The organism is Pantoea cypripedii (assembly GCF_002095535.1).
Lineage (GTDB): Bacteria > Pseudomonadota > Gammaproteobacteria > Enterobacterales > Enterobacteriaceae > Pantoea > Pantoea cypripedii.
Map to the genome: position 1 here is coordinate 2,763,176 of NZ_MLJI01000001.1, position 57,671 is coordinate 2,820,846.

Consider the following 57,671-nt stretch of genomic DNA (forward strand, 5'->3'; position numbering starts at 1 on the left):
CCAGACTTTTCAGGTTGCGCGACTGTCATACGAATCGCATGAGCCGTGCAGTCTGCAATTAATTCGGCACCTGTTGGCGCTCCGTACTGGTCATCAATTACCGATAATGACTCGCGTTCCTGAGCAAGGCGGATCATGGTTTTCGCGAAGTTATTTCCTTTCGCGGCATAGACCCAACTGGTGCGGAAGATAAGATATTTTTCAGCGGTGCTGATAATCGCGTCTTCACCTTCAAGCTTGGTCAGTCCGTAGGTATTTAGCGGCGCCGTGGCGTCCGTTTCCTTCCACGGTGTGGTACCGCTGCCATCAAAGACATAATCTGTTGAGTAGTGAACCACTAAGGCATTAATTTCTTTCGCCGCTGCTGCCATCGCTTTGATGCTGGTAGCGTTAATTAGCCGGGCTTTATCGACTTCACTCTCAGCTTTATCCACGGCGGTGTAGGCCGTCGCGTTAACAATGACATCGGGTTTAATCTTCAGGATGCTATCGGCAATACCCGCTGGGTTTTCGAAATCACCACAATAGTCTTGAGAGTGGCGATCCAGTACCACCACCTTACCTAATGGTGCGAGCGCGCGCTGTAGCTCCCAACCGACCTGACCATTTCTGCCAAATAACAAAATATTCATTATTTGCGATTCTCATAGTTTTCTTTTAACCAGTTCTGATAAGCACCACTTTTCACATGCTCAACCCATGTCTGGTTATCCAGATACCACTCAACGGTTTTTCTTAATCCGCTTTCAAACGTTTCCTGAGGTGACCATCCCAGCTCTTTCTTGATTTTCTCAGCATCGATGGCATAACGGCGGTCATGTCCCGGGCGATCCTGAACATAAACAATCTGATCAGCGTATGGCGCAGCTTTCGGACGCAGTTCATCCAGCAATTCGCAAACCTTCAGTACCACATCCATGTTTTCTTTTCGTTATGTCCACCGATGTTATAGGTGGTGCCGGTAGCTGCTTTAGTCACCACGGTATACAGCGCACGGGCATGGTCTTCAACATAGAGCCAGTCGCGGATCTGGTCACCTTTACCGTAAATCGGCAACGGCTTCCCTTCCAGCGCATTGCTGATGATCAGCGGGATGAGTTTTTCCGGGAAATGGTAAGGACCATAGTTGTTGGAACAGTTGGTAACAATCACTGGCAGGCCGTAGGTACGTCCCCAGGCGCGAACTAAATGATCGCTGGCCGCTTTCGTTGATGAATAGGGGCTGCTTGGGGCATAAGGGGTAGTTTCAGTGAAAAGCGGTAAGTCGCCGGCCATTTCATCCGGGTGCGGGAGATCACCATAAACTTCATCGGTAGAAATATGATGAAAACGGAACGCGTCTTTCTTTTCGGCAGGTAGCGAAGACCAGTATTGACGGCTCGCCTCCAGCAATGCGTAGGTACCCACAACATTGGTCTGGACAAATTCAGCGGGACCGGTAATTGAACGGTCGACGTGGCTCTCAGCAGCCAGGTGCATTACCGCATCAGGCTTAAATTCATTAAAGACTTCCTGCAACCCAGCACCATCACAAATATCAACTTTTCTAAAGTTATAGCGTGCGCTTTGGCTGACTGCGTCAAGAGATTCGAGATTGCCAGCATAGGTCAATTTATCAACATTGATCACTTCATCATTGGTATTGTTGATAATGTGGCGAACCACTGCTGAACCGATAAACCCTGCACCACCCGTAATTAAGATTTTCATAACGTCTCGTTTATCCCGACTTACTCAGTAAGACTTACACCAAAATGAAATGGAAAATGCCTGTCAAACAGGCACGCTACCGCCCCTGGGTTACAGCTCCCACATAGCTGAGACGGGATCAAATTGTAGAAGCGGCATATCAAACTTATTTGCAGCTATCTTTCTGAATAATCACTCGTTTATCAAGGTAATTAATAAAGGAGGATTATCTTTAAACAATCATTAATTCTATCACTCACTAAGATCAATGACGAATAAATTGCATTTCTCATCGGGGAGTTAGTGCAAATATTGACCGCTGCATGACGCGGAAGATGGTTACTGAGTCACAGAATCAACTCAATCAGATTTTGATGAAACAGGCGTAAGCCTGATTAGATGTGCGGGGGAGAAGATATTGGCGGGTTTAAAACCCGCCGGGGAAGGAGATTACTTAAACCCGTTCGGGTTTTTTGACTGCCAGTTCCAGGTGTCACGCATCATCTCATCGATGCCGCGCGTCACACGCCAGTCCAGTTCGGTGTTCGCCAGCGATGCATCGGCCCAGAACGCAGGCAGATCGCCATCACGACGCGGTTTGAATTCAAACGGGATCTGTTTTCCGGAAGCCTTCTCGAAGGCTTTAATCATTTCCAGCACCGAGAAGCCTTTGCCACCGCCCAGGTTGTAGGCTTTATAACCGGTGACCTTCGGCAGATGGTCCAGCGCTTTGAGATGACCTTCAGCAAGGTCGACCACGTGGATGTAATCACGCTGACAGGTGCCGTCTGGCGTATCGTAGTCATCGCCAAACACACCCAGTTTGTCCAGACGGCCAATCGCCACCTGAGCAATATACGGCAGCAAATTATTGGGGATACCAGCAGGATCTTCACCGATTTCACCCGACTCATGCGCGCCCACCGGGTTGAAGTAACGCAAAGCAATCGCATTGAAGTTGCTATCCGCTTTGGCGAAGTCACGCATCACCAGCTCAATCATCAGCTTGGAGGTGCCATACGGACTGGTGGTCCCGCCAATCGGCGTGGTTTCCACATAAGGAACCGGGGCATCAGCGCCATATACGGTGGCAGAGGAACTAAAGATAAAGTTCCACACACCCGCACTGCGCATCTCTTCCAGCAACACCACCGTTCCGGAGACGTTGTTGTCGTAGTATTCGAGCGGCATACGTGTAGATTCGCCTACCGCTTTCAACGCCGCAAAGTGGATAACCGCTGAAATATCATTAGCGGCGAACAGATCGCGCAGGCAAGCGCGGTCACGGACATCGCCTTCAACAAATACCGCTTTTTTACCCGCCAGCTTTTCAACGCGATCGACAGCTTCGCGCGACGCATTACACAGGTTATCCAGCACCACAACGTCGTCACCGCGCTGTAGCAGCGCCAGCACCGTGTGAGAGCCGATGTACCCTGCTCCACCCGTTACCAAAATAGCCATGTTGACTCCTTTGAGCCGCGCAATGGCGCGGCAAACGATGAGAAAAGCTTATTTTGCCAGGATTTTCTGAATGGCGGCGCGGAAATCACGGCCCTGGCTGTTATTACGCAAACCGTAGGAGACGAATGCCTGCATATAACCCAGTTTACGGCCACAGTCGAAGCTGGTACCCGTCAGCAGGGTGGCATCAACCGGCTTTTTCTTGCCCAGCGCAGCGATAGCATCGGTCAGCTGGATACGACCCCAGGCACCCGGCTCAGTACGCTCCAGTTCCGCCCAGATATCAGCAGAAAGGACATAACGCCCTACCGCAGCCAGATCCGAATCCAGTGTGTTGACCTCTTCCGGCTTCTCAACAAAGTTGGTGATCGTGCCGACGTCGCCAGGGTTATCCAGCGGTTGCTCAGTAGTGATCACCGAGTATTCAGAGAGGTCAGCTCCCGGCATATGTTTAGCCAGTACCTGGCTGCGTCCGGTTTCCTCAAAGCGCGCCACCATGGCCGCGAGGTTATAACGCAGGTGATCGGCAGTCGAGTCATCCAGCAGCACATCCGGCAATACCACCACGAATGGATTATCGCCAATCATCGGACGCGCGCACAATACTGAGTGGCCGAGGCCCAGCGGATTGGCCTGACGGACGTTCATGATCGTCACGCCCGGAGGGCAAATTGATTGCACTTCGCTCAGCAGCTGACGTTTCACACGAGCTTCCAGCAGGGCTTCCAGCTCGTAAGTGGTATCGAAGTGGTTTTCCACCGCATTTTTGGAAGCATGGGTGACCAGCACAATCTCCTTGATGCCTGCAGCCACGCACTCATCAACGATATATTGGATCATCGGTTTGTCGACGACAGGCAGCATTTCTTTTGGAATTGCTTTTGTCGCAGGGAGCATATGCATACCGAGACCCGCAACCGGGATTACAGCTTTAAGCTTGGTCATATTTATTCCATTTCATGAAGTGAATACGTGGGGTCGATTATGCAGGATCGGCCGGAACAGCAAGTATAATCTTTATCTGAAAAACCGGCACTAACTCTCTGTCACAACATAAAAAATCGCTTTTTTCGACCCCAACCGTTACGCCAGTTGGCGGGTAATTCGAATCGCTAACCTACTGTAAAACAGCGAGGGAGATGGGAGAAAGCCAGAATTGATGAGACCAGTCATTTTCAGACTGATCGTGTCGTCGCGGCGTGCTTTTTTACGCCGCGACCTGAGGTTGTCTGAGGTTACAACCAACCCGCAAACCATTCTGGCATCACAAACAGGTTAAAGTGGTTTATCAGCAACATCAGGCCGACAAACACCACCGAGACCGAAACCCACTGGCGCGCATAAGGCATAAAACGAATGCCAATAACGGGTTTGATGAAGAAGGGATGGGCAAAAGCGGAGATCAACACCTGTGAAATCGACAGTGTCAGCGCCACGTAGATGACGTTAGGCCAGATCAGCGTGGTCGCCAGCACCGCCAGCACCACCAGACTGGCGACGACATTCCAGTAGAACTCAACGTTGGTACGCCCGTTCGCCTGGGAAATCGCCCCGGTCAGCCCGCCCATCGGGCGCAGCATGCCAAATAACAGCATCAGCGGGATCAGATGGTAGACCTGCTCGTGTGATGCACCATACAGCAGACGCACGATCACCGGCGACAGAATACCAATCGCCAGATACATGGTGCTGCTGAACAGCATGATGACGAGGGTGCCTTTCAGGAACAGTTTTTTCAGCTGTTCCGGATCGTGCTGTTTCTCAGCGAAACGCGGCAACGCCAGGCGGTTGATCACCGGCGAAACCAGCTTCAGCGGTTGCAGGATCAGCTCTTTTGCCAGTGAGTAGATCCCCAGCATATCGGCACCCATCACTTTCCCGACGATCAGGGCATCCGCCTGAGTACGCAGTTGGTTAATGGTTTGCGATCCCAGCTGGTAGATACCGTAACGCACGGCGGCGATGAACGTAGCCCGATCGAATTCCCAGGTGGGACGCCAGGATTTCTCGCCAAAGTAAATCATGCACAGAATGCGCGTGAAGGCATTGATAAACAGACCAAGGATGGCCGCCGCGACAGTCAGCGATGTGAAGAACAACATCGCCACGGTGCAGAGGAACGCAAACAGCTTGGTTGCCATCTCAATCTTCGCCAGCAGCACCATGCGTTTGGTTTTGACAAAATGCGCCTGATACTGCGAAAGATGCCCGAGAACCAGGAAGTTGAGGCTGGTGAGCATAATCAACCCGGTCAACTCCGGCAGGTGATAAAACCAGGCTACCGGCCAGGCAATCATCAACATAATTAACCCGGTACAGAAGCTGAGCGAGACGTTCACCCAATAAATGGTGCTCTGCTCACGACGAGTGATATTCTGCCGATGCACAATGTAGCTGCTCATCCCCATGTCCTGGAGCACCCCGGCCACCGCCAGAATGGCATTGATAATCGCCAGCAACCCCAGTTCATGCGCTTCCAGCCGACGTGCCAGTACGCTGAGCTGTAATACCTGCAGCACTGCGGCAAAGCAGGTGCTGCCAAATAGCCAAATGGCCTGTGACTTTAATCCGCTCACACCATGCGCTCCAGAATTTTTGCCAGCTCGCCATAGGCAATATGCTGATTGAACTCGGTTTCTACCTTGTGACGAGCGGCAGCAACCACCGGCGCAACATCGACATCTCCGCGCGACAGGCGCAACAACATTTGCGCCAGTTCCTCTGGATCGTTTTCCGAAACCAGCCAGCCGCTAACGTTGTTCTGAATCAGCTCGGGAATGCCGCTGTGGAAGGTAGAAACCACCGGCAGCCCCACGGCCATTGCTTCCATCAGCGCCACCGGAATCCCTTCCATATCACCATCTGCCGCGGTTTTAGAGGGCAGCAGGAAGATATCTGCTTCGCTCAGCGCCTGGCGGATCTCCTCCTGGGGCTTAAAGCCCGGCATACTGACACAATCTTCCAGACCGGCTCGCGCAATGTGCTCACGCATCATGCCGTCCTGCTCACCGTTACCAATGATGGTGAACTGGAACTCCCCGCCCTCATTGCGCAAAATTTCACTGGCTTTCACCGCCACATCCAGACCTTTCTTTTCGGTGAGACGTGCCACTGAAACAATACGCAGCGGGGTATGGAAAGCTTCACGCGGCTTGAAATTAAACTTCTCCGGCTCGATGCCCATACGCGTAACATGTATCTTCTCCGCCGGACATCCCATCTCAATCAACTTACTTTCCCACAGATGGCTGATGGGCAGCATCAGCTCGCTCTGGCGGAACAGATTGAGGTAATCAAGCTTATGTTCTTCCAGAATATGACGACGTGAGATATCGGCCCCGTGGAACACCGTGGCCTGTTTGCCCCGAAGTACACCAAGCTCGCGCAGCTTATTAGCCAGCGCACCTGCGTAGCCAAAGTGCACCAGGAATACGTCAGCAGTGAAGGTTTGTCTGGCATTAGCGACGATCGCGGGCAGCAGCAGTTTGCTGGATTGTGCGCCATAACGGCGCACATTGAGGGATTTAAGCAATGAAGGTTTGGCGATTTTCGGCAGCATCAGCCCGATACGCTGGGCGAGTTTATCGAGGTTCGATACCTTCTCTTCCGGCAGCAGGTAATGGGTTTTCGCCGCCAGATTATAGTCATCGAACGCGGCATGACGGTTGATCATGTCGCCCGGAAATACGGAGATCACCTCAACGTCATAACCGGCATCAATGAAATGCGTTACCTGATTGAGAACAAAGGTCTCAGAGGCAACCGGGAAACGCATGGTGAAAAAGGTCAGCTTCATCACTTCACCCTAAGACGTTGAGAATTTCTTCAGTGATTCGATTGCCAATCTCACGTTCCTGCGCCACCGCGGCATCAACTCGCTGCTTCACATTGTCGTAGTCAGTCAGCACGGTCTGCACTTTGTCGATGAGCGAGCCGTCCATCAGACTTTTCACATCAGTGGCCATTTGCGGCAGACCAAGCTGGTTCATCACACCCAGTGACTTGTGTTCATAGTTGATGGCAACGGCAGGTGTGCCGAAATTCATGGAAATAATGGCGGAATGCAGACGGGTGCCGATTGTCAGATGGCAGTGACTTAACAGAATGCCGAGTTCGAGGTCGTTGAACTCGTCCATGATCACATGGTAATGCTCCGGATGATCAACGCTGTCACGTAATGTCAGTGCCACCATGCGATCATCTTTGGCATAACTATCGATACCGGTGCAGGTTGAGAAGGCGACAACCTGATAGCCGTCGGCGATCATCGCATTGATCACCCGCCCAAACGCGGCTTCGTACTCTTTTTGCGTTACGCCGAGACGTTTATCGAATGGGGCCAGCTCACGCACGGTAATGGCGATGGTTTTACGTGAGCTGATAATCTCTTTCCAGTGCAACAGGTTATGGCTGGGTTTTTCCACCGCACGCGCCTGCACCAGGAAGGCGGTATCCACGCCCTTCTTCACTTTACTGGTCGTCACGCCATCCTGCTTCATGCGCTCATAACTGACCTCTTCACGCAGCACCAGACTATCGACGCGGTCGAATACAAAGTTCGCCAGCGCGTTAACACGCGGATTCTCGAAAGGTCCGACAGAATGCCCAATCATATACAGCGGCTTTTTCGCCATTAACGCGCATAAAGCATGGTCAAACTGGGTCACGCCATACAGATCGACGAAGAATGAGCCACCCACCTGGATGATGGCATCATAGGCTGCGAGACTTTTGGTGAAGGCAGCCAAATGCGGTGGCACGGAGAATGATTTGTACACCCCCCCCTTACCCAGATGCGCCATCATAATTTCCGGCATCAGGCGGTTTGCCACCTTACGCTTTACACTTCCCACTAACCCTTTGGCCGATTTGCTATTGTGCAGGAACAGGGAATCCTGCTGGATTTCCTGTTGCAGTAAATACCCAGAGCTGGTTGGATAACGACTGATAACATCGATATCCAGATCACCACGTGCGGACTGAAGTGAATCAATCAGCCCGCGTAAAATCGCGCCATCCCCACGATTTCCACAGGTATGGTTACCCACCAATAAAATCTTCATAAAAACTCCAGATAAATTTTTGTAATTCTACAAGCCGCCATTTTCCTGGACTGGCAAAAAAAGAACTCTGTGTAATAAGGACTGCAAAACAGGCGAAACACCCGAAAATGAGCTGCTCCTTTTAATCCGGCCACACTCCTGTTCGCAGCCGGTATGCTGATGAATGTATTACGATTTCAGGGCGAAATACGGCAAAGCACAGGGCTCACCATTAATCACCACCGAGATAAAACCTTTGGGTTCGCGGGTATCGACCTGTTCCGGCTTCAGCATGCGTGATGCCATCAGCAGATCGCCCTGCTCATTACCGCCAATGCCTGCTTTTCCGTTGTGCAGACTGAAACGCTGCGGTGCCTGCTGGCTACCGCTGGCAGGCGTTCCCTGCGTCATGGTGGCATCAACGCGCGCACAGCGACCGGCGAGGAAGCGGTCCTTCGCGGTACTTTTGATCAGCACCACCGTGGCGGGTGTCCAGCCGGCCAGTTTGACGAACACTTTGGTGTCCGTGTCAGTACGCGGTTCATAGCGCACATCCACCAGCGGTGAACTGCCTTCTGCAGACCAGCTGGCTTCCGCCTTGCTTTTCTTGCGCTGCAAGTGGATAACCGCCCGGCCACCGGTGCCTTTACCGTCGATCGGGTTCATCAGCGGTTGGTTGTCCGTCCCATTACTGAATTGCGACTGACCAAACACCTCGATTTCCCAGCTATCACCCACAGCAGGTGAATAGAAATTCCCCAGTTCAAACCAGGTTTCCTGATTGGTGTTGTTCGACAGGCGAAACCGTGAAGTGATGTAGTTGTAATTCAGGCTGCCGTCGATGGCGACGCCATAGGATTCAACGCGCGTCGAACCCATCTCCCAGATATTCAACCAGCGCTCGCCCTCCAGCGAGTTATCAATCCAGCTACCGGCCTGCAAATTGGTCTGACGCATATTCAGCCGTGAGTTACGGGCGATCAGCGGGTTCTTACAATCTTCCAGGCTCAGTGCATCAATGATCCATTGGCCATTGGAGATATCCCCGGGATGTTCGGTGTGCTCAATCCAGCCGTTATGAATAATCGACTGGCTGCAACGTGGCAGATTCAGCACCATCCCGCCTTTACAGTGCTGGGCATTGAAGTTGGAAAGCTCAATGGCGGTGCTGTGATCCCAGTTACCCGCTTTCTGCCCGGACCAGTTGGCTTTAATCACATCGCCTGTACAACCGTTGGCGTACCACTGGTCGATTTTGCAGTCCAGCGTATCCAGCAAACTCAACGAGACGCCGCCCACCTGGTTAAAGCGCAGACAAGCGCCACGGAAGAACTGGCCACCCGGGCAAGTGTTACGGAATAACCCCTGCTTATTCGGACGTTTGTCAGTGTTACCGTTAAAAATCAGGTTAGAGATTTCGGTCCAGCGCGCCTTTACCTGAAACAGGAATTCGGAGCGACCGTCCGAAACCAGCGTGGTGGCCGGGAAGTAGCCAAAATTCACCATCGCGCCAGAGATACGGAAGAAGCGCTGTTGCTGATCACCGAAATCACAACCGGAAACGAAGAAGGTGCCCGCCGGGAACTGCACACAAATCGGCTGATTGGCATCCTGCGACCATTGATACATCGCTTTGATGGCAGGGGCCGCATCGGTTTTACCGTCGGCAATCGCACCGAAATCGAACAGCGTCAGACGGTTGAAATCTTCCACCACGCGACGCCAGGTAAAGCCGTTGCCGCTGAACATCACGCCGTTATCGTCTTTACCATCACCAAAGGCACCGACAAACTCGCCACCGCCCACTTCCAGCCCTTCATGCCAGCTTTTCAGCTTGATTTTGGCACCGGCAAACAGCGGACGGGTTTTACGCAATTCCTCTACCGAGGGGATTTCCCCAATCAGCTGGTAACCATTGGGTTGCGCCAGACGCTGACTGAAGTTGCTTTGGTTGGGGCGGCTCACGTCATCAATGGAAAATAACGTGTTGCCGCTGTTGTCTTCAACGGCCATCGAGTGGGCAGGATCAGCGATTAACGCCGCATTATCATGGATAAATTGCGCAAAATTACCCTTATTCAACGCAATCGGCTGGCTGATTTGCGATATTTTTCCGCTGGCATCACGCAGATAAACCGGGATTTGGTTACCCGCTTTGCTGGCATCGCTACCGGCCTTACCAATCCACAATTTGCCCTCAAAGTTCTGCCAGAATTGCGGCGGCATGGTGTAAACATTTTCCGGCGTGAGAATCGGGACATCTCCCTGCGGCACGCTGGAGGGGTCGACCGCCTTCAATGCTGGCTGGCCATTTTTTGCGGCATAGCTGGAAAATGCACTCACCGAGAGCGCAGCAACAATGGAGGAGGCTGCGGTTTGTAAGACTTCTCTTCTTTTCATGCATCAAATCCCGTGGTCATGGGGCCGCCAGGCGGCCATAAGTGTGTCCCCGAGGTAGCCGTAGGCGTAATCCGGCGCTAAATCAGCGCCAGCCAGCTTTGTTTGATCTCTTTGCCGTCAAACTTCAGCGCCGTTTCTTTGGTTTTCTCGCTCATGCGGTAGAACAACGCATCGTCACTGGCGAGTTGCTCCATACGTGCCAGGAAAGTGGTTTTGTCATTCATGGGAACCAGGAAGCCATCTTCGCCATGATTGATAATTTCCTGCGGTCCGGTTGGACAGTCATACGCCACCACCGGCAGCGACCAGGATTTGGCTTCCAGCAGCACCAGCGGTAATCCTTCATAACGAGATGTCATCAGCGCCATGTCGCTGCCACGGTAGTAGTCATTGATATTGCTGACTCTGCCAACAAAATTGACGCTGTCTGTGATACCCAGCTGTGCAGCCTGATCGTGCAACTGCTGGCGTACCTCACCGTCTCCGGCGATCACCAGTGTCCAGTCAGGGTGGGTTTTGCTGAAGTCAGCCCAGATATCCAGCAGCAGGTCGAAACCTTTCTGATGTTCGAGGCGGCCAATGGCCAACGCCTGATGGCTGCGCGTGCGACGCGCAAAGGATTTGTACACCACCGGATTGGGAATCTGCTGGCTGGGAATATTCCAGCGGCTGAAGACCTGATGGTCTTTATCGGTCAGCACGATCACCTGGTCATAGAAGCGCAGCAGCAACCATTTCAGCAATTTGATCGGTTTACTAAAGGAGTTAATCGCGATGTGCTCGCAGGCATAGGCTTTGAAGCGTTTTTTCTTCATGGACATCAGATTCCAGAAGGCAAACATCACGCTCAGACGCCCCATGCTGATCAGGAAAACACTGTCGAACCCTTCCTGCTGGATGCGGGCCACCGCGCTTTTAATCGGATTACTGTGTCCGGCAAAGCTGACAATCTCTTTGGCATGGGTAAAGGGGTAGAACGGCTTTCCGCTACCTTCCAGCGAATAAACGGTCACCTCATGCTGTTCGCCGAGACACTCCGACATAAAGTTGCAGATGTTTTCCGTACCCGCGTACGAATAAGCATCCTTAATCACCAGTACAATCTTTTTCATGAAACGCTTTCCACCTCAAAAAACACGCAAAGGGTGCCGGATATCAACGATGCTTCAGGGTGAAAAGCACACCGTTCACCATATACCAACCGTAATAGTAATAGATTTTTAAGGGATTGTTTTTATAGATAATTCTTAATAATTCGAGATGCCATTTCGCCGCTTTATTTTTGTTACGAGACAGCGAATCACCCAGCTCGTAATAGTTCACCAGCGTCTTCTGAATCACCCGGGCTTGCCGGTAACGGAGAAACAGCTCGTAGAGGAACAGGAAATCTTCATGGCCTTTACGCTGAAAGAAGATGCCCTGCGGAGGACGGCGAAAACAAACCGAAGAGAAGCAGACGCGATACTGCTTCTTCACGAAGTTTTGCTGTTGCAGATAGGGTTTGCTGTAGATGATATCGTGGTCAGCGCTTTTGGTTTTGTAGTGGTAATGGGTAATCACAAAATCGTCACCGGCAGCAATAGCGGCAGCCTGTTCAGCCAGCTTTTCCGCATGCCATTCATCATCGCTATCAAGAAAAGCGATGATCTCTTGCTGTGCAGCACGCAGCCCGACATTACGGGTCTCTGCCGCACCCTGGTTCATCTCATTATTGAGAATAGTGATACGCGCGTCCTGGCAATGTTCACGGACCAAAGCCAACGAATCGTCGGTCGATTTATCGTTGATCAGATAGAGATGCCAGTCGCTATAGCTCTGATCGAGAATCGACTGCACCGCACGCAATACCGTCTGGCGCGCGTTATACATCGGCATCACGATGCCGATGGTGCCTACATGATTTTTCATCTGAATACCCGTAAGAGGAGATGACAGGAAGTAAAAAAAATTGCCCCGGTCTGGGAGCAAGTGAAATCAAAAGAACCACCCAATCAGGAAACAGCCCTGCTGCCAAAGAAACGGGATTTCACCTTGTTCATCAGACGGCTCATGAAGTAAGCCTGGTTATCTTTGTTAGTCAGGAAGAAGTAACGCGCGAAGCTGACGCTCGCCAGCAGCGAGTTGCCATCCATTTTGTAGCGCAGCGGCAATTTGAACGCTTTGTAGGTGTGGATATCGCGCGCAGTCAGATAGGGTTTCATGGTATCGAGCCAGAAGAAGGAGTATTTCACCGACTCCCCTTTATGCTTCGATCCAAATTTGGTCACCAGATGGTAGGTCGCCAGCGGTTTATCAATCATGACGAATTGATAGCCCATGCGATCGGCGCGTATGCAGAAGTCATAGTCCTGATGGCGGATATAGCGCGTATCGAATTTGATTTGTTCGGCATCAGCGCGCTTCAGCACGATGGTACTGGTCTGGATGAAGCCATAACAACCAAACAGATATTCAGCCACGGTTTCGTTGTTACCCGGTGGCTGCATCGGCATCACTTTCAGGAAGCTACCGTCCTGGTGAATATTCACCTGACTAAAGATGACATAACGCGACTTGCCCTGTGCCTCAAGATTGGCGATGGTACGCGAGACTTCCAGCAACTTGTCCGGGTGCCATTCATCGTCGGCATCAAGAAAGCTGATGAAATCACCGCTGGCGAGTTCAATCCCTTTATTGCGCGCCCCTGCCCCGTTGAGTTTGACCTCAGAGAGCTCCAGCCTGATGTCCAGGTCCTGATAGCGATCGCTACGCACCACCTGCGCCAGTTCAGCCGCATCGGCTGATTTGTCATCCACAATGATGACTTCAAAATTGCGATAACTCTGCGCATTGACGCAATCCAGCGTCGTCACAATCGACTTCGACGCGTTATAAGCGGGAATTACAATTGAGAAGTGGATATCCTGCATTGCCAGCACCTCTTAAACAGCTGTTCCAGATTCAACGGTATACTCCGCCGCCTGATGATGGGAATCGGCTTTTTTCCTAAAAATCATGCCGTTATATCCATTCTTCATTAAGCAGTGACCTACCATTACGGAATTACCTAAGCGTGTGCTGTGTGTATAAATGTCAAAAAAAATCAGTGCAAAAAGCACGATAAAAACGGGGCGGATAAACCGCCCCGGAAGAGTGTTTGTCTCTTAGCTTTTGGTTTCTTTGCCGTATTCGTAGTTGTAGTAGTCGTAGCCATAACCGTAGACATTCGACGCTTTACGCACCACGGCGTTGAGGATGACGCCTTTGATCTCAATACCGTTCTGGGCAAAGCGACGGTAACTGACATCCAGCTCTTTGGTAGTGTTGGTCTCAAAACGCGCCACCATCAGAGACGTTCCGGCCAGCTTACCGATAATGGAAGCGTCGGTAACGGCCAGGATCGGTGGGGTATCAATCAACACCAGGTCATAGTTTTTACCCGCCCAATCCAGCAACTCGCTCATGCGGCGATGCATCAGCAGCTCCGATGGGTTAGGTGGCACCTGACCACGCGGCAGGAAATCAAAACCGTAAGCACCTTTCTGAATCATGGTCGGAGAGAACTCGCTCTTGCCGGACAACACGTTAGACAGGCCAACTTTGTTTTCCGCCCCCAGCAGTTCGTGGGTATAGCCGCGACGCATATCACCATCGATGAACAACACGCGTTGACCCGCTTTCGATACCAACGTTGCCAGGTTGGCACAGATAAAGGTTTTACCAATACCCGGGCTGGCACCGGTGATCATCAGAATGTTGTTCTTCGCTTCCATCATCGCGAAGTGCAGGCTGGTACGCAGGCTACGAATCGCTTCGATGGAGAGGTCAGTCGGGTTGCCCAACGCCAGCAGCGTATTGTGGGGGTCACTTTTCTCTTTGTGTCCACGCCGCGCCAGTGCTTCGGTATCCTTCTTACGCTGCCAGTCAGACAACGGCACGCTGGCATAAACGTTCATGCCCAGCTCTTCCAGCTGCTCCGGGTTTTCAATACCGTGATGGAACACCGCTTTCAGCAGAACAATGCCGACGGACAACACCAGACCCAGAATCAGGCTGGCGGCAATGATCAGCAATTTCTTCGGCGCGACTGGTGAGCCAGCGGTTTCTGCCGGGTCAATGATGCGCACATCACCAACGGTACTGGCTTTACTGATACCCAGCTCCTGCTGACGATTCAGCAGTTGCATGTAGATCTCCTGCCCTGCCTGCACGTCACGCGTCAGACGCAAAATCTCCTGCTGGGTCGCTGGCATCTGGGCAATTTTCTTGTTCAGATTGGCCTGCTCGTCTTCCAGCGTTTTGCGTTTTTCCAGCAGCGCGCGGTAAGTCGGGTGATCTTTGGTATACAGCTGCGACACTTCAGCTTCGCGGAAAGTCAGCTCGTTCAGCTGGCTCTGTACGCTGACGGAAGAATCCAGCGCCGATTTCGCTTCCAGTGACATATCTACCGATTCGTTCTCACGACGATAGGCATTCAGCTTGTCTTCCGCTTCATTCAGGTTATCGCGCACCATTGGCAGCTGATTGCGCAGGAAATCAAGGCTTTTCGCTGCCTGTTCCGATTTGCGCTCAACGTTCTGCAGCAGATAGTTGTTAACGATCTGATTCAGTACGCGACTGGCCTGATCCGGATCTTCGTGCTGGTATTCCAGACCCAGCACACCGGTGTCTTTCGCTTTATCAGCGACGGTCAGATTGCCCAGCACCGCTTTGATCGCCTGCAGATCGCTCAGCTTGGTGACATCAAAGCTGGTGCCGGCATCCGCTTCAATACCGCTCACCAGCATGGTGACTTCACCGTGCTGCTCCAGCTGACCTACGCGACCTTTAAACAGCTCGTCCCCATTACTGGTTACGGTGTAGGTCTGCGGACCGGTCACTTCCAGCTGCACGGTGCGTTTGTCGATTGAACGCGGGATTTCCAGACGCGTGATCGCGATCTGTGCCGGTTTGTTGCCCATCAGGCGCGACAGACCTTTACCGATGATCGGGAAATAGTTCTGCTGCACCACGGTATCCAGACCGAGATCGTCCACCGTTTTACCGATGACCATGCGCGATTCAAGAATCTGAATCTCGGTATCGGAAGCCGGTGTTGACGGCAGGATATCCTGCAGATCGTTCAGCACCGAGTTGGTGTTCTTCTGCTCGACCTGCACCATGGCATCCGCGCTATAGATCGGCGTGGCAAACAGTGTGTAGAGAGTCCCCACCAACATGAAGAAGGCGGTAACGGCAACAATGACCCACCGATGGTCAATGAGTTGTCCCACAAGATGCGCCAGATCCCATCCATTCGAATCCTCTTTCGGCGCTGTCATAACCTTGTTTTTTATATTCATGGATAATCCCAACTATCGGCTTAGTACGTTGACCCATTTCTGGGTAGCGTGTTCCAGTAACCCGTAAACCTCTTCAAAGGCCTCACGGCTTTTTTTGTACGGATCCGCGATTTCCTGTTGGTTGAGCCAGTGCCCAAGCAGCATGGTCTTCCCGCGCGCGGCTGGATCGATCCGATTTACCTGCTCAACATGACGCTTTTCCATCACCAGAATCAGGTCATAGTCACGGCACATTTCAGCCGTTAACTGCTGAGCATGATGGCCTGCCAGTGACACGCCATGTCTGGCAGCCACATCACTGGCAGTCTGATCTGCCGGGGAGCCACGCAGAGCACCCAGCCCCGCAGACGCTACCCGGGTTTCAGGTAAAGCGCGTTTGAACAAACGCTCCCCGGTCGGGGAGCGGCAAATGTTGCCGACACAGACGACTAACACGGAGCTAATCATGGTTAAACCTTAGTTATCCCATGTATGGAAACGCAGAGCTGCGGAGCTTGCATCGTCGATACCTACGATGGTTGGCAGCAGCGCGGAAATAACACGGTTCCAGCGGGTGAGCGGAGTGGAGGTGACATACACGATGTCGTACGGCTCCAGTTGGAATTCAGTACCCATCACCATTGATGCGGCATCTTTGGTATTCAACTGATAGATGTTGGCGATCTTGGTACGGTTGCTGCCACGAATAGGACGAATGACGAACACGCCGGTGGCATCTGCTGTGGTCTGATCCATGCCCTGAGCATTGCCCAGCGCTTCAGCCAGCGTCATGCCGCTGCGGTCCATTTTCAGCGTGGTTTGTTGCTTAACTTCACCCATAACGAAGATCTTCAGATCATCGTTACGTGGGACATACAGGATATCGCCCGGATACAGCAAGTGGTTCTGGCTCAGGTCGCCGTTTTGCATCAGCGCCTGCAACGAAATACGCTGTTCGCGGCCACCGTGCGTCAGCACCACGTTACGCCAGTCGGCATCCGCCGTCAGGCCACCTGCGGCGTTGACCGCATCCAGTACGGTAAGCGGTACGTTGGTGATCGCCTGCTGACCGGAGGTGGTGACCGAACCGCTGATATAGGTTTTTTGTGAACGGAAGGCTGCGACGTTCACATCCACCTGCGGGCTTTCGATGTACTGCGCCAGACGGCGCGCGATTTCGGCACGGATTTCCGTCACGGTTCGACCGGCAACACGCACCTTACCGATATAGGGATAGAAGATCGTACCATCCGCCTGCACCCAGTTACCGGTGTCGCTGGCACTGCGGTACTGACCCGCAGGGGTGGTCAATTCAGGGTGATCCCACACGGTGACGTTCAGTACATCACCAATGCCGACACGATATTCATAGCTCTGAATTTCGTTCTGCAACGCCGGGTTGGCCTGCGCCACCAGCGGTTTCGGACGCATCTGCTCAACCAGACGCGGTGTTAAAGGAAAGACGTTAACGTATTTGTCGATGTCAAAATTGCTGTCCTGCTGCTCAATGACATCTTTTCCGCTAGTGGAAAGGCGCTGACCTGGCTCGATCGTGCACCCGGAGAGAATAGTGGCCGATACCAGTAACGGTATCATTTTAATTTTCATTGTAATCATCTGGATCTTCGCTATCAGTTAATGATTGATAGAGGCGAAAACGCCGCTGTGTAAGCGTCTTGCAAAAATAAAGCCGACGGGTTAAACACCGAAACTGTGGGTCATTATCATTTGCTCCCTGGGTTTTATGTTGTCGCCGTGCCTTCGCTGTCTATCAATAAGCTCCGTCGCGTTTCAGCACTACGCCAATCGTCTTAAACAAAATCGCGATGTCGTTCCACAGCGACCAGTTTTTGACATACCACGAATCGAAATAGACGCGCGTTTCATAGTCAACGTCGTTACGACCGCTGACCTGCCACAATCCCGTCATGCCTGGTTTCGCCATCAGGTAATAATCGACATCACCGGCATAACGGCAGAGTTCATCTTCGATAACCGGACGCGGTCCCACCAGGCTCATATCGCCACGGACCACGTTCCACAGTTGCGGTAACTCATCCAGACTGGTTTTACGGATAAAGTGACCGACTTTGGTAATGCGGGGATCGTTCTTCAATTTGAAATCTTTGTCCCACTCGGCGCGCGCCACCGGATCGCTACGCAACACCTCTTCCAGCACCTCTTTGGAGTTGATCACCATCGAGCGGAATTTGAGACATTTGAACTTGCGACCATTCATACCGACACGTTCATGGCCGTATATCGGGTTGCCACCGTCACGTCCCACCAGGAAACCCAGCACCAGTAATGCCGGTGACAGCGCAATGATGATGCTGAGCGCGCCAACAACATCGAAGACACGTTTCAGACAACGCGACGTCCGCTTCGCCAGGTTGTTGTTAACTCGCAGGATCATCACTTCGTGGCTGAAGATATACGCCATATCGGTGCCGTAGAGCGGCACACCACGCAGCGTCGGGATAACGGAAACTGAGCGGCAGTTGTGCATAGCAAGCGTCTTCAGCCAGTTATCACGATGCTGGCTCTGCTCAAATTCCACCGCAACGATAAATTGCGTCTCAACGTTGGTGAGTTGCCACAATTCCTGCTCATTACGCAGCACCGGGACACCGGCAATACTGGCCTGTGGGCAACTGCCATCCACATCGAAAAAAGCAATCACATCAAATCCCATCACTTCTTCGCTTTGCAGTGCCTGCCAGGCTTCCTGGGCATTTTTGTTGCTGCCGATGATGATGGTCTGCTTTTTCCACATGCCGAAATGATTCAGGACGCGTTTTGACAGGGCCCGACCCAGCGGAATTAGGATTAATGCCAGAAGCCAGGTCAGTACCCAGACAAAACGCGACATCTGCCACTGCGACAGTGCGGTAATTGACAAATCGATGACAGAGAAAATAAGAATGGTACGAAAGATCTCTTTTAGCTCGAACCAGAAAGGCTTGCGATAGGTGAAATGTCGCAGGCGAACCCAGAACCAGCCAACACAAATAATCGACAGACAGATGTGTGTGGCGATTTTTAAATCGAGGTCTTTTTCAGAAATATCTGCCAGTGGGGAATTCGTGAGCGAATTAATCAGCGCCAGAGCAATAAACAACGCCGCGTTGAAACAAATTAAATCCGAGCACGCCAGTAAAATTTTAGTGAGGAGACTTTTATAGGTAAATTCGTTATCGCGCATAATTAACTCTTTATTTTATTTCCCTAATCCTTAATGCCACAAGACTGCGTAATAAATGAGCGATATAAAAAACTGTCACGAAAGCAGCAATCTGGGGGGTAAATCTTCGGCGCTCGTGCCAGTTTCTTTGCAGTCACACCCAGAAAATTATGATAAATACCAACAGATTAGTCCGAGTTCCTGTTGATACCCCTGCAAAGCAAATCCCCCGGAGAGAAAAGCACTTCGGACACGCTACCGCCCTTGGCTGTCGCTGCCAATACCGCTTTACTCACCCTATTTCCTGTCTGCGAACGACCTTTAAAGCCATGACAATAACTGGCCTTAACCTGGGCACGATCACATTTCTCAACATTAAGAAGCTAAACAGCGCGCTATTAACAACATAAGCGCAGACATTTACTAACACGTTGCTATACTAGTTATTACTGGCTTCTTTACAAGTAGACCCCGTGTTCCCTGCTCTATTTTAGGAAAAAGACTACCAGTCATTAGTATTGATGCCATCCCTTTCAGGCCATTCCCACGCAAAAATCAGAATAATTCGATACTCACCCTCTGCACATTTCGCATTAAAAATGCACGCCATCGTCTGACGAAAAAAATTAATAGCGGGAATATCAGGCGTATGTTGTTTATCCATACATTCAACTTATCTGTACAAAAACCCGTTTAGGAATATTCCTTATTATCACGGGCAAGCGATGTAATACGTTGCTTAGGCGCTATTTGTTCCCTGTCTGAGAATTAACTATGATAAGACTAAGCTCATTCTCAGACATTCAGGTGATGAAAGCATGTTGGCGTGGATCACTGATCCCTCGCTCTGGGCCGGATTAGTCACGCTAATCGTTCTTGAGCTGGTGCTGGGCATTGATAATCTGGTTTTCATTGCCATTCTGGTGGAAAAATTACCCTCGGCGGTGCGCGATCGCGCCCGTGTGATCGGTCTGCTGCTGGCGCTGGCATCGCGCCTGCTGCTGCTGGCGTCGCTTTCCTGGCTGGTTACCCTGACGCAACCCCTGTTTACCCTCTGGCAACATAGCTTCAGTGCGCGCGATTTGCTGCTGTTTGCGGGCGGCGTATTTCTGCTGTTTAAAGCCACCACCGAATTAAATGATCGGCTGGAAGGCAGTGACGAAGACGACGGTCAAACTAATAATGGTGCTAAATTCTGGCCTGTAGTGGCACAAATCGTGGTGCTGGATGCCATCTTCTCGCTGGATGCGGTGATCACCGCAGTGGGTATGGTGAATGAATTGCCGGTGATGATGACGGCAGTCACCATCGCTATCCTGCTGATGTTGCTGGCCAGTAAACCCCTCACGCGTTTCGTCAATGGCCATCCCACCATTGTCATTCTTTGCCTGAGCTTCCTGCTGATGATTGGCTTCAGCCTGGTGGCAGAAGGCCTTGGCTTTATCATCCCCAAGGGATACCTGTACGCCGCCATCGGCTTCTCAATCCTGATTGAAATCTTCAACCAGCTGGCGATATTTAACCGTCGCCGCTTTCTTTCTGCTGGCCGTCCGCTGCGTCAGCGCACTGCTGAGGCGGTGCTGCGTATTTTACGTGGTGAAGCGCAAAGTGCGGAGCTGGACGCCGACACCGCATCGCTCCTCGCAGATAGCGAGGAAGGCGCGCTGTTTAATCGCCAGGAGCGACGCATGATTGCGCGCGTACTGGGGCTGGGACAGCGACACATCAGCAGCATCATGACCTCACGCCATGACGTCGAACATATCGATTTGAGTGAAGACCCGGCAGAAATTATGGCGAAACTCGATCGCAATCAGCACACCCGCATCCTGATTACCGAAAAGGGCAATGAGCCACTGGGTGTGGTGCATGTTATTGATCTTATGCATCAGGCTTTGCATGTTAAATCACTCGATTTACGTTCGCTGGTTCGTCAGCCGCTGGTATTCCCCGAACGCCTCACGTTGTTGCAGGCTCTTGAGCAGTTTCGCCAGGCACGCACCCATTTTGCCTTTGTGGTCGATGAATTTGGTTCGGTGGAAGGGGTAGTCACGCTTAGCGATGTGATGGAAACCATTGCGGGCAATCTGCCTAATGAAGGCGAAGAGATTGATGCCCGCTATGACATTCAACCCAGCCCCGACGGCGGATGGATTGCTAACGGCCATATGCCGCTGGAAGATTTAGCGGTGTATGTCCACCTGCCACTGGATGAGAAGCGTAACTATCACACGCTGGCCGGTTTACTGATGGATAGCCTGCAACATGTGCCGCAGGAAGGGGAAGTTCTACAGGTGGGGGATTACCTGCTGCGGACGTTGCAGGTGGAAAATCATCGCGTGCAGAAGGTAGAGATTGTGCCGCTGGAACCTACCCCGTAGCGGCGCGATTTATCGCGCGCTTTGGGGTTGGAGCAGCGTAAAACATGCGCGATAAATCGCGCCGCTACATCACTGCTTATCTTTAGATGACTGCTGCCGGTCCAGCCATTGATCCAGGCGGCTTTTTGCTTCGCTCTGCAATTGCTGACGCAAAACCTGATCCACCGGCAGCGAATACTGCAAATTATCCCACTGACCGTACATACGCAGCGGGATAGTTTGCTCATTCATCACCGCAGCCAGCTTATCGTCACCTTTCCAGCCGCGCAGCATCATATTAATGGTGACATCCAGCTGACGAGTAGCGAGGTTAATATTGCCCTGGCTCTGCACGGCCAGATGGCTACTGCCGCCCTGCAAATCAGGCAGGACGATATTGCCATGATTCAGACTGATACGACCGCTCAACTGCTGGATATTCTGGTCGTCGCTGGCGTCGTTGGTGACGCGATTGCTGATACGATCGACGGCGCGACGCACCATCTGCTGCAAATTGATCTGCGCCAGTTGCAGGTTATTCGCGGTTAATTCCGCACTCCCCTGCCAGTTCTGTTTGGCATCTTCGATACTCAGACCGCTGCCGCTCAAATCCCCCTGCAACGACACCGTTCCCTGTAACGCTTCCGGCAGTTCAAATGCCTTCAGCAGCGGCGCAATCGCCACCTGTGACAGTTCCGGTTGCAGCGTCACCTCAGTGACCGGACGACGAATATCTACCGTTCCCGGTATCGAGAACTGCCCGTCACCCAGCTTGCCCTGTAACTGGCTGAGGGTCATCAGGCCTTCCTGATTGCTGGCGGCCAGTTGCAGATTGCTTAACGTCAACCCACGCCATACTGCTTTATCCGCGTTGAGGTTCAGTGACAGGTCCATCATATTCAGCGGCGAATCGCTGTTATCGCGTTCACGCGGCTCGGCGATCACCGGGGTGCGTATCACGCTGACATGTTGCGGGGTACCGCTATCACTGACCGGGGCACTGGCCATCAGATTATCGAGATTCAGCGTCGAGGCATGCAGTTTCAGCGCCAGCTGCTGCGGCAGAGAAAGACGTCCTTGTGCGCTGCCGTCAAGCGAACTGTCATTGGCGCTCAGTTGCATTTTATTCAAGGCAAACTGCTGACGGTCATTATTCCATTCGCCTTCGCCACTCAGCGTCCCTTTGATGCCCTGGGCCGGCAAATTGGCGCCATCCAGCGTGTAATCCAGCGCATCAATCTGACCACTCAAACGATGGGGATATTGCGCTGCATTAAGCTGCCCTTTGAGGCTGACCACAAGGTTACGCTGATTACGGGAAATACGGGTGCTGAGATCAATGCTGGCTTGCTTGCTGGCATCCTGACTCAGGTTGAGGTTCAGCGCACGGAAGTTGTATTCGTCACCGCCCTGCTGCTGCCAAATCAGCAGGCTATCGGCAAGGCGCAGCTTACCAATATCAAATGACCAGCCATTGTTGCTGGCAACCGGTTCGGCATCACGCGGCCCTACCGGTGCCCCCGTCGGCTTTTTCGCATCACTATCAGGCGTGACGCGGATGATGGCATTTTTCAGCATCACCTGGCTGACGCTCAGCTGATGAGAGAGTAGCGGCCAGAGATTAACGTCGAGACGCATATTTTCTGCGATGACCACCGGCTGACTGGCCCCCGGCGCAGTCAGGCTCATCCGGCCAGCCAGAATGCTCAGCTGCGGCCAGACATGCCAGCGTAGATCGCCACTGACCTGGAGCCGATAACCACTGCGTTGTTCCACCTGTTGTACCATGTAGGTACGAAAGTCGTTGGGATTCACCAGCAACACTAATGCTGTCATTCCCGCTACGACCACCACTAACAGGATGGCCAGCGTGGTTATCACTCTTCTCATTACATCCTCAATATCCGGCGATCAATCTTTGTCGATACGGCTGGCATCAGCACCTTGCTGGCCTCGATATTTAGCATCTTCACGACGGTTGTACGGACGCGCCGCCGGGCCGGAGAGCGGCTCAAAACTCAGGGCACCAATCAGCATGCCGGGGCGCAGTGCCAGCGGCAGCTTACCGGAATTATAAAACTCCAGCACGATGCGTCCCTGCCAGCCTGGGTCGATACGGTGTGCCGTGACATGTACCATCAAACCCAGACGGGCCAGTGATGAACGACCATCCAGCCAGCCAACCAGGTCATCCGGCAACGTCACTGACTCCAGCGTCACCGCCAGCGCCAGCTCGCCCGGATGCAGGAAGAACGCTTCCCCTTCCGGCAGCACAATTTCATCGCTCATTACGCGGTCCAGGGCAGCACTCACCTCATGCTTTGGACCACTGAGGTCGATAAATGCCGCGGTGTGGCCGCGAAAGGTGCGGAACTGATTGCCAAGACGCACATCAACCGTGGCACCATTAATACGCTCAACTGGCGGACGTGGCGAGATCGCCAGCTTACCGCTGTCCAGCCAGGTTTCTATATCGCGATCGCATAATCTCATCGCTGTGACTCCATGATTTAAGTGTAGCGAAAGGCTGCCGCTGTTGTGACAACCTCTGCGCGTCACGTCCATCCGGACGCGGTTTATTCGAAGAACTGATTAATTTTTGCCTTGAGGATATCAATGGCAATGCGGTTTTTCCCACCGCGCGGCACAATAATGTCGGCGTACTGCTTGGAGGGTTCGATAAACTGCAGGAACATCGGGCGAACCGTCTTCTGATACTGGCTCATCACTGAATCCATCGAACGGCCTCGCTCGTTAACATCACGTTTCATGCGACGCATCAGGCAGATATCCAGCGGGGTATCGACGAAAATGGAGAAATTCATTTCCTGACGCAGACGCGCATCAGTGAGCAGCAAAATCCCTTCAAGGATAATCACCTTCTTCGGCTTCAGGTGGATACACTCAGTGGTACGGGTGTGCTCAACATAGCTGTAAACCGGCAGTTCGATGTTCTGCCCCGCCTTCAGCGCCTGAAGATGTTGCAGCAGCAGGTCATGATCCATCGCACTCGGATGGTCATAATTGGTTTTCACCCTCTCTTCCATGGTGAGGTGGCTTTGATCTTTATAGTAGGCATCTTCCGGGATTACCCCGATATGCTCGTCACCGACCTGGTCACGGATTTCACGATAGAGCGTGCTGGCAATAAGACTTTTTCCGGATGCGGATGCACCTGCAATGCCAACGATCACGCACTGATGGGACTTGTCAGTCATACTTTTTTAAGACCTGATAACTGGAGCCTGTTGAAGTCGGAACTTCGACGGGCCGATAATGAGAGGGTTTGGTTGGCGGCAATTATAGGTATTTCACCGGTTTGATGCCAGAGAAATGCGGCCCGTGGCTTTTCAGATTATCCCCTTTTGCAGCAAGCCGCTTAATCGATACACTGTTCTTCTGCCAATATTGCGTGCAATGTTGTGCCTGACCGTGTGTAAGTCCAAAGGAGATGTATGAGCTGGAAAACCCTGACCTATTTCGGTGACAGTATGCTGCTGATCCCCACTGCGGTGATCATCGCACTGGTGCTGCCGTGGAAAAGCGACAACCGCCGTACCGTCTGGTATTGGCTGCTGGCGTTTGGTCTGGCTGGTTTGCTGGTCAGCATTTCTAAAATTATGTTTCTCGGCTTTGGCATTGGCAGCGCCCGGTTTAACTTCACGGGCTTTAGCGGCCACAGTGCCATGTCCTCCACGCTCTGGCCGGTGATGATGTGGCTGGTTTCCGGTCGCTGGTCCAGTTTCTGGCGTACAGTGACCATCAGTATTGGCTATCTGATCCCGATGATGGTCGGATTATCGCGCCTCGCGATCCATGCACATTCACCCAGCGAAGTGATCGCCGGTCTGGCGCTGGGTTTCACGCTCAGCAGCGCCTTCCTGCTCAGTCAGCGCGACACCGCGCTGAAAGCCTTTAGTCTGCCGCAGATGGGTGTGGCTTTTCTGGTGCCATTGTTGCTCGTCAGCCATGGCCGTGTCGCCACCACACAGCAATTCCTTGAGCGCTTCTCTGCCGACCTTGCCGGTCTGGACAAACCTTATACGCGTGCCGACCTCTTTCGTCAGTAACCTGGCTGGCCCTTTGTTAACAAAGGGCCAGCCAATCTATTGAATAAGGGGCAAAAGTGAATTGGCGGCAGACATCCGTACCAGATGTGCTAGCATGCCTGATAGAGAATGACTGGCGCATTTTTCGTCGTGTTGCGAATGCGCGCTGCTGGATTCGTGCATGACCCTCGACATATTGACCTCGCAGTATGGCTCTAAGAAATATTGGCTCAGCGCCCTCTATCTGGGGGTAATCGCGTTTCTGCTAACGCTGTTTTGTCTGGAGCTGATAATCATCAGCGGACGTATCTCGCCGCTGTGGTACTCCACCGCATTGATGACCATTGTGGTGTTTCGCGCTCCTGCACCGCGCGTGCCCCTTCTGTTGCTGGGCTGTCTGATTGGCACTGCGCTGGCCAATCTGCTGGTGATTGGTCCGGCAATCAGCAATCTCAAATTTGCCTTACTGAATCTGCTACAGGCGCTGATCGGTGGCATGATGCTGCGCGCGCTGCTTAACCGCAATGCACCACTGAATTCGCTGCTCGACTGGGGGCGTTACGTGGTGTGTGCCGGGCTGCTGGCACCGCTGGCAGGCGGAGTGATGGCGCTGTGGATCCTGCATGTTGATGGCAAAGCCACCCTACCCTTTTTCTCGACCTGGGTAGTTTCAGAGATCATCGGGATGCTGGCGCTGGGTCCGGTACTGCTGCTGTGGCCATTAGGCCAGCAGGAAAACCCGGTCGCGCGCCATCGCGGTCTGGAGACACTCTTTACCCTGGCCGTTACCCTGATCGCCAGTTATCTGAGCCTGCGCTATCTGCCATGGCCCTTCACCTTTATTGTGGTGATCCTGTTCTGGTGCGCAGTACGTCTGCCGAAATTCGAAGCCTTCTTACTTTTCCTGCTCAACTCCAGCTTTATTTCGTTGCTGCTGGCATTGGGTCTGGTCAATCTCGGCCATGAGGATCGCATGCTTGGGCAGACCGGAACCTGGCTCCCTTTCTTGCTGGTTCTGCTCCCCAGCCATGTGATGGCCCTGGTGATGGATGCCTTTCAGCGCGAGAAAAACCACATCTCCGAAAGCGAAACCCGCTTCCGTAATGCGATGGAATACTCCGCGATCGGCATGGCGCTGGTATCGCCGCAGGGCAGCTGGTTGCAGGTCAACCAATCGCTGTGTCGCACGCTGGGTTTCCCGGCTGATGAGTTGAAAAAACTCACCTTCCAGCAGATTACCCACCCGGACGACCTTGAAACCGACCTGCAGCAGCTGCAACGCCTGCTGAAGGGAGAAATCATGACGTACACCCTGGAGAAACGCTATTTCCGCAAGGATGGCGATATCGTCTGGGCGCGTCTGACGGTGTCGATGGTACGGGATACGCAGCAGCAGCCGCTGTACTTCATATCGCAGATTGTCGATATCTCCGAACTGAAGCAGAGCGAGCAGGTCAATCGTCGTCTGATGGAACGTATCACGCTGGCAAATGAAGCCGGGGGGATTGGCGTATGGGAGTGGAACCTGCTGACCGGTGAACTGATGTGGGATAAACGCATGTACGAGCTGTATGGTCTGGCTGCCCATGAAGTCCCGACCTACGACCTGTGGATGCAGCGCGTGCACCCTTCAGAGCAGGAGTACGCTGCGCTTACCGTTCAGGAAGCCATTGAGCGTCGCAGTGCGTTTCATATGGAATATCGTATCAACCTGCCGGATGGCATTCGTTATGTGCGCACAGAAGCTAACCGCATCCTCAGCCAGGATGGGCAAATCGAGCGCATGCTGGGCATCAGCCAGGATATCACCCATTTGCGTACCCTGAACGATGCGCTGTTCCAGGAAAAAGAACGCATGGCCATCACCCTCGATTCGATCGGTGAGGCGGTGATCAGTACCAATGACGAAATGCGTGTCACCTTTATGAACCCGGTAGCGGAAATGATGACCGGCTGGACCCAGGATGCGGCGGCGGGGCTGCCGATCTCTGAGTTACTCAATATTACGCGTGGAGCCAGTGGACCTCGTCTCGAAAATTTATTGCTGTGCCAGTTACCGGCGGAAAAAACCACCCCCGGCCTGGAAGAGGAACTGGTGCTGCATACCGCCGACGGTGGCGTGTTCGAAATCCATTACAGCATCACGCCGTTGAAAACCCTGACCGGCGAAAACATTGGCGCCGTGATGGTGATTCAGGACGTCAGCGAATCACGCAAAATGATGAAGCGCCTGAGCTACAGCGCCTCACACGATATGCTGACGCGTCTGCCCAATCGCCTCAGCTTTGAACAGCAACTCAAGCGTTTGCTGAGCGATGCCACGGTGCATCAGCATCAACACGTACTGGTGTTTATCGACCTCGATAAATTTAAAGCGGTGAATGATACCGCAGGCCATGCGGCCGGAGACGCGTTGTTGCGCGAGCTGGGTGAACTGATGCAGCATCATTTACGCAGCAGTGATTTCCTCGCCCGCCTCGGGGGTGATGAGTTTGGGCTGCTGCTGCCGGACTGCGAGGTGGACCAGGTGCGGGATGTGGTGCATCGTCTGGTCACGGCGGTCAATCAGTATCGCTTTATGTGGATGGAGAACGTCTACCAGGTTGGTGCCAGTGCGGGTATGACACAAATTGATGAACATAACTGCATCAGCAATCTGGTGATGTCGCAGGCGGATGTTGCCTGTTACAGCGCTAAACACGCCGGACGTGGTCAGTATCACGTTTATCAGGAAATACAGATGTAATCTGCCTTGCCTGCCCGCCTGAGCTGCGCTAAAGTCGCCCCCTTTTTTCAGGCATGGGGGAAATGATGTTTATCGGATTCGATTACGGCACAGCCAACTGTTCCATCGCAGTCAGCGATCGGGGCGAACCACGACTGCTTACGCTGGAGAATGGTCAGCGCCTGCTTCCCTCCATGATTTGTGCCCCGACCCGCGAAGCGATCAGCGAGTGGCTGTATCGCCATCACCAGGTACCGACCCCGGACAACGAAGGCCAGGCGTTGCTGCAACGCGCGTTACGCTTTAACCGCGAAGAAGATATCGATGTCACGCCGGGCAGCGTGCAATTCGGCCTCACGGCGTTGCAGAACTATATGGTTGATCCGGAAGAGGTGTGGTTTGTTAAATCACCCAAATCCTTTCTTGGAGCCAGCGGCCTGAAACCGCAACAGATTGCGCTGTTTGAAGATTTGGTGTGCGCCATGATGCTGCATATCCGTCAGCAGGGCGAAAGCCAGCTGGATCAACCGATTGAGCAGGCGGTGATTGGTCGTCCCATCAACTTCCAGGGTCTGGGTGGTGATGAGGCGAATGAACAGGCACAGGGCATTCTGCTGCGTGCGGCAAAACGCGCCGGATTCCGCGATGTCGAATTCCAGTTCGAGCCGGTCGCTGCGGGCCTCGATTTTGAAGCCACACTGAAAAAAGAAACCCGCGTGCTGGTAGTGGATATCGGCGGCGGCACCACCGACTGTTCGATGCTGCTGATGGGACCCGAATGGCGCAATAAAGCCGATCGTCGCGAGAGTTTACTTGGCCACAGCGGCTGCCGCGTCGGGGGTAACGATCTCGATATCATGCTGGCCTTTAAAACCCTGATGCCCTTGCTCGGCCTTGGTGGCAGCACGCAAAAAGGCATTGCCCTGCCCGCTCTGCCGTGGTGGAACGCGGTGGCGATTAACGATGTTCCAGCACAAAGCGAGTTCTACTCCGCCGCCTGCGGCAAGCTATTGCGTGATTTGATCCGCGATGCCCAGAACCCCGACCAGGTCACTCACCTGCTGAAAGTGTGGCAGCAAAAACTGAGTTATCGCCTGGTACGTGCGGCTGAGGAAAGCAAAATCGCCCTGTCCGAGCAGCCGATCACATCCGCCTCGCTGGCATTTATTGCCGCGCAGTTGCAGGCGGAAACCAGCACCAGCCAGCTGGAAGAGGCGATCAATCAGCCGCTGGAGCGGATTCTGGAGCAGGTTCACCTGGCGCTGGCAACCTGTGCCACCAAACCTGAAGTGATCTATCTGACCGGCGGCAGTGCGCGTTCGCCGATTCTGCGCGCGGCACTGCAACAGGCACTGCCGGATACCCCGATCGCCAGCGGCGATGATTTTGGCTCGGTGACCGCAGGACTGGCCCGCTGGGCTGAAGTTATGTTCGCCTGAGATAAAAAAAGGCGTCCCGCAGGACGCCTTCCACAACGTTTCTGATTAGAAACTGATATTTGCCGCGATACCACCAATAAACGCATCTTTCACTTCGCTCACTGCACCCGGCGCCGTGACATATTGCAGGTTCGGACGCAGCTGGAGCCATTTGGTCAGCTGAGCGTTGTAGTAGATTTCATAGTTGTATTCTGAACCATCCTGAATCGGCAGATAGGTCGGGCTGTTGTAGTCCGTCTCACCGTTAGCCGCATTCTGCTGGCGTAATGCTGTGGTGTAAGAGCTGTTGACGTGAATACGTGCCGCACCAATACCAATTTCATCGGCAGGACGCGCGTCAAACGGCCCTTTCCAGGTAAAGCTGATAGATTGATAGTTGTCGGTTTTCGAGGTTTTGTGGTCGTTCATTACCGCCTGAACGGTCACGCCAAGACCACGGCTGGCATCGCCACCCTGCGCAGTCAGCTGTTGTTGCAACAACACATAACCGCCGTAGGCATGCGCCTGATCCTGGTAACCACCGTTACGCCAGCTACCGTAGACATCGCCATCAACAGAAGAATAGTAATAACCGATGCGGTAGTTACCCGGCAGCTTGTCCGGACCAAAGGTCGGTTTCCAGCCCAATTCCACCGGCACCATGTTGCCTAAGGAATTGCCCATATCGAGACGGAAGCCATTGCCGGTATCGTAGTTTTTCGGGTTATCGTTGTAGAAGCCCACCTGGAAGAAGACTTCCGGGGTAATGTTAAATTTGATACGACCGCCCCACTGGGAAACAGGCCAGTTGTACCAACGATCGCCGCGCCAGTTACCGGCCTGGCCGCTGCCGAACGCCAGGTTCTGGAACTTGCTGTCAAAGTTGTCGAAGTCTTCACCCACCGTGACACGACCGGCTTTGATATCGACCACATCGTTAAATAATCCCTGACGTAACCAGAACTGCGTTAAACGCCAGGTCTGCCCACGGCCATACACTTCCTGCACAGAGGAGAGCATGCCGCTGCGCGGATCGCCCACCTGATCAGAAATGTTTTGGCCATTACGGTCGGTGATGGTCATCTGGAATTCAGCATCCTGCCAGTTGAGCAGTTTTTCCAGGTCTAAATTGACGCCAAACGCCCATTGGTCGCTGTAACGCATTGAGGTGTTTTTATCGTAACCGCCACCCAGGTTAGAAGCACTTTCCATGGTGTAGTTAACATCAAACTTAACGCCGTCATTCTCCAGTTGGGTTCGGTAACCGCCCCAGTCACCGAACATGTAGGGTGAATCGTAGCTGAATGCATCCGCTGCCACGGCAGAGGCACTCAGCAGAGCAAACATAATGGTTCCCGCGGCCAGACGGCCTGGAATGCGCTGCACTGCTTCTTTTCTGTTCATGATGATTATTCTTTTGTGAGTTTCTGGAAAGATCGAGCAGAGAATAGTGCTGGGGTTGGGGGCGTTTTTGCAAATATGTGCTCAGAGTTCCGTAGAGTGACAGTTTTTTAACGCAATTGTGACAGCGATCTATGAATGAAAATCTTTTGCCGAAAATGGCATTTTTTGACTGGAAAAAATAATCGGACAGTCCCGAATCTATCTTGTTGTTACGGCGCGATAAACCGCGCCGCTGCGATTCAATTATTAATCGGCTGCACTGGCGCGGGACAGTTCTTCAATCTCCTGCTTGCTGAGCGTCAGCTGTGTCGCTTTCACCAGCTCATCAATTTGCGCCAGAGAGGTCGCGCTCACAATCGGTGCGGTAATACTCGGGCGCGCAATCTGCCAGGCCAGCGCCACCTGGGTTGGCGAGGTATCATGCGAGTCAGCCACATCGTCCAGCGCTTCCAGAATACGCAGGCCACGCGGGTTGAGATATTTGGCGACCACGCCCTGCCCGCGTGCACTTTTGCTGGCATCCGCTGCTTTACGATATTTTCCACTGAGGAAGCCGCTCGCCAGTGAATAATAGTTAATCACGCCCAGGCCATGCTCCACCGCGACCTGTTCCAGGCCATTTTCGTAACCCTGGCGATCATAAAGGTTGTACTCCGGTTGCAGAGTTTCATATCGTGCTAATCCCTGCTGCTCGCTGATTTTCAGTGCTTCCTGCAAACGGTCGGCGCTGTAGTTAGAGGCACCGATGGCTCGGACCTTGCCCTCTTTGATCAGCGAATCAAACGCGGCCAGCGTCTCGGCCAGCGGGGTATCCTGATCGTCACGGTGTGCCTGATACAGGTCGATGTAGTCGGTTTGCAGACGGCGCAGCGAATCTTCTACCGCCTGGCGAATATATTGTGGCTTCAGGCCGGTTTTTTCCGGTGACAGCTCCATGCCCACTTTGGTCGCCAGTACGATGCTGTCGCGCTTGCCGCTTTTTTTCAGCCATTTACCGATGATGGTTTCGGACTCGCCGCCTTCATTACCGGGTACCCAGCGTGAATAAACGTCGGCGGTGTCGATGAACCACAATCCCTTCTCCACCAGCGCATCCAGCAGGGAAAACGAGGTCTTCTCATCAACGGTCCAGCCGAAGACGTTGCCTCCAAAAGTCAGAACCGGTACGGCAATACCACTGTCGCCAAGCTGGCGGGTAGATTGTTGACTCATTTTATTTCTCCTTAATTGAAACGAGACGGTATAGCTTCCGAGCTTAGCAAAGGGCCGAAACCAGCTGATGAAAAAATCCTGATAAATTCGTACAGAATATGAATAATTAGCAGGCTCAGAACGATATTCTTAATTCCTTCAATTTTTGCCCATGCCAGGCGACTACAATTCTTTGGTTTGCGCTCCGGCTGGTTGGGTTGCGCATTTTGGGAAACGACTACGCTGGAGAGCACATCAATTCATGAAGAATCGACATCCGTTGTGGAAAAAAAGTCTCATCACCCTGGCGATCGTCGCCGTGCTGGCCGGTGGTTATTACTGGTGGCAGCATCCGGCAGAACCGAATAAACAACCTCAGGCCGAAGGACAGCGCCATCATGGGCGTGGTGCGGGTGGCGCAGGCGCCAATGGTGGGGGTCGTCCACTGGCACCGGTACAGGCCGCAACGGCGGAATTACAAAGCGTACCGCATTATCTGAGTGGGCTGGGCACCGTCACCGCCGCCAACACCGTCACGGTACGCAGCCGGGTGGATGGTCAACTGATGGCACTGCATTTCAATGAAGGTCAGCAGGTGGCGGCCGGGGCATTACTGGCGGAAATCGATCCACGTCCGTATCAGGTGGCTTTGATTCAGGCCCAGGGACAACTGGCTAAGGATCAGGCGACGCTGGCTAACGCACGGCGTGATTTAGCCCGTTATGAACAGCTGGCAAAAACCTCGCTGGTGTCGCAGCAGGAGCTGGACACCCAGCGTTCGCTGGTAAGCGAAACCCTCGGCACCATCAAAGCGGATGAAGGTAATGTCGCCAGCGCCCAGCTCAATCTGACCTACAGCCGCATCACCGCCCCCATCTCCGGCCGGGTTGGCCTGAAACAGGTCGATGTCGGTAACTACATCACTTCCGGCGATACCACCGGGTTAGTGGTGATCACGCAAACCCACCCGATCGACGTGGTGTTCAGCGTGGCAGAGAACAATATCAGCCAGATCCTCAAAGCACAGAAAAGCGGCCAGCCGCTGGTGGTGGATGCCTGGGATCGCAGCAATAAAACCCTGCTGACCTCTGGCACCCTGCTGAGTATTGATAACCAGATCGATGTGACCACCGGCACCATCAAACTGAAAGCGCGCTTCAGCAACGAGGATGATGCGCTGTTCCCCAACCAGTTCGTCAATGCGCGCCTGAAAGTCGATACCTTGCAGGATGCGGTGGTGATCCCCACTGCCGCGCTGCAAATGAGTAACGAGGGCCATTTCGTCTGGGTGGTGAACAGCGAGAATAAAGTGAGTAAAAAACGGGTCACCGCCGGATTGCAGGACAGCCAGCAAGTGGTGATCAGTGCCGGGCTGGCCGCCGGGGATCGCGTGGTCACCGATGGTCTGGACCGCTTAACCGAAGGTGCACAGGTCGAGATTGTCGCGCCGCAAAGCACCACGCCGCTGAACCGGCGCGCCACCCAACCGGCACGCGGAGAACGTCAATAATGCAGGTGATGCCTCCCGACGCCAGCGGCGGACCGTCGCGCCTGTTTATTCTGCGCCCGGTGGCGACCACGCTGCTGATGATCGCGATTCTGCTGGCGGGTATCCTCGGTTATCGTTTCCTGCCGGTGTCCGCGTTGCCAGAAGTGGATTATCCGACGATTCAGGTGGTCACCCTCTACCCCGGTGCCAGCCCGGATGTGGTGACCTCCTCAATCACCGCGCCGCTGGAGCGTCAGTTCGGCCAGATGTCCGGGCTGAAGCAGATGTCCTCGCAAAGCTCCGGTGGCGCTTCAGTGGTCACACTGCAATTCCAGCTCTCGCTGTCGCTGGATGTGGCGGAACAGGAAGTGCAGGCGGCGATCAATTCCGCCACCAACCTGCTACCCAGCGATCTGCCCAACCCGCCGGTTTACAGTAAAGTCAATCCGGCGGATCCGCCGATCATGACCCTCGCCGTCACCACCACCAGCATGCCGTTAACTCAGGTGCAGGATATGGTGGAAACACGCGTGGCGCAGAAAATCTCCCAGGTCGCCGGTGTCGGGTTGGTGACCCTCTCTGGCGGGCAACGCCCGGCTGTGCGGGTACAAATGAACGCCCAGGCGCTGGCGGCGCTGGGGTTGACCAGCGAAACGGTGCGCACGGCCATCAGCAATGCCAACGTCAATTCCGCCAAAGGCAGCCTGGACGGTCCGACACGTTCGATCACCCTGTCCGCCAACGATCAGATGACCTCCGCCGAGGATTATCGCCGCCTCATCATCAGCTACAACAACGGCGCGCCGGTGCGTTTGGGCGATGTCGCCACCATTGAACAGGGGGCGGAAAACAGCTGGCTCGGTGCCTGGGCCAATCGGCAGCCCGCGATTGTGCTTAACGTACAACGCCAGCCGGGGGCCAATATCATCGCCACCGCGGATAACATTCGCGCCCTGCTGCCCTCACTCACCGCCGCACTGCCTAAGTCGGTTGAAGTCACACTGTTGACCGACCGCACCACCAATATCCGTGCCTCAGTGGCGGATACTCAGCATGAACTGATGCTGGCAATTGGTCTGGTGGTGATGATCATTTACCTGTTCCTGCGTAATGTCCCGGCGACCATTATCCCGGCGGTGGCGGTGCCGCTGTCACTGGTGGGCACCTTTGCCGCGATGTATTTCCTCGGTTTCTCCATTAACAACCTGACGCTGATGGCGCTGACCATCGCCACCGGCTTCGTGGTTGATGATGCCATCGTGGTGATCGAGAATATTTCCCGTTATCTGGAAAAAGGTGAGAAGCCCCTGACCGCCGCGCTAAAAGGCGCGGGCGAAATCGGGTTCACCATCATCTCCCTGACCTTTTCGCTGATTGCGGTGCTGATTCCGCTGTTATTTATGGGCGATGTGATTGGCCGCCTGTTCCGCGAATTTGCCGTTACCCTTGCGGTGGCGATCCTGATTTCCGCCGTGGTGTCGCTGACGCTGACACCGATGATGTGCGCGCGCATGCTAAGCCTCGAATCGCTGCGTAAACAGAACCGTTTTTCCCGCGCCAGTGAAGCGATGTTTGACCGCATCATCGCCGGTTATGGTCGCTGGTTAACGCGCGTACTCCAGCATCCCTGGCTGACGCTGTCGGTGGCGCTCGGCACCCTGCTGCTTACCGTGTTGCTGTGGATAGCGATTCCCAAAGGCTTCTTCCCGCAGCAGGACAACGGCATTATTCAGGGCACGTTGCAGGCTCCGCAGTCGGTTTCCTATGCCAGCATGGCGCAACGCACGCGTGATGTGGCGTCGATTGTGATGAAAGATCCGGCAGTGCAGAGCCTGACGTCATTTGTCGGCGTTGACGGCACCAATGCCGCGCTCAACAGTGCACGGCTGCAAATCAACCTGAAACCGCTGTCCGAGCGTGATGACCGCATCCCGGCGGTACAAAAAAGGCTACAGGCAGCGGTGGCGCAGATTCCGGGGGTCTCGCTCTGGTTGCAGCCGGTACAGGATCTCACCATCGATACCCAGGCCAGTCGCACCCCTTATCAGTTCACGCTGCAATCGGGTTCGCTGGAGTCGCTCAGTACCTGGGTTCCCGCGCTGCTTAACCAGCTCAACACCCTGCCTGAGTTACGCGATGTCAGCAGCGACTGGCAGGATCAGGGGCTGGAAGCCTTTATTCGCGTCGATCGCGACAGCGCCAGCCGACTTGGCATCACCATGGCAGATATCGACAACGCGCTGTACAACGCCTTTGGTCAGCGCCTGATCTCCACCATCTACACCCAGGCAAATCAGTATCGCGTGGTGCTGGGACAAAACAACGACGCCACGCCCGGCCTTGCCAGCCTTGACGGCATTCGCCTCACCAGCACCGATGGCGGCAGCGTACCGCTCAGCGCCATTGCCGGGGTGGAGGAACGCCACGCCGCCCTGAGCATCAACCATCTTGATCAGTTCCCGTCAGCCACGTTCTCGTTTAACGTCGCTGAAGGATATTCCCTTGGTGAAGCGGTTAAAGCCATCAGTGCGGCGGAAGATCAGGTGGGGATGCCTGCCGAGATGATGACGCAATTCCAGGGCAGCACGCTGGCATTTGAAGCGGCGCTGACCAGCACGGTATGGCTGATCATTGCCGCAGTGGTGGCGATGTATATCGTGCTCGGCGTGCTGTACGAGAGTTTTATTCACCCCATCACCATCCTCTCAACGCTGCCGACTGCCGGGGTGGGTGCGCTGCTGGCGCTGATGCTGAGCGGTAACGAGCTGGATATTGTGGCCATCATCGGCATCATCCTGCTGATTGGTATCGTGAAGAAAAACGCCATCATGATGATCGACTTCGCGCTGGCCGCCGAACGTGAACAAGGGATGGCACCCTATGAGGCGATTTACCAGGCCTGCCTGCTGCGTTTCCGCCCGATATTAATGACAACCCTGGCGGCGTTGCTTGGCGCGTTGCCGCTGATGCTGAGCATGGGGGCGGGTGCTGAGCTGCGGCGTCCACTGGGGATCGCGATGGTGGGGGGGCTGATCCTCAGCCAGATCCTGACACTGTTCACCACGCCGGTGATCTACCTGTTATTTGACCGTCTGGCGCACGCCACACGCCGCCGCTTCCGTCGTTCGGAGGCACAACCGTGAAGTTTTTTGCCCTGTTTATCCACCGCCCTGTCGCTACTACGCTGCTGACGCTGGCGATTGCGCTGGCGGGTATTCTCGGCTTCCGCCTGCTGCCGGTTGCGCCGCTGCCGCAGGTGGATTTTCCGGTAATCGTGATATCCGCTTCCCTGCCCGGCGCCTCGCCGGAAACCATGGCGTCGTCGGTCGCGACCCCGCTGGAGCGCTCACTCGGGCGTATCGCCGGGGTCAGCGAGATGACCTCCACCAGCTCGCTCGGCAGCACCCGAATTATTCTGGTGTTTGATTTTGACCGTGACATCAACGGTGCCGCGCGCGATGTACAGGCGGCGATCAACGCCGCGCAAAGTCTGCTGCCGACGGGTATGCCGAGTCGTCCGACTTATCGCAAAGCCAACCCATCCGACGCGCCCATCATGATTCTGACGCTGACCTCAGACATTTATAATCCCGGTCAGCTGTATGATTACGCCTCAACTCAGCTGGCGCAGAAATTGTCGCAGATTGAAGGGGTTGGCGATGTCACCGTCGGGGGGAGTTCCTTACCGGCGGTGCGTGTCGATCTCAATCCGCAGGCGCTATTTAATCAGGGGGTATCGCTGGATGCGGTACGCACCGCCATTGTTAACGCCAACCAGCGCCGCCCGCAGGGGGCGATTGACGATCAGCAACTGCGCTGGCAGCTCCGTACCAACGATGAACTGCAATCTGCCAGCGATTACCAGCCGCTGGTGGTGCACTACAACAACGGGGCGGCTGTCAGACTGAGTGACGTGGCCAACGTGCAGGACTCGGTGCAGGACGTGCGTAATGCCGGGATGACCAATGGCAAACCCGCGGTACTGCTGATCATCCGCAAATCACCGGATGCCAACGTGATCGATACCGTTGACCGCATCCGCGCCGAACTGCCGGTGCTGCATGATGTGATCCCGGCGTCTATTGACTTGCAGGTCGCTCAGGATCGTTCGCCGACCATTCGCGCCTCACTGCATGAGGTGGAGCAGTCGCTGGTGATTGCTGTGGCGCTGGTGATTCTGGTGGTATTTTTCTTTCTGCGTGATGGCCGCGCCACGCTGATCCCCGCCGCCGCGGTGCCGGTTTCGCTGATTGGCACCTTTGCCGCCATGTATCTGTGTGGCTTCAGCCTGAACAACCTGTCGCTAATGGCGCTGACCATCGCCACCGGCTTTGTGGTGGATGATGCCATCGTGGTGCTGGAGAACATTGCGCGCCATGTGGAAGCGGGGATGAAGCCCTTGCAAGCCGCCTTGCAGGGGGTACGCGAGGTCGGATTTACCGTGCTGTCGATGAGCCTGTCGCTGATTGCGGTATTCCTGCCGCTGCTGATTCTGGGCGGTCTGATTGGACGCTTCTTCTCCGAGTTCGCCATCACCTTGTCAGTGGCGATTCTGATTTCGCTGTTTGTCTCTATCACCCTGACACCGATGATGTGTGCGTATTTGCTCAAGCCGCAGGTGCGTCGCGCGCAACCGCGTTTACGGGGCACCGGACGGCTGCTGATGGCGATACAGCATGGCTATGGTCGCTCACTGGGCTGGGTACTGGATCATGCGCGTTGGGTATTGCTGGTGTTGCTAGCCACCGTCGGTCTGACCATCTGGCTGTTTATCTCCATCCCCAAAACCTTTATGCCAGAACAGGATACCGGGCGGCTGACTGGCTTTATTTCCGCCGATCAGAGCATCTCCTTCCAGGCGATGCGCGGCAAATTGCAGGATTTTATGAACATCATCAAAGCCGATCCGGCGGTGGATAACGTCACCGGCTTTACCGGCGGTTCGCGTACCAACAGCGGTTCGATGTTCATCTCGCTTAAACCTTTATCTGAGCGCAGCGAAAATGCGCAGCAGGTGATTGCGCGCCTGCGCATCAAACTGGCGAAAGAACCGGGCGCAAATCTCTACCTCAACGCGGTACAGGATCTTCGCATCGGTGGACGTGAATCCAACGCCAGTTATCAGTACAGCCTGCTGTCCGACAATCTGGCGGATTTGCGCACCTGGGAACCGCAGATCCGTCAGGCATTCTCCAGTTTGCCGGAACTGGCCGACGTCAACTCGGATCAACAGGACAAAGGCAGCGAAATGGACCTGACGTACGATCGCGACAGCATGGCGCGGTTGGGGATCGATGTCTCCGCCGCCAACGCGCTGCTGAATAACGCCTTTGGTCAGCGGCAGATTTCCACCATTTATCAGCCGCTGAATCAGTACAAAGTGGTGATGGAAGTGGATCCGCGCTACACCCAGGATATCAGCGCGCTGGACCAGATGTTTGTGATCAATAGCGACGGCAAAGCTATCCCGCTGAGCTGGTTTGCCCGCTGGCAACCGGCCAACGCGCCGCTGTCCGTTAACCATCAGGGCTTATCGGCCGCGTCGACTATCTCATTCAACCTGCCGGAAGGGGTATCCTTATCCCAGGCGTCGGATGCCATCGACCGTACCATGACGGCACTCGGTGTGCCCGCCAGCGTACGCGGCAGCTTTGCCGGTACCGCGCAGGTGTTCCAGCAATCACAATCCAGCCAGCTGTACCTGATTCTGGCGGCGATTGCGGCGGTCTATATCGTGCTGGGGATTTTGTACGAGAGCTACGTCCACCCGCTGACCATTCTTTCTACCCTGCCCTCGGCCGGGGTCGGCGCGCTGCTGGCGCTGGAGCTGTTTAATACGCCGTTCAGCCTGATTGCGCTGATTGGCATTCTGCTGCTGATTGGCATCGTGAAGAAAAACGCCATCATGATGGTCGATTTTGCCCTCGAAGCAGAGCGCAAAGGCAATCTGACCGCGCGTGACGCGATTTTCCAGGCCTGCCAGCTGCGTTTCCGCCCGATCATGATGACCACGCTGGCGGCGCTGTTTGGCGCGCTGCCGCTGGTGCTGACCAGCGGCGACGGCGCGGAACTGCGTCAGCCACTCGGCATCACCATCGCCGGTGGCCTGGTGATGAGCCAGTTGCTGACACTCTACACCACTCCGGTGGTGTATCTGATGATGGATAAGCTGCGGCGCAGGAAAACTCATATTTTAGTAACAGAATAGAATGCTATACACCATTGCTATGTAGCATGAAGCGAGTAAACTTTAGTCAGTTAAAACGACAGGAGGTTTATATGTCTCAAGGCACTGTATTTACCAGCAACCGCACGCAAAACGTCCGAATCCCTGCTGATGTACGCTTCCCGGAGACGGTGAAAAATGTCACCGTTAGAGCAGTAGGTAAAGAACGCATTCTCACTCCGGTTGAAAATACATGGGATAGCTTTTTCCTGAGTGGCCCAACCGTGAGCGATGATTTTATGAATGAACGTGCATCACAAGAGCAACCAGATCGGGATGAATTCTGATGCATCGTTACATGCTTGATACCAATATCGTTATTTACGTTATTAAACAACGGCCAATTGAAGTTTTAGCGCGCTTCAATGCCAATGTTGGTCGTATGGTTATGTCATCAATCACGCTCGCGGAATTAGTGCACGGAGCAGAGAAGAGTTCATTCCCTGAACGCAATTTGCGCACGGTTGAGGACTTCGTCTCTCGCCTGGATGTACTTAGTTACGATGAAAAAGCAGCATTTCATTACGGGTCCATTCGTGCAGATCTTGAAAAAAAGGGGACGCCAATTGGTTTAAATGACCTGCATATTGCCGCCCATGCCCGAAGTTCGGGACTCACCCTTGTCTCAAATAATCTGCGCGAGTTTTCCCGTGTGAATGGGTTAATCAGCGAAAATTGGATCTGATTCGGCAGGTAACACATGACCACTCAGAACGCGACAGTGCGCTGGCAGCTGTGGATTGTCGCTTTTGGCTTTTTTATGCAGTCGCTGGATACCACCATCGTTAACACCGCCATCCCGTCGATGGCGCATGACCTTAACGTCAGCCCGCTGCATATGCATTCGGTGATTGTGTCCTACGTCCTGACGGTGGCCGTTACCCTGCCGCTGAGCGGCTGGCTGGCGGACCGCTTTGGCGTGCGCAATATCTTCTTCACCGCCATCGTGTTATTCAGCATTGGCTCGATATTTTGCGCCTTCTCCTCCTCGCTGGATCAACTGATCCTGGCGCGTGTGATTCAGGGGGTGGGCGGTGCGATGATGGTGCCAGTCGGGCGCTTAACGGTGATGAAAATTGTCCCGCGCGAGCAGTACATGTCGGCCATGACTTTTGTCACCCTGCCCGGCCAGGTTGGCCCGCTCCTCGGCCCGGCGCTCGGTGGTATCCTGGTGCAGTACGCGAGTTGGCACTGGATCTTCCTGATTAACATCCCGGTAGGCATTATCGGCGCGATCGCCACGCTGACCATCATGCCCAACTACACCATGCAAACCCGGCGCTTCGATTTTCTCGGCTTTGGCCTGCTGGCCGTCGGCATGGCGACCCTGACGCTGGCGTTGGATGGGCAACGCAGCACCGGTGGCTCGCCGTTGCTGCTCGGCCTGCTGATCCTGGTTGGCGTGTTTTCCCTGCTGTTCTACCTGATGCACGGTCGCAATAACGACAACGCCCTGTTCAGCCTGAAATTATTCGATAACCGTATCTATTCCATCGGCCTGCTCGGCAGCTTTACTGGCCGCATCGGCAGCGGCATGTTGCCGTTTATGACGCCGATTTTCCTGCAAGTCGGTCTCGGGTTTAGCCCATTTCATGCTGGTCTGATGATGATTCCCATGGTGCTGGGCAATATGGGGATCAAACGCGTGGTAGTCAGGATCGTCAATATGTTTGGCTATCGCAACGCGCTGGTGGGCGGTACCTGCGCGCTGGCACTGGTGGTGCTGCTGTTTCCGGCGGTGGCGCTGCTGGGCTGGACCTGGCTGTTGCCGGTGGTGTTGTTACTGCAAGGCATGGTTAACGCTATCCGCTTCTCCTCGATGAATACCCTGACGCTGAAAGAGTTACCTGACGATCTGGCATCCAGCGGCAACAGTTTGCTGTCGATGATTATGCAGCTCTCCACCAGTATCGGGGTGACCGTCGCGGGTCTGCTGCTCGGTGCTTTCGGTCATGGCGCAGTGGTGAATAGCGCAGCGGCTCATCAAACCTTTATCTACTCCTACCTGTGCATGGCGCTGGTGATTATCCTGCCTGCGCTGGTGTTCTGGCGCGTGCCGCAGGATGTGAGCAAAAACGTCGATTTGCGACGTAAAAGGAGCGAAGGATGAAGCGGCCAGTCAAACTCGGAATTGGTCCCAAGCTGTTTTTGGCCATTTTTTCCACCTGCATGCTGGTGATTATCATCATGCACTGGGGAGTGCGACTCAGCTTTGAACACGGCTTTGTGGATTACATCCGCAAAGGCAACGAACAACGTTTGACGCTGCTCAGCGATGCGCTGGCCGATCAATACGAGCAGCACGGCAACTGGGACTTCCTGCGCAACAATGACCGCCTGATTTTTACCATCCTGCGTTCGCTGGAGCAAAACCCCGGCAGCGAAAATCAGTTGCCACCCCACGGCTGGCGTACCCAGTTCTGGATCATCGACCAGCAGTACAAAGTGTTGTCCGGCCCGCGTTCACCGGTACCGCCTGAAGGCACAAGGCGCAACATTACCACCAGCAACGGTAAAGTCGTTGGCTGGGTGATTGGTTCCCCGGCGGAACGCCTGACGCGCAGCACCGATATCAATTTTGACCAGCAACAACGTCGTACCAGCTGGATCATTGTGGCGTTTACCGCGCTGATGGCGGCGCTGGCGACCTGGCTGATGGCACGCGGTTTACTGGCCCCGGTGAAACGGCTGGTGGACGGCACCCATCATTTGGCGGCAGGGGATTTCGCCACCCGGGTTGAAGTGGGCAGCAGCGACGAGCTTGGTCAGCTGGCGCGTGACTTCAACCAGCTCGCCAGTTCACTGGAAAAAAATGAGAGCAACCGCCGCGCCTTTATGGCGGATATCTCCCACGAGCTGCGGACTCCGCTGGCGATTTTGCGCGGTGAGCTGGAAGCGATGCAGGATGGCGTGCGTAAACTGACGCCGGAGGCCATCACCTCGCTGCAAAGCGAAGTGGTGGTGCTGACCAAATTGGTGGACGATCTGCATCAACTGTCGCTGTCGGATGCCGGTGCCCTCGCCTATCGCAAGCAGGCGGTGGATTTGGTCCATCTGCTGGAAGTGGTAGCAGGCAGTTTTGGTGAGCGCTATCGCAGCCGCCAGCTGACATTGCAGCTGTCGTTACCGGCGGAGGCGGCCAGTTTCGGCGATCCGGATCGGCTGATGCAGCTGTTCACCAATCTGCTGGAAAACAGCCTGCGCTATACCGATGCGGGTGGTCAGGTACGTCTGACCATGAAAAACCAGGGCGACCATTGGCAGCTGTGCTTTGCAGACAGCGCACCCGGGGTCGATCCAGCCCATCAGGCCCAGCTTTTTGAGCGCTTCTTCCGTGCCGAAAGCTCACGCAACCGTGCCAGCGGCGGTTCGGGTCTCGGCCTGGCCATCTGCAAAAATATTGCGGAAGCGCATGGCGGCAGCATCAGTGCAGATCTCTCTGATTTAGGTGGCCTGCAAATCACGCTAAACTTGCCCTATGTTCCTCACTAAGCGCAGCCTATGAGCACGGAAAAGCAAGACCCTTTAATCCTTGTTGTTGAAGACGAGCCAAAACTGGCGCAGCTGATGATTGATTATCTGCAGGCGTCTAACTATCGCACCCATCACATTGGCGATGGCAGCGAGGTGCTGAGTTATGTGCAGCAGTCTCCGCCGGATTTGATGCTGCTGGATTTAATGCTGCCTGGCCGTGATGGCTTGACCCTGTGTCGTGAAATCCGCCGTTTTTCCGATCTGCCGATCATTATGGTGACGGCGCGCACTGAAGAGATCGACCGCCTGCTGGGGCTGGAAATCGGTGCCGACGATTACATTTGTAAGCCATTCAGCCCGCGTGAAGTGGTGGCACGGGTGAAAACCATCCTGCGCCGCGTCAAACGTACGCCGGAAGAAGTCCAGCAGGCGTCCCATCTGCTGATTGATGAAGGCCGTTTTCAGGCCAGCTGGCGTGAACAGCCGCTGGAGCTGACGCCCGCCGAGTTTCGTTTGCTGAAAACCCTGGCGCTGGAGCCGGGCAAAGTGTTTTCACGCGAGCAGCTGCTCAATCATTTGTATGACGACTACCGTGTGGTAACCGATCGCACCATCGATAGCCACATCAAAAACCTGCGTCGTAAGCTGGAAAATCTCGATGCCGAGCAACCCTTTATCCGCGCGGTTTACGGTATGGGCTATCGCTGGGAAGCGGATGTCTGCCGCTTAGTGTAGCAGGCAGCGCATTACCTTGATCCAGGTCAATTTACTTCGTGGTGGCCCTGCCTAAAATTCCCCACCTTTTGCAGGGCCGTCTGACGCGGCCACTGCACATGCCATCCACGATGGCATGCTGACCTGACATCAGTGAGATCCCATGTTTAAACCTGAACTGCTTTCTCCAGCGGGAACGCTGAAGAATATGCGCTATGCCTTCGCCTATGGCGCCGACGCGGTGTATGCCGGTCAGCCTCGTTACAGCCTGCGCGTGCGCAATAACGAATTCACCCATGAAAACCTCGCCAAAGGCATCGATGAAGCCCATCAGCTGGGTAAAAAATTCTACGTCGTCGTCAATATCGCGCCGCATAACGCCAAGCTGAAGACCTTTATCCGCGATCTGACCCCGGTGGTGGCAATGCAACCGGATGCACTGATCATGTCCGATCCCGGCCTGATTATGCTGGTGCGTGAAGCCTTTCCGGCCATGCCGATCCATCTTTCGGTGCAGGCTAATGCCGTCAACTGGGCGACGGTGAAGTTCTGGCAACAGATGGGACTGACGCGGGTGATCCTGTCGCGCGAATTGTCACTGGAAGAGATTGCTGAAATCCGCCAGCAGGTGCCGGAGATGGAAATCGAGATCTTCGTACACGGTGCGCTATGCATGGCGTATTCCGGCCGTTGCCTGCTCTCGGGCTACCTGAACAAACGCGATCCCAACCAGGGCACCTGCACCAACGCCTGCCGCTGGGAGTACAAAGTGGAAGAAGGTCAGCAGGATGAGGTCGGCAATATTGTCGGTTTCCATCAGCCGGTGGAGATGCAGGACAGCGCACCGACACTCGGCATCGGTACCCCCACTGACCGGGTGTTTCTGCTGGAAGAGAAAATGAAACCTGGCGAGACCATGAGCGCCTTTGAGGATGAACATGGTACCTACATCATGAATTCCAAAGATCTGCGCGCGGTGGCGCATGTCGAACGATTGAGTCAGATGGGGGTGCATTCCCTGAAGATTGAGGGACGTACCAAATCGTTTTATTACTGTGCACGTACCGCGCAGGTTTATCGTCGGGCCATTGACGATGCCGCCGCCGGTAAGCCCTTCGATCCCGCGCTGCTGGAAACGCTGGAAGGGCTGGCGCATCGCGGCTATACCGAAGGTTTTCTGCGTCGCCACACCCATGACAGCTACCAGAATTATCAGCAGGGTTACTCGGTATCCGAACGCCAGCAATTTGTCGGCGAGTTTACCGGCGAACGCCGGGGTGACTGGGCGCAGGTGGCAGTGAAAAACAAGTTTCTGCTGGGTGATGAACTGGAGATCATGACCCCCAACGGCAACCTGAACTGTCGACTGGAAGCGATGCAGAATGACAAAGGCAGCGCGGTTGAGGTGGCACCGGGTGATGGTCACCGCATCTGGTTGCCAGTGCCGGAACATGTCGATCTGGCTTTCGCCCTGCTGCTGCGTAATTTTACCGATGGCGACAGTACGCGCGATCCGCACGCCAGCAATCGCACGTAATGAAAAGAAATGGTTGAAATTAGAACAAGATCACAGACCGCCGTTTCGCCCTGGCGTAAACTCGCTTCCGCTGCTAACGAGTAACAATAAACAGCAGGTAGTACCAGGAACCACCTCATTCACCCGCCCGGCTCCCCCGTGCGGGTTTTCTTTTTTCGTCACCCGCCGATAAAGTTCCCTGCCCAGCTATGCTATAACCACTTGTCTGAGGAAGCATTAAGGGACGAATCATGCAAAACAAACCGCTGACGTTATTGATCCTTAACGGCAAAGGTGCCGGAAATGAGGAATTACGTGCCGCCGTCAATCAACTGCGTGACGAAGGCTTTAATCTGGCCGTGCGTGTTACCTGGGAAAAAGGCGATGGCGACCGTTATGTCCAGGAGGCGGTCAGTTTGCAGGCTGAAACCGTGGTGGCGGGTGGCGGTGATGGCACCATCAATGAAATTGCTACCGCACTGGCCGCATTAGCGGAATCACAACGACCGGTGCTGGGGATTTTACCGCTTGGCACGGCCAATGATTTTGCCACCAGCGCAGGCATCCCGCTGGAGATGGAACCAGCATTGCGCCTGGCGGTGCTCGGCAAGGCCAGCGCCATCGACCTGGCGCGGGTGAATGGCGATCGCTACTTTATCAACATGGCGACCGGGGGCTTTGGCACCCGTATCACCACGGAAACGCCGGAAAAACTCAAATCGGCGCTCGGCGGCGTTTCGTACTTTATTCATGGTTTGACCCGCGTAGATACCTTAAAGCCGGATAGCTGCGAAATCAGCGCCGCGGATTTTAACTGGCAAGGCGATGCGCTGGTGATCGGCATTGGTAATGGTCGCCAGGCGGGCGGCGGACAGAAATTATGTCCGGATGCGCTGATCAATGATGGTCAGCTTAACCTGAGTATCGTCACGGCTCAGGAGTTGCTGCCTACCCTGCTGCATTCGCTGACGCGCGATGATGAAAACCCGAACATTGTCAGCGCGAAATTACCGTCACTGCATATTCGCTCCCCCCATGAGATGACCTTCAATCTCGATGGCGAACCGCTCACTGGCAGTGAATTCCAGATTGAGGTCCTACCAGGCGCGCTGAGCTGCCGTTTACCGCCGCAGTGCCCGTTGCTGGCGTGATCTGAACAACATTCCCCCGTAGCGGCGCAATTTATTGCGCAATTCCGTGCACATTGCCGGAAAAAGGCGCGCAATAAATTGCGCCGCTACACGGGTCAACGCCCGTACCTCCTCATCTTGTGACCCTCTTCACAACTCCGCAATGTAGACTTGTATGGTAGTATTTGTGCGCGTATTTTTTCCTCATTGAATTCCCGTTAATGCCCATCCCCCCTGAAGAGGATGCCAGGCAAGGAGCTGATGATGAAAAGTGTCGTGATTGAACAACCGGGTGAGCTGGTGCTGGCGGAACGTCCGGTACCGCAGCCTGCCGCCGGAGAAGTACGCGTTAAGGTCCAGTTTGCCAGCATCTGTGGCTCCGATGTCCATATCTGGCACGGTCATAATCCGTTTGCCAAATATCCACGCGTGATCGGTCATGAGTTTTTTGGTGTGATCGATGCCACAGGCTCCGGTGTTGATGAGAGCCGTATTGGTGAACGCGTCGCCGTCGACCCGGTGGTGAGCTGTGGTCACTGCTATCCCTGCTCCATTGGTCGCCCCAATGTCTGCAAAGAACTCCAGGTGATTGGTGTGCACCGCGATGGTGGCTTTAGCGAGTTCGCTGTCGCCCCGACCAAAAACGCCTTCCGTTTGCCCGACAGCATTCCCGATAAGCTGGCCAGCATGGTTGAACCGTTCACTATCGCCGCCAATATCACCGCGTTCCTGCAACCGCAGCCGCAGGACGTCGCGCTGATTTATGGTGCCGGTCCGATGGGGCTGACCGCCATTCAGGTACTGAAAGGGGTCTACGGCGTTAAACAGGTGCTGGTGGTGGACCGCCTGCCAGAACGCCTGGTACTGGCGCAACAAAACGGTGCCGATCAGGTGTTTAACAACAGCGAGATCCCGCTGGCTGCCCAGCTTGAAGGGGTGCAGCCCACACTCATCATTGATGCCGCCTGCCATCCAGCCATTCTGGCGGAAGCGGCCGCCCTCGCCTCACCAGCGGCCCGCATCGGTCTGTTGGGCTTCTCGGGTGAACCCTGCAGCATTACGCAGCAAAGCCTGACCAGCAAAGAACTGTCGCTGTTCACTTCGCGTCTCAACAGCAACCGTTTTCCGCAAGTGATTGAGTGGATGGAAAAAGGCCAGATCCAGCCAGAGAAACTGGTCACGCACTACTTCCCGCTGGCGGAAATTGAACGCGCGATGACGCTGTTCGAAAAAGACCCGCGCACCTGCTGCAAAGTGATTCTGCATATGGCCTGAGTTAACCTTCACACCAGGTGTCCTCCTGCCGGTACGTACCCACCGGCAGCACTACTATAAAGATGATGATGTCGGAGTTTCTATGTTGAAGAATCTGCGCTGGACCCTCGTACTGCTGTTGTTTCTGGTTTATATGATCAACTACCTCGATCGTATTGCCCTGTCCCTGACCGTGCCGCTGGTGGAAAAAGATTTGATGATCAATGCCGAGCAGTTCGGCATGATTTTCGGCAGTTTCTTCTTCGGCTATGCCCTGTTCAACTTTATCGGCGGCCTCGCCACTGATAAATTCGGCCCGACCATTGTGCTCGGCACTGCGGTGGGGATGTGGTCGCTGTTCTGCGGTATGACGGCGCTCGCCACCGGTTTCTGGTCGATGATGCTGCTGCGCGTGCTGTTTGGCATGGCGGAAGGCCCCATCTGCGCCTCGGCCAACAAAGCTATTAATGGCTGGTTCCCGAAAAAACAGGCCGCCACCGCCATGGGCTTATTAAGTGCCGGTTCCCCACTCGGAGGCGCAGTTGCCGGTCCGATTATCGGTTATCTGGCGCTGTCATTCGGTTGGCGTCCGGCCTTCGTTGCCATCTGCGTGATTGGCCTGGTGTGGATGGCGATCTGGTTCTTTATCGCGGCGGATAACCCGGCGAAAAGCAAACGTGTCTCGCCTGAAGAGCGTGCGTTGGTGGAACAACTGAAAGCGGAACAGTCGGGCGAAGAAGCGGATCTGTCTGGCGCTGCTCACGGGATGGGGTACTACCTGCGTCAGCCAATCATCCTGGTCACGGCATTCGCCTTCTTTTGCTACAACTACATTCTGTTCTTCTTCCTGAGCTGGTTCCCGGCGTATCTGGTGCAGGCGCATGGTCTGGATATCAAAGCCATGAGTATCACCACCATGATTCCGTGGATTGTCGGTTTCGTCGGTCTGGCGTTGGGTGGCTGGATTTCCGACAAAATTTTCAATATTACCGGTAAGTTACTGTTGTCGCGTAAAATTGTGCTGGTGGTCTCACTGCTGGCAGCGGCAATTTGTGTCGCGCTGGCGGGTACGATAAAAGAGGTCAATTCGGCGGTGATCATGATGTCGATCTCCATCTTCTTCCTCTACATCACTGGCGCGATCTATTGGGCGATTATTCAGGACGTGGTGCACAAAAGCCGTGTCGGTAGCATCAGCGGCTTTATCCATCTGGTGGGTAGCCTGTCGGGCATCATTGGTCCTATCGTCACGGGCTTTATCGTCCAGCACACCGGCAAATTTGACAGCGCCTTTGTGCTGGCTGGAGTGGTCGCTGGCCTGGGTGCCCTGCTGGTGCTGTTTGTCATCCGCAGTCCGAAAACCAGCAATAAACCGGTTTCAGCTTAACAGATTGATCATCACGGGGCGGTTCCGCGCCCCGTTTGCTAAAAGGAATGATGATGTTAGAGATTGAACGCCTTCCCGCCGACGTACAACGTCCGAACTATGACCGCAGCAAACTGAAAACCCGTATGGTCCACATCGGGTTTGGTGCCTTTCACCGTGCCCATCAGGCACTGGCGAGCGACAAACTGGCCGCTCAGGGCAGTGACTGGGGTTACTGTGAAGTGAACCTCAACAGCGGCGCATTAATCGAGGCGCTGCGCCAGCAGGATTTACTCTACACCCTGACCGAAATGGCCGACGACAGTCTGCATAGCCGGGTGATTGGGGTCATTACCGCCGCCCTGCATGGCAAGGGGGATGGCATCGAGGCGGTGATTGAGGCTATGAGCCAGCCGGATGTTGCGATTGTGTCGATGACGGTCACCGAAAAAGGTTACTGCCATCTGCCTGCCAGCGGCAACCTCAACCCGGATCATCCTGACATCGTTCACGACCTCGCCCAGCCGCAGGCACCTCGATCTTTGCCGGGCCTGATTCTGGCCGCGATCATCCGTCGCCGCGAACGGGGTTTGGCACCGTTTAGCGTGATGTCCTGCGACAACATGCCAGAAAACGGTCACGTGACGCGCAACGTGCTCGTCCAGCTGGCGGAACGTCACAGCAGCGATCTGGCCGATTATATTAAAGCCCACCTCTCCTTCCCCTCGACCATGGTCGATCGCATCGTTCCGGCCATGACCGATGCGGCATTCGCCACCCTGGCGGCACGCCTCGGCAGCAGCGATCCGGTTGCCGTGGAAGCGGAACCCTTCTTCCAGTGGGTGATCGAAGACAATTTTGTCAGTGGCCGTCCCGCCTGGGAGAATGCCGGGGCTGAGCTGGTGAGCGATGTGCTGCCGTTCGAAGAGATGAAGCTGCGTATGCTGAACGGCAGCCACTCCTTCCTGGCGTATCTTGGCTACCTGGCAGGTTACGAACATATCAGCGACTGCATGGCCGATCCCCATTATCGCCACGCTGCCCGCGCCCTGATGATGCAGGATCAGGCTCCCACCTTGCGTACCCAGGGCGTGGATTTGGCAGCCTATGCCGATTCGCTGATTGCTCGCTACGAAAACCGCGCGATCAAACATCGCACCTATCAGATCGCCACCGATGGCACGCAAAAACTGCCTCAGCGCATGCTGGATAGTGTGCGCTGGCATTTGCAAAATGGTTCAGGCTGCGATTTTCTGTTGCTGGGGGTGGCGGGCTGGATGCGCTATGTCAGCGGTGTGGATGAACACGGCCAGCCGATTGAGATTCGCGACCCATTGAAAGATGAGCTGGCGCGCATTGTGGCGTCGAGCGATGAAGGGGCCCCTCGTGTCCGTGCCTTGCTGGGATTAAAAGCGGTGTTTGGCGACGATTTACTGCATCATGCTGGCTTCGTGGCACGCGTCACCGAACTTTATCAGCAGCTGTGTGACGAAGGTGCTCGCGCCACGGTACATGCCCTTACCCGGTCTGCAACAAACTTGTAGCGCAGAGGGAGCGTGCTGATTAGACTGCTCCCTTATAACCTCCATAATTCGATACGGATATTGCTGCATGTCGATTGCCTATACCATAACCACCAGCGAACCCGTAAATCAGCAGATTTACCGCTATCTGCGTCGGGATATCGTTACCTGCGCCATCCATCCCGGCTCGCTGCTGTCGGAAAAAGAGGTTTCAGCGCGCTTTAATGTCTCACGCCAGCCGGTACGTGAAGCCTTTATCAAGCTGGCAGAGGCTGGACTGGTACAGGTATTACCGCAACGCGGCACTTTTGTACGCAAGATTTCCGCCCAGCGCGTCGCCGATGGCCGGTTTATCCGTGAAGCGGTGGAAATCGCCGTGGTGCGCCGTGCGGCGCAGGAAATCGCGCCGGAGGCGCTGATGGCGCTGGAGCATAATCTTCAGCTACAACGTTTAGCGGCCGAACGCCATGACAGCCAGTCATTCCTCTCCCTCGATGATGAATTTCACCGCCTGATTGCGGAAGGCATCAACTGCCTGCTGGCATGGGAAACGGTGGAGAACATTAAAGCCACCATGGACCGGGTACGTTTTCTGACACTGAGTGAAGTTTCCCCGCCGGAAAGCCTGATTCAGCAGCATGAAGAGATTTATGCCGCGCTGAAAGCGCATGATGTTGAGGCTGCCGAGTCAGCGATGCGTCGCCATTTGCAGGAAATGATTCTGACCATTACGCCGATTGCGGAACGGAATAGCGAGTGGTTTGAAGCGCCTTAATTTGCCCCCGGCTGCATAATCTCGCGCGATAAATCGCGCCGCTACGGCTCCGTGCTGTTATTGACCTGGTCGGCATTAATGCCGCCCCTACAGAAGTAGGGTGCGAATTTATTCGCACCAGGTATTGACGTTCAAGACGGTAGCTACGCGTTCGTGCTGTTTAATGGATTAAACCGTCGGCGGCGCAGGCAGTTCGCGTCCGGCCAGCGCGCAGACGCTGGGAGCATACCTCAGTATGTGACCAGCGGTGAGCACTGCCCGGAGGCGAAATGGCAAGCAAGCCAGGTTTAATCAGGCGATGGTCACGTCTTTCGCCAGATAAACATCCTGCACCGCGTTAATCAGCTCCACGCCTTCCTTCAGCGATTTCTTAAATGCTTTGCGTCCCAGAATCAGTCCCATGCCGCCCGCGCGTTTGTTAATCACCGCCGTACGCACTGACTCGGCCACATCGGTCGCCCCGGCGGCTGCCCCACCTGAGTTAATCAACCCGGCGCGCCCCATATAGCAGTTCGCCAGTTGATAACGCACCAGGTCAATCGGGTTTTCCGTGGTCAGCTTGCTGTAGACACGCTCATCGGTGTGACCGAAGTTGACTGCGGTGTAACCCCCGTTATTTTCCGCCATTTTCTGCTTCACAATGTCCGCACCAATGGTCGCGGCAAGATGGTTGGCCTGGCCGGTTAAATCGGCGCTGGCATGATAATCCACGCCATCTTTCTTAAAGCCATTATTACGCAGATAGGCCCACAGCACCGTCACCATGCCCAGCTCATGGGCGCGTTCAAACGCGACGGAAATCTCTTCAATCTGGCGGCGAGACTGTTCGGAGCCGAAGTAGATAGTTGCACCGACCGCGATGGCTCCCATATTGAACGCCTGCTCCACGCTGGCGTACAGGGTCTGGTCGTACTGGGTTGGATAGCTCAGCGTCTCGTTATGGTTCAGTTTCACCATAAAGGGAATCCTGTGCGCGTAACGGCGCGCAACCGAAGCCAGCACCCCATAGGTGGACGCGACGCAGTTGCAGCCCGCTTCAATCGCCAGCTCCACGATATTTTTCGGGTCGAAGTAGTGCGGATTGGCAGCAAAGGAAGCACCTGCTGAGTGCTCCACTCCCTGATCAACCGGCAGAATCGACAGATAACCGGTGCCCGCCAGACGGCCGGTGTTGTACAAGGTTTGCATATTACGTAACACGACAGGAGAACGATTGTTGTCCGTCATTACGCGATCAACATAATCCGCGCCCGGTAAATAAAGGCTTTCCGCTGGAATGGTCATGCAGCGATGTTGAAGAAGACTGTCCGCTTCTTTGCCCAATAACTGAACGATGTCCGTCATGCTGACTCCTGAATAAATGGCTGGATTGGAACCGGCACCTGCCGATTCGCCCCCAACAGCCTGGACCCAAATCCGCCAGGCTGGCAAATTGCTGACTCCATTTTTCAGACAGATGCGCAGGCAAAAAACGGCAATCCAGCGTTACGCCCTACCACCAGCGATGGAAATGGTGCACCGGCCCAATACCTTTGCCGACCTCCAGCGAATCCGCATGGATCAGCGCCTGTTGCAGCCATGCTTTGGCTTCCGTCACCGTGGCGGACCAGCTGTCATGCCGTGGACGCAGCGCCGCCAGCGCCGCTGACAACGAACAGCCGGTGCCATGCGTATTGCGGGTATTGACGCGCGGCGCGGTAAAGCGCTGGCGTCCGCTACGGGTGATCAGCCAGTCAGGACTCTCGGCATCGCTCAGATGTCCTCCCTTCATCAGTACCGCTTCACACCCGAGATCAAGCAACGCATCGCCCTGTTGGAGCATGGTGGCTTCATCCTGCGCCATGCTCCGTCCAAGCAACGCCGCCGCTTCCGGTAAATTTGGCGTAATCAGGGAAACCTGCGGCAGCAGCAGTTCACGGATACTGTCGATGGCGTCCGGTGACAACAACGCGTCGCCGCTTTTGGCAATCATCACCGTATCCAGCACCACAAACGGCAGGCTGGCACGCTTCAGCTTCGCCGCGACGATTTCCACCACTGCCGTTTCCGCCAGCATGCCGATTTTAGCGCTGTCGATACGCACATCGTCGAGTACCGAATCCAGTTGCGCACCGACAAAATCCGGCTCGATGCGATACACCGATTGCACGCCACAGGTGTTCTGCGCCACCAATGCGGTGATCACGCTGGTGCCATAGGCGCCCAGCGCCGAAAACGCTTTAAGATCGGCCTGGATTCCCGCACCACCGCTGGGATCGGTGCCTGCGATGGTTAATGCATTGATGCGTTTCATGGCGTCACCTCCAGCGTCCACAGCTCATCAAGGAAAGTGGCCACAAAACTCCCTGGCCCCTGCACCTGACGCGCTGCCCTTTCACCCGCCAGCGACATCACGCGACAAGCCGCCGCCACATGTTGCAGACGCTCACCCGGCAGGCTGGCAAAGCCCGCTACCACGGCCGATAGTGCGCAACCGGTGCCCACCACACGCGTCATTAACGGGCTGCCGCCGGGAATAGCCAGGATGTTGTGGCCGTCAGTGACATAATCCACTTCGCCAGTGACCGCGACGATACTGTGATAATCTCGCGCCAGTTGCTGTGCGGCACTGATTGCCGCGTCGGCCTGATGCAGGCTATCCACACCACGCCCGCCTGCCGCCTGATTCGCCAGCGCCAGGATTTCTGAGGCATTGCCACGAATAGCCGCGGGCTGCTGGCTTAGCAACTGCTGACAAAATTCGGTGCGAAACGTTAACGCGCCGACCGCTACCGGATCGAGCGTCCAGGGCGTCCCCGCCCGGTTGGCTGCGGTGACGGCGGCCTGCATCGCATCACGACGATCGCGCGTCAGGGTGCCGACATTAATCAGCAACGCATCGGCGAAACCGCTGAACTGTGCGGCTTCATCTGCCTCGATCACCATGGCAGGGGAAGCACGCAGCGCCAGCAGGACATTCGCGGTAAAGGTTTGTACGACGTCATTGGTCATGCAATGCACCAGCGGCATATGCTGACGGAGTAACTGAAGAGATTGCGCGAGTTGCGCTGTGGAGAGAAGGTCAGGCTGTTTCATAAGGCTCCCAACCGGCGATCAAGAAGGCGAATGCGGTCAGGCATCTGACTTCCCTACGCTGGCATTATCCAGATCAGGTCAGCGGGTGTATCTCAGCCCCGTTTAAGAGGGCACCCCGAGTCATTTAAAATCAAAAGGTTGCGTTAATGTTCCTCATTAACTCATGAACAGGATAATGCCAGCAGAAAGCCCGACAAACAAGCGCTAAAATCCAGGTAAATCCGATGATGATTAACGTTAGCGTCCAGCTGGTGGGCTAATCTGCTGCAGACCATTCAATGTTGAAAACACAACGGAAAGGTAACGCCCACTATCAATATCGTTTTTTTCAATCGTGTAATAGGCAGTATAGGTATGGTTCCGTTTGAAATCATAACCAAACGTTGGCAGACATTGTCCATTGGTTACATACACAGGTTTTTTGGCTAATGTCCTGAGAAGATGATTATCTTCTCCATCTGATATCTGTACCGCAGAAACATATTCCCCCGTTCGGATTGGTGCGGTAATACAAACCTGGTTATCTCTTATCGCGACATTAGCAGGCTCTTTCGGTGGAATTCTATCGCCCGGCCCGGGACAGCCTGAAAGCAGAGCGGCTGCCGCTATTATTAAATAATTTTTATACACTTACGCTCCCTTGCCTGTCACAATTTTTTTATAAAGCGCTGGAACATCTTTTAAGGGTTGTTTACCCCGGTATTTTCCAAAACGCGAAGGCCTTTGGTAGAAATACCACTGTTCAATTCCATAAACCAACAATAACCAATAATCAGCAATGATTGACGCCTGCTGCTCAAGCGAATAATCCGTTAATTTCTCTTTGTCTAAATCGTAGGTATAATTTGCAGCCCAGCTAAAAGTCCCTCGCAAGCGGACCCATTGCCCGTGCTGATGCTGCCATACATGACCTAACTCATGAATGAAAACCCATTTATCAACCATATTTACTAAGGAAGATGAAAAATCCGAGCTGTAAATTTTTTTCCTGAACCATATCTCACCGTTAGGAGTCATAGCATAGTCAGGATTTTGCAGTCCAAAGGGAAGGTAACTGTCACAATGAATCCAGACTCGATTATAGGCAATACTATGACCAAATACCTTCTGTGCCATAGCAATTTCCCCCAAAGTCATCAGACGCAGCGTTCCTTCTTCAATATCTGGTTTTTTCTGTTCGCCTATTATCATCCCGATAATTCCCTATCCTTTAATCCGTTATTTGATGTAGTAAACCCCGCAGAGCGGGGTTTCCAGGCAGAATGGACACCTACTTACCGAGATACTGCTTAACTTTCTGACTATCTTTACCCACGTTTGCGACTGCGGTTCGTAATTGTGCGACGGAAACATCCAGGGTTTTAGTCCAATATTCGACTTCCCAGGTTTCACTGAGACGAATAACGCGTTTGTCTTCAGGTTGTCTTTTCTTCAAAGCATCAGTCATTTTACAGCTCCTGAGGTAAATTACGTGGCATAACGCCCCCTTCAGATCAGCAGCCACAACAGTGCTGGCTACCGGCGAAAATCCTAGGCAAATTCCTCATCGAGATCAAGGTATAGAAACTACACCAAAGTACAACAAGTCATAATTATCATCGATAAGAAAATTTTTATCTTTGGATTCATGAACTCCCTGCTTTGTAAAGAAGGACCTGTGCCGACCACCTCTTAACCTGCCCCGTTTCGCAATGCCATTTCACCTGTTCGCCCCGTGGTTTCATCAAGGGATTCATCACGATAAGAACATCCTCTCCCTGACCTGAAATATCTTTATTTAATTAAAAATCAAATGGATGAAAGTAGCCATCCTGTCAAAACCTGAGATCCTGTGTTTTGCGCGTCACGTCATAATTTGCAAAAAATGCTATTGATAATTCGCGTCGCGAAAAATAACATCACACCACTTGTTACATGAGGTAACAGTTTCACCAAACATCATTACCACAGGAATTATCACGGAGGATTTACCATGAACCGGACTCTTCGCACGCCACTGGCTACTGCTATTGCTTCCATTCTGGCTGTCACGGCATTGATTCCCTGCACCCCCGCACTGGCGGCAGGTTTTGTTGATGACTCATCTCTCAGCGGTTCTATTTTCTATTGGCAACGCCAGCGCGATCGTAAAGAGATGGATCCGCAGCATGGCAAGTACGGCCAATATGATGCCAACCTGCACCATGCTTCTGCCAATGCCAGCCTGGACTTCTCTTCCGGCTATCTGGCGAATTTTATTGGTCTCGATCTCGCCGCTTTTGGTGCGCTGGAGCTGACCAACAGCGGCCCGGCCGCCCCCAATGAAATCGGCTTCAGCGATGCCCGCACACGCTGGGATGAAAAATGGACCGGTGATAAGAGTGGGGCCAGCCTGTACAAGGCTGCACTGAAAACCAAATGGCAGGATAACTGGCTGCGTGCTGGTTATTTGCAACCAACTGGCCAGACGCTGCTGGCACCGCACTGGAGCTTCCTGCCAGGTACCTACCGGGGCGTCGAAGCGGGAACCACCTTCGACTTTGCTGACAGCGGCGCGCTTTCCTTCTCCTGGATGTGGACCGATCAGTACAAAGCCCCGTGGTATCAGAACATGTACAACTTCCGCAAAGCGGACGGCGAAACGGGCATTCCCTGGTTGCAATCCTTCGGTGCGAAGTATGACTTTAAAAACGACTTCATCCTGGAAGGCGCATATGGCCAGGCAGCAAATTACATGGATCAGTATTTTGCCAAAGCCTCATATCAGCTGCCGCTGGCCGGGTCACCGCTGCGTACCAGCTATCAATTTTACGGGGCCAAAGATCGCGAAAGCGGCGGTACCGAGAACGTTAACCATGTCTATGACGGTTTAGCCTGGCTACAGGCCATGACGCTGGGTTACACCCTGGGCGCTTTTGATTTCC

44 protein-coding genes, 1 pseudogene and 1 riboswitch (2 of these 46 running past the window's edge) are annotated in these 57,671 nt (G+C 54.3%); of the genes and pseudogenes, 19 read left to right on the forward strand and 26 right to left on the reverse strand.

Annotated features, from left to right (window positions below):
• The 15 genes and pseudogenes from rfbD to wbaP form a co-directional block, all read right to left on the reverse strand.
• Positions 1-632, reverse strand: partial view of a dTDP-4-dehydrorhamnose reductase gene (rfbD, locus tag HA50_RS12785; RefSeq protein WP_084875992.1) — the 5' portion only. It extends 256 nt beyond the left edge of the window; only the first 632 of its 888 coding nucleotides appear in the window; its start codon is at positions 630-632; its stop codon lies beyond the left edge, outside the window.
• Positions 632-1,710, reverse strand: a pseudogene (gene rfbB, locus HA50_RS12790) (dTDP-glucose 4,6-dehydratase). The gene rfbD and the pseudogene rfbB overlap by 1 nt, the downstream one beginning before the upstream one ends.
• A gap of 429 nt (positions 1,711-2,139) precedes the next feature.
• Complete coding sequence (galE, locus tag HA50_RS12795; protein ID WP_084875993.1) at positions 2,140-3,153, reverse strand: UDP-glucose 4-epimerase GalE; 1,014 nt, start codon at positions 3,151-3,153, stop codon at positions 2,140-2,142.
• 48 nt (positions 3,154-3,201) lie between these two features.
• On the reverse strand, positions 3,202-4,098 hold the full coding sequence (galF, locus tag HA50_RS12800) for a UTP--glucose-1-phosphate uridylyltransferase GalF (RefSeq protein WP_084875994.1): 897 nt from the start codon (positions 4,096-4,098) through the stop codon (positions 3,202-3,204).
• 290 nt (positions 4,099-4,388) lie between these two features.
• On the reverse strand, positions 4,389-5,729 hold the full coding sequence (locus HA50_RS12805) for an MOP flippase family protein (protein WP_084875995.1): 1,341 nt from the start codon (positions 5,727-5,729) through the stop codon (positions 4,389-4,391).
• The gene (locus HA50_RS12810) at positions 5,726-6,949 is read right to left on the reverse strand and encodes a glycosyltransferase (RefSeq protein ID WP_084875996.1); all 1,224 of its coding nucleotides are present in this window, start codon (positions 6,947-6,949) and stop codon (positions 5,726-5,728) included. Before HA50_RS12810 ends, HA50_RS12805 begins: the two co-directional genes overlap by 4 nt.
• 4 nt (positions 6,950-6,953) lie before the next feature.
• On the reverse strand, positions 6,954-8,216 hold the full coding sequence (gene wcaK, locus HA50_RS12815) for a colanic acid biosynthesis pyruvyl transferase WcaK (protein WP_084875997.1): 1,263 nt from the start codon (positions 8,214-8,216) through the stop codon (positions 6,954-6,956).
• A 168-nt stretch (positions 8,217-8,384) separates the two neighbouring features.
• Entirely contained in the window at positions 8,385-10,595 is a 2,211-nt protein-coding gene (locus tag HA50_RS12820) for a phage tailspike protein (RefSeq protein ID WP_084875998.1), read from the reverse strand.
• Between the two features lie 77 nt (positions 10,596-10,672).
• Complete coding sequence (locus tag HA50_RS12825) at positions 10,673-11,707, reverse strand: glycosyltransferase family 4 protein (protein WP_084875999.1); 1,035 nt, start codon at positions 11,705-11,707, stop codon at positions 10,673-10,675.
• Between the two features lie 43 nt (positions 11,708-11,750).
• Complete coding sequence (locus HA50_RS12830; RefSeq protein WP_084876000.1) at positions 11,751-12,503, reverse strand: glycosyltransferase family 2 protein; 753 nt, start codon at positions 12,501-12,503, stop codon at positions 11,751-11,753.
• A gap of 83 nt (positions 12,504-12,586) precedes the next feature.
• A complete protein-coding gene (locus tag HA50_RS12835; protein WP_084876001.1) occupies positions 12,587-13,504 on the reverse strand; it encodes a glycosyltransferase family 2 protein in 918 nt (305 codons plus the stop codon).
• Positions 13,505-13,738: 234 nt separating this feature from the next.
• Entirely contained in the window at positions 13,739-15,916 is a 2,178-nt protein-coding gene (gene wzc, locus HA50_RS12840) for a tyrosine-protein kinase Wzc (protein WP_084876002.1), read from the reverse strand.
• Positions 15,917-15,928: 12 nt separating this feature from the next.
• Positions 15,929-16,363, reverse strand: coding sequence for an arsenate reductase/protein-tyrosine-phosphatase family protein (locus HA50_RS12845; protein ID WP_084876003.1), 435 nt, complete (start codon positions 16,361-16,363; stop codon positions 15,929-15,931).
• A 9-nt stretch (positions 16,364-16,372) separates the two neighbouring features.
• Positions 16,373-17,512, reverse strand: a complete 1,140-nt coding sequence (locus HA50_RS12850; protein WP_084876004.1) for a polysaccharide export protein — start codon at positions 17,510-17,512, stop codon at positions 16,373-16,375.
• 154 nt (positions 17,513-17,666) lie between these two features.
• On the reverse strand, positions 17,667-19,100 hold the full coding sequence (gene wbaP, locus HA50_RS12855) for an undecaprenyl-phosphate galactose phosphotransferase WbaP (RefSeq protein ID WP_084876005.1): 1,434 nt from the start codon (positions 19,098-19,100) through the stop codon (positions 17,667-17,669).
• A gap of 797 nt (positions 19,101-19,897) precedes the next feature.
• On the opposite strand from wbaP, the gene HA50_RS12860 reads away from it, so the two are divergent.
• Positions 19,898-21,460, forward strand: a complete 1,563-nt coding sequence (locus tag HA50_RS12860) for a TerC family protein (RefSeq protein ID WP_084876006.1) — start codon at positions 19,898-19,900, stop codon at positions 21,458-21,460.
• A 69-nt stretch (positions 21,461-21,529) separates the two neighbouring features.
• On the opposite strand, the gene asmA is transcribed toward HA50_RS12860, so the two are convergent.
• The 3 genes from asmA to udk form a co-directional block, all read right to left on the reverse strand.
• Positions 21,530-23,329, reverse strand: a complete 1,800-nt coding sequence (gene asmA / locus HA50_RS12865) for an outer membrane assembly protein AsmA (RefSeq protein ID WP_084876007.1) — start codon at positions 23,327-23,329, stop codon at positions 21,530-21,532.
• Positions 23,330-23,350: 21 nt separating this feature from the next.
• A complete protein-coding gene (gene dcd, locus HA50_RS12870) occupies positions 23,351-23,932 on the reverse strand; it encodes a dCTP deaminase (protein ID WP_013509754.1) in 582 nt (193 codons plus the stop codon).
• 83 nt (positions 23,933-24,015) lie between these two features.
• Positions 24,016-24,657, reverse strand: a complete 642-nt coding sequence (gene udk / locus HA50_RS12875; protein WP_084876008.1) for a uridine kinase — start codon at positions 24,655-24,657, stop codon at positions 24,016-24,018.
• 237 nt (positions 24,658-24,894) lie between these two features.
• Here udk and HA50_RS12880 point away from each other — a divergent pair, with 237 nt between their 5' ends.
• From HA50_RS12880 to yegD, 3 genes are all read left to right on the forward strand, one after another.
• Entirely contained in the window at positions 24,895-25,509 is a 615-nt protein-coding gene (locus HA50_RS12880; protein ID WP_084876009.1) for a phosphatase PAP2 family protein, read from the forward strand.
• A 160-nt stretch (positions 25,510-25,669) separates the two neighbouring features.
• The gene (locus HA50_RS12885; RefSeq protein ID WP_084876010.1) at positions 25,670-28,234 is read left to right on the forward strand and encodes a diguanylate cyclase; all 2,565 of its coding nucleotides are present in this window, start codon (positions 25,670-25,672) and stop codon (positions 28,232-28,234) included.
• Positions 28,235-28,299: 65 nt separating this feature from the next.
• Positions 28,300-29,652 (forward strand): molecular chaperone, encoded by a 1,353-nt coding sequence (gene yegD, locus HA50_RS12890; protein ID WP_084878516.1) that lies wholly within the window; start codon positions 28,300-28,302, stop codon positions 29,650-29,652.
• A gap of 45 nt (positions 29,653-29,697) precedes the next feature.
• On the opposite strand, the gene HA50_RS12895 is transcribed toward yegD, so the two are convergent.
• Both HA50_RS12895 and HA50_RS12900 read right to left on the reverse strand, forming a co-directional pair.
• On the reverse strand, positions 29,698-31,035 hold the full coding sequence (locus HA50_RS12895; protein ID WP_084876011.1) for a carbohydrate porin: 1,338 nt from the start codon (positions 31,033-31,035) through the stop codon (positions 29,698-29,700).
• Positions 31,036-31,281: 246 nt separating this feature from the next.
• The gene (locus HA50_RS12900) at positions 31,282-32,247 is read right to left on the reverse strand and encodes an aldo/keto reductase (RefSeq protein WP_084876012.1); all 966 of its coding nucleotides are present in this window, start codon (positions 32,245-32,247) and stop codon (positions 31,282-31,284) included.
• 241 nt (positions 32,248-32,488) lie between these two features.
• On the opposite strand from HA50_RS12900, the gene HA50_RS12905 reads away from it, so the two are divergent.
• The 14 genes from HA50_RS12905 (at position 32,489) to HA50_RS12970 (ending at position 51,693) form a co-directional block, all read left to right on the forward strand.
• A complete protein-coding gene (locus HA50_RS12905; RefSeq protein ID WP_084876013.1) occupies positions 32,489-33,736 on the forward strand; it encodes an MdtA/MuxA family multidrug efflux RND transporter periplasmic adaptor subunit in 1,248 nt (415 codons plus the stop codon).
• Entirely contained in the window at positions 33,736-36,858 is a 3,123-nt protein-coding gene (locus tag HA50_RS12910; RefSeq protein ID WP_084876014.1) for an MdtB/MuxB family multidrug efflux RND transporter permease subunit, read from the forward strand. Before HA50_RS12905 ends, HA50_RS12910 begins: the two co-directional genes overlap by 1 nt.
• Positions 36,855-39,923 (forward strand): multidrug efflux RND transporter permease subunit MdtC, encoded by a 3,069-nt coding sequence (mdtC, locus tag HA50_RS12915; protein WP_084876015.1) that lies wholly within the window; start codon positions 36,855-36,857, stop codon positions 39,921-39,923. Before HA50_RS12910 ends, mdtC begins: the two co-directional genes overlap by 4 nt.
• A 71-nt stretch (positions 39,924-39,994) precedes the next feature.
• Positions 39,995-40,228, forward strand: a complete 234-nt coding sequence (vapB, locus tag HA50_RS12920; protein ID WP_084876016.1) for a type II toxin-antitoxin system VapB family antitoxin — start codon at positions 39,995-39,997, stop codon at positions 40,226-40,228.
• Positions 40,228-40,626 carry a type II toxin-antitoxin system tRNA(fMet)-specific endonuclease VapC gene (vapC, locus tag HA50_RS12925; protein WP_084876017.1) on the forward strand — a complete coding sequence of 133 codons (399 nt, stop codon included), beginning with the start codon at positions 40,228-40,230 and terminating at the stop codon, positions 40,624-40,626. Before vapB ends, vapC begins: the two co-directional genes overlap by 1 nt.
• Before the next feature lie 15 nt (positions 40,627-40,641).
• The gene (mdtD, locus tag HA50_RS12930) at positions 40,642-42,051 is read left to right on the forward strand and encodes a multidrug transporter subunit MdtD (protein ID WP_084876018.1); all 1,410 of its coding nucleotides are present in this window, start codon (positions 40,642-40,644) and stop codon (positions 42,049-42,051) included.
• Entirely contained in the window at positions 42,048-43,433 is a 1,386-nt protein-coding gene (baeS, locus tag HA50_RS12935) for an envelope stress sensor histidine kinase BaeS (protein WP_084876019.1), read from the forward strand. The genes mdtD and baeS overlap by 4 nt, the downstream gene beginning before the upstream one ends.
• A 9-nt stretch (positions 43,434-43,442) precedes the next feature.
• Positions 43,443-44,150 carry an envelope stress response regulator BaeR gene (gene baeR / locus HA50_RS12940; protein WP_084876020.1) on the forward strand — a complete coding sequence of 236 codons (708 nt, stop codon included), beginning with the start codon at positions 43,443-43,445 and terminating at the stop codon, positions 44,148-44,150.
• 142 nt (positions 44,151-44,292) lie between these two features.
• Positions 44,293-45,666, forward strand: coding sequence for a prephenate-dependent tRNA uridine(34) hydroxylase TrhP (gene trhP, locus HA50_RS12945; RefSeq protein WP_084876021.1), 1,374 nt, complete (start codon positions 44,293-44,295; stop codon positions 45,664-45,666).
• 230 nt (positions 45,667-45,896) lie between these two features.
• Positions 45,897-46,796: a lipid kinase YegS gene (yegS, locus tag HA50_RS12950; protein ID WP_084876022.1), complete on the forward strand. Its 900-nt coding sequence runs from the start codon at positions 45,897-45,899 to the stop codon at positions 46,794-46,796.
• A 243-nt stretch (positions 46,797-47,039) separates the two neighbouring features.
• Positions 47,040-48,050 (forward strand): Zn-dependent oxidoreductase, encoded by a 1,011-nt coding sequence (locus HA50_RS12955; protein ID WP_084876023.1) that lies wholly within the window; start codon positions 47,040-47,042, stop codon positions 48,048-48,050.
• Between the two features lie 82 nt (positions 48,051-48,132).
• A complete protein-coding gene (locus HA50_RS12960; RefSeq protein WP_084876024.1) occupies positions 48,133-49,416 on the forward strand; it encodes an MFS transporter in 1,284 nt (427 codons plus the stop codon).
• Between the two features lie 53 nt (positions 49,417-49,469).
• Complete coding sequence (locus HA50_RS12965) at positions 49,470-50,939, forward strand: mannitol dehydrogenase family protein (protein ID WP_084876025.1); 1,470 nt, start codon at positions 49,470-49,472, stop codon at positions 50,937-50,939.
• A 67-nt stretch (positions 50,940-51,006) separates the two neighbouring features.
• Positions 51,007-51,693 carry a GntR family transcriptional regulator gene (locus HA50_RS12970; RefSeq protein WP_084876026.1) on the forward strand — a complete coding sequence of 229 codons (687 nt, stop codon included), beginning with the start codon at positions 51,007-51,009 and terminating at the stop codon, positions 51,691-51,693.
• Between the two features lie 291 nt (positions 51,694-51,984).
• On the opposite strand, the gene fbaB is transcribed toward HA50_RS12970, so the two are convergent.
• From fbaB to HA50_RS12995, 6 genes are all read right to left on the reverse strand, one after another.
• Positions 51,985-53,037, reverse strand: coding sequence for a class I fructose-bisphosphate aldolase (gene fbaB / locus HA50_RS12975; RefSeq protein WP_084876027.1), 1,053 nt, complete (start codon positions 53,035-53,037; stop codon positions 51,985-51,987).
• Positions 53,038-53,185: 148 nt separating this feature from the next.
• Positions 53,186-53,986, reverse strand: a complete 801-nt coding sequence (thiD, locus tag HA50_RS12980) for a bifunctional hydroxymethylpyrimidine kinase/phosphomethylpyrimidine kinase (protein WP_084876028.1) — start codon at positions 53,984-53,986, stop codon at positions 53,186-53,188.
• Positions 53,983-54,768 (reverse strand): hydroxyethylthiazole kinase, encoded by a 786-nt coding sequence (thiM, locus tag HA50_RS12985; RefSeq protein WP_084876029.1) that lies wholly within the window; start codon positions 54,766-54,768, stop codon positions 53,983-53,985. The genes thiD and thiM overlap by 4 nt, the downstream gene beginning before the upstream one ends.
• A gap of 33 nt (positions 54,769-54,801) precedes the next feature.
• Positions 54,802-54,896, reverse strand: a riboswitch (TPP riboswitch).
• 109 nt (positions 54,897-55,005) lie between these two features.
• Positions 55,006-55,398: a putative T6SS immunity periplasmic lipoprotein gene (locus tag HA50_RS31090; protein WP_139810931.1), complete on the reverse strand. Its 393-nt coding sequence runs from the start codon at positions 55,396-55,398 to the stop codon at positions 55,006-55,008.
• The gene (locus HA50_RS12990; protein ID WP_244193581.1) at positions 55,399-55,959 is read right to left on the reverse strand and encodes a type IV secretion protein Rhs; all 561 of its coding nucleotides are present in this window, start codon (positions 55,957-55,959) and stop codon (positions 55,399-55,401) included.
• A gap of 79 nt (positions 55,960-56,038) precedes the next feature.
• Positions 56,039-56,215, reverse strand: a complete 177-nt coding sequence (locus tag HA50_RS12995; RefSeq protein WP_084876030.1) for a DUF3606 domain-containing protein — start codon at positions 56,213-56,215, stop codon at positions 56,039-56,041.
• Positions 56,216-56,740: 525 nt separating this feature from the next.
• Between HA50_RS12995 and chiP the strand changes: the two genes are divergently transcribed.
• On the forward strand, positions 56,741-57,671 hold the 5' portion of the coding sequence (gene chiP, locus HA50_RS13000; RefSeq protein ID WP_084876031.1) for a chitoporin ChiP. Its footprint extends 467 nt past the window's final position; 931 of the gene's 1,398 nt are visible here — the first part of the coding sequence; its start codon is at positions 56,741-56,743; its stop codon lies off the right edge, out of view.

What these genes read in the sequence shown, in the direction of transcription:
- galE (WP_084875993.1), bottom strand. Translation starts at nt 3,153, where the DNA reads ATGGCTATTTTGGTAACGGGTGGAGCAGGGTACATCGGCTCTCACACG.
- galF (WP_084875994.1), bottom strand. Translation starts at nt 4,098, where the DNA reads ATGACCAAGCTTAAAGCTGTAATCCCGGTTGCGGGTCTCGGTATGCAT.
- HA50_RS12810 (WP_084875996.1), bottom strand. Translation starts at nt 6,949, where the DNA reads ATGAAGCTGACCTTTTTCACCATGCGTTTCCCGGTTGCCTCTGAGACC.
- wcaK (WP_084875997.1), bottom strand. Translation starts at nt 8,216, where the DNA reads ATGAAGATTTTATTGGTGGGTAACCATACCTGTGGAAATCGTGGGGAT.
- HA50_RS12820 (WP_084875998.1), bottom strand. Translation starts at nt 10,595, where the DNA reads ATGAAAAGAAGAGAAGTCTTACAAACCGCAGCCTCCTCCATTGTTGCT.
- HA50_RS12825 (WP_084875999.1), bottom strand. Translation starts at nt 11,707, where the DNA reads ATGAAAAAGATTGTACTGGTGATTAAGGATGCTTATTCGTACGCGGGT.
- HA50_RS12830 (WP_084876000.1), bottom strand. Translation starts at nt 12,503, where the DNA reads ATGAAAAATCATGTAGGCACCATCGGCATCGTGATGCCGATGTATAAC.
- HA50_RS12835 (WP_084876001.1), bottom strand. Translation starts at nt 13,504, where the DNA reads ATGCAGGATATCCACTTCTCAATTGTAATTCCCGCTTATAACGCGTCG.
- wzc (WP_084876002.1), bottom strand. Translation starts at nt 15,916, where the DNA reads ATGAATATAAAAAACAAGGTTATGACAGCGCCGAAAGAGGATTCGAAT.
- HA50_RS12845 (WP_084876003.1), bottom strand. Translation starts at nt 16,363, where the DNA reads ATGATTAGCTCCGTGTTAGTCGTCTGTGTCGGCAACATTTGCCGCTCC.
- HA50_RS12850 (WP_084876004.1), bottom strand. Translation starts at nt 17,512, where the DNA reads ATGATTACAATGAAAATTAAAATGATACCGTTACTGGTATCGGCCACT.
- wbaP (WP_084876005.1), bottom strand. Translation starts at nt 19,100, where the DNA reads ATGCGCGATAACGAATTTACCTATAAAAGTCTCCTCACTAAAATTTTA.
- HA50_RS12860 (WP_084876006.1), top strand. Translation starts at nt 19,898, where the DNA reads ATGTTGGCGTGGATCACTGATCCCTCGCTCTGGGCCGGATTAGTCACG.
- asmA (WP_084876007.1), bottom strand. Translation starts at nt 23,329, where the DNA reads ATGAGAAGAGTGATAACCACGCTGGCCATCCTGTTAGTGGTGGTCGTA.
- dcd (WP_013509754.1), bottom strand. Translation starts at nt 23,932, where the DNA reads ATGAGATTATGCGATCGCGATATAGAAACCTGGCTGGACAGCGGTAAG.
- udk (WP_084876008.1), bottom strand. Translation starts at nt 24,657, where the DNA reads ATGACTGACAAGTCCCATCAGTGCGTGATCGTTGGCATTGCAGGTGCA.
- HA50_RS12880 (WP_084876009.1), top strand. Translation starts at nt 24,895, where the DNA reads ATGAGCTGGAAAACCCTGACCTATTTCGGTGACAGTATGCTGCTGATC.
- HA50_RS12885 (WP_084876010.1), top strand. Translation starts at nt 25,670, where the DNA reads ATGACCCTCGACATATTGACCTCGCAGTATGGCTCTAAGAAATATTGG.
- yegD (WP_084878516.1), top strand. Translation starts at nt 28,300, where the DNA reads ATGTTTATCGGATTCGATTACGGCACAGCCAACTGTTCCATCGCAGTC.
- HA50_RS12895 (WP_084876011.1), bottom strand. Translation starts at nt 31,035, where the DNA reads ATGAACAGAAAAGAAGCAGTGCAGCGCATTCCAGGCCGTCTGGCCGCG.
- HA50_RS12900 (WP_084876012.1), bottom strand. Translation starts at nt 32,247, where the DNA reads ATGAGTCAACAATCTACCCGCCAGCTTGGCGACAGTGGTATTGCCGTA.
- HA50_RS12905 (WP_084876013.1), top strand. Translation starts at nt 32,489, where the DNA reads ATGAAGAATCGACATCCGTTGTGGAAAAAAAGTCTCATCACCCTGGCG.
- HA50_RS12910 (WP_084876014.1), top strand. Translation starts at nt 33,736, where the DNA reads ATGCAGGTGATGCCTCCCGACGCCAGCGGCGGACCGTCGCGCCTGTTT.
- vapB (WP_084876016.1), top strand. Translation starts at nt 39,995, where the DNA reads ATGTCTCAAGGCACTGTATTTACCAGCAACCGCACGCAAAACGTCCGA.
- vapC (WP_084876017.1), top strand. Translation starts at nt 40,228, where the DNA reads ATGCATCGTTACATGCTTGATACCAATATCGTTATTTACGTTATTAAA.
- mdtD (WP_084876018.1), top strand. Translation starts at nt 40,642, where the DNA reads ATGACCACTCAGAACGCGACAGTGCGCTGGCAGCTGTGGATTGTCGCT.
- baeS (WP_084876019.1), top strand. Translation starts at nt 42,048, where the DNA reads ATGAAGCGGCCAGTCAAACTCGGAATTGGTCCCAAGCTGTTTTTGGCC.
- baeR (WP_084876020.1), top strand. Translation starts at nt 43,443, where the DNA reads ATGAGCACGGAAAAGCAAGACCCTTTAATCCTTGTTGTTGAAGACGAG.
- trhP (WP_084876021.1), top strand. Translation starts at nt 44,293, where the DNA reads ATGTTTAAACCTGAACTGCTTTCTCCAGCGGGAACGCTGAAGAATATG.
- yegS (WP_084876022.1), top strand. Translation starts at nt 45,897, where the DNA reads ATGCAAAACAAACCGCTGACGTTATTGATCCTTAACGGCAAAGGTGCC.
- HA50_RS12955 (WP_084876023.1), top strand. Translation starts at nt 47,040, where the DNA reads ATGAAAAGTGTCGTGATTGAACAACCGGGTGAGCTGGTGCTGGCGGAA.
- HA50_RS12960 (WP_084876024.1), top strand. Translation starts at nt 48,133, where the DNA reads ATGTTGAAGAATCTGCGCTGGACCCTCGTACTGCTGTTGTTTCTGGTT.
- HA50_RS12965 (WP_084876025.1), top strand. Translation starts at nt 49,470, where the DNA reads ATGTTAGAGATTGAACGCCTTCCCGCCGACGTACAACGTCCGAACTAT.
- HA50_RS12970 (WP_084876026.1), top strand. Translation starts at nt 51,007, where the DNA reads ATGTCGATTGCCTATACCATAACCACCAGCGAACCCGTAAATCAGCAG.
- fbaB (WP_084876027.1), bottom strand. Translation starts at nt 53,037, where the DNA reads ATGACGGACATCGTTCAGTTATTGGGCAAAGAAGCGGACAGTCTTCTT.
- thiD (WP_084876028.1), bottom strand. Translation starts at nt 53,986, where the DNA reads ATGAAACGCATCAATGCATTAACCATCGCAGGCACCGATCCCAGCGGT.
- thiM (WP_084876029.1), bottom strand. Translation starts at nt 54,768, where the DNA reads ATGAAACAGCCTGACCTTCTCTCCACAGCGCAACTCGCGCAATCTCTT.
- HA50_RS12990 (WP_244193581.1), bottom strand. Translation starts at nt 55,959, where the DNA reads ATGATAATAGGCGAACAGAAAAAACCAGATATTGAAGAAGGAACGCTG.
- HA50_RS12995 (WP_084876030.1), bottom strand. Translation starts at nt 56,215, where the DNA reads ATGACTGATGCTTTGAAGAAAAGACAACCTGAAGACAAACGCGTTATT.